This is a genomic window from Prevotellamassilia timonensis (assembly GCF_021531665.1).
Classification (GTDB): Bacteria; Bacteroidota; Bacteroidia; order Bacteroidales; family Bacteroidaceae; genus Alloprevotella.
The window spans coordinates 1-48961 of the sequence record NZ_JADYUH010000011.1 but is presented as its reverse complement, the minus strand read 5'-3'; the positions used below and the strand labels follow the sequence as shown (position 1 = coordinate 48961).

The 48961-nt window shown below is 50.2% G+C and carries 27 protein-coding genes and 1 pseudogene; 15 read left to right on the top strand and 13 right to left on the bottom strand.

What is annotated here, in order from left to right; translation table 11 throughout:
• Positions 1-105 precede the first annotated feature (105 nt).
• Positions 106-558: an IS200/IS605 family transposase gene (tnpA, locus tag I6E40_RS03810; protein ID WP_235385581.1), complete on the bottom strand. Its 453-nt coding sequence runs from the start codon at positions 556-558 to the stop codon at positions 106-108.
• 668 nt (positions 559-1226) lie between these two features.
• Positions 1227-3923 carry a YfhO family protein gene (locus tag I6E40_RS03805; protein ID WP_235385580.1) on the bottom strand — a complete coding sequence of 899 codons (2697 nt, stop codon included), beginning with the start codon at positions 3921-3923 and terminating at the stop codon, positions 1227-1229.
• Positions 3924-5924: 2001 nt separating this feature from the next.
• Between I6E40_RS03805 and I6E40_RS03800 the strand changes: the two genes are divergently transcribed.
• The 4 genes from I6E40_RS03800 (at position 5925) to I6E40_RS03785 (ending at position 12804) form a co-directional block, all read left to right on the top strand.
• Complete coding sequence (locus I6E40_RS03800; protein ID WP_235385579.1) at positions 5925-7097, top strand: FprA family A-type flavoprotein; 1173 nt, start codon at positions 5925-5927, stop codon at positions 7095-7097.
• 220 nt (positions 7098-7317) lie between these two features.
• The gene (locus tag I6E40_RS03795; protein ID WP_235385578.1) at positions 7318-7866 is read left to right on the top strand and encodes a DUF3575 domain-containing protein; all 549 of its coding nucleotides are present in this window, start codon (positions 7318-7320) and stop codon (positions 7864-7866) included.
• A gap of 25 nt (positions 7867-7891) precedes the next feature.
• Positions 7892-9946, top strand: coding sequence for a carboxypeptidase-like regulatory domain-containing protein (locus I6E40_RS03790; protein ID WP_235385577.1), 2055 nt, complete (start codon positions 7892-7894; stop codon positions 9944-9946).
• A 32-nt stretch (positions 9947-9978) separates the two neighbouring features.
• Positions 9979-12804 carry a hypothetical protein gene (locus I6E40_RS03785; RefSeq protein WP_235385576.1) on the top strand — a complete coding sequence of 942 codons (2826 nt, stop codon included), beginning with the start codon at positions 9979-9981 and terminating at the stop codon, positions 12802-12804.
• A gap of 357 nt (positions 12805-13161) precedes the next feature.
• Here the strand turns inward: I6E40_RS03785 and I6E40_RS03780 are convergent, their stop codons facing one another.
• The 4 genes from I6E40_RS03780 to I6E40_RS03765 all read right to left on the bottom strand — a co-directional run bounded on the left by I6E40_RS03780 (position 13162) and on the right by I6E40_RS03765 (position 20932).
• Positions 13162-15102: an AAA family ATPase gene (locus tag I6E40_RS03780; protein WP_235385575.1), complete on the bottom strand. Its 1941-nt coding sequence runs from the start codon at positions 15100-15102 to the stop codon at positions 13162-13164.
• A 166-nt stretch (positions 15103-15268) separates the two neighbouring features.
• Positions 15269-16663 (bottom strand): DUF5723 family protein, encoded by a 1395-nt coding sequence (locus I6E40_RS03775; RefSeq protein ID WP_235385574.1) that lies wholly within the window; start codon positions 16661-16663, stop codon positions 15269-15271.
• A 24-nt stretch (positions 16664-16687) separates the two neighbouring features.
• Positions 16688-18577 carry a hypothetical protein gene (locus I6E40_RS03770; protein ID WP_235385573.1) on the bottom strand — a complete coding sequence of 630 codons (1890 nt, stop codon included), beginning with the start codon at positions 18575-18577 and terminating at the stop codon, positions 16688-16690.
• A 1344-nt stretch (positions 18578-19921) separates the two neighbouring features.
• Positions 19922-20932, bottom strand: a complete 1011-nt coding sequence (locus tag I6E40_RS03765; RefSeq protein WP_235385572.1) for a leucine-rich repeat domain-containing protein — start codon at positions 20930-20932, stop codon at positions 19922-19924.
• A 1295-nt stretch (positions 20933-22227) separates the two neighbouring features.
• Here I6E40_RS03765 and cysS point away from each other — a divergent pair.
• Positions 22228-23715: a cysteine--tRNA ligase gene (gene cysS / locus I6E40_RS03760; protein ID WP_235385571.1), complete on the top strand. Its 1488-nt coding sequence runs from the start codon at positions 22228-22230 to the stop codon at positions 23713-23715.
• A gap of 227 nt (positions 23716-23942) precedes the next feature.
• Here the strand turns inward: cysS and I6E40_RS03755 are convergent, their stop codons facing one another.
• From I6E40_RS03755 to I6E40_RS03730, 6 genes are all read right to left on the bottom strand, one after another.
• Complete coding sequence (locus tag I6E40_RS03755; protein ID WP_235385570.1) at positions 23943-24884, bottom strand: hypothetical protein; 942 nt, start codon at positions 24882-24884, stop codon at positions 23943-23945.
• An 87-nt stretch (positions 24885-24971) separates the two neighbouring features.
• Positions 24972-25928 (bottom strand): DUF6175 family protein, encoded by a 957-nt coding sequence (locus I6E40_RS03750; RefSeq protein WP_235385569.1) that lies wholly within the window; start codon positions 25926-25928, stop codon positions 24972-24974.
• Between the two features lie 33 nt (positions 25929-25961).
• The gene (locus I6E40_RS03745; protein WP_235385568.1) at positions 25962-26450 is read right to left on the bottom strand and encodes a hypothetical protein; all 489 of its coding nucleotides are present in this window, start codon (positions 26448-26450) and stop codon (positions 25962-25964) included.
• 88 nt (positions 26451-26538) lie between these two features.
• Entirely contained in the window at positions 26539-27024 is a 486-nt protein-coding gene (locus I6E40_RS03740) for a hypothetical protein (protein ID WP_235385567.1), read from the bottom strand.
• A 260-nt stretch (positions 27025-27284) separates the two neighbouring features.
• Entirely contained in the window at positions 27285-28505 is a 1221-nt protein-coding gene (locus tag I6E40_RS03735; protein WP_235385566.1) for a hypothetical protein, read from the bottom strand.
• Positions 28506-28531: 26 nt separating this feature from the next.
• Positions 28532-30214: a WG repeat-containing protein gene (locus tag I6E40_RS03730; protein WP_235385565.1), complete on the bottom strand. Its 1683-nt coding sequence runs from the start codon at positions 30212-30214 to the stop codon at positions 28532-28534.
• A gap of 1703 nt (positions 30215-31917) precedes the next feature.
• Between I6E40_RS03730 and I6E40_RS03725 the strand changes: the two genes are divergently transcribed.
• From I6E40_RS03725 to I6E40_RS03690, 8 genes are all read left to right on the top strand, one after another.
• A complete protein-coding gene (locus I6E40_RS03725) occupies positions 31918-33432 on the top strand; it encodes a GH3 auxin-responsive promoter family protein (protein WP_235385564.1) in 1515 nt (504 codons plus the stop codon).
• A 23-nt stretch (positions 33433-33455) separates the two neighbouring features.
• The gene (locus I6E40_RS03720; protein WP_235385563.1) at positions 33456-35360 is read left to right on the top strand and encodes an Ig-like domain-containing domain; all 1905 of its coding nucleotides are present in this window, start codon (positions 33456-33458) and stop codon (positions 35358-35360) included.
• Between the two features lie 12 nt (positions 35361-35372).
• Entirely contained in the window at positions 35373-36236 is an 864-nt protein-coding gene (locus I6E40_RS03715; RefSeq protein ID WP_235385562.1) for a DUF3108 domain-containing protein, read from the top strand.
• Between the two features lie 22 nt (positions 36237-36258).
• Positions 36259-37359, top strand: a complete 1101-nt coding sequence (locus tag I6E40_RS03710) for a 4-phosphoerythronate dehydrogenase (protein WP_235385561.1) — start codon at positions 36259-36261, stop codon at positions 37357-37359.
• A gap of 137 nt (positions 37360-37496) precedes the next feature.
• Positions 37497-39599, top strand: a complete 2103-nt coding sequence (locus I6E40_RS03705; protein WP_235385560.1) for an HD family phosphohydrolase — start codon at positions 37497-37499, stop codon at positions 39597-39599.
• A gap of 197 nt (positions 39600-39796) precedes the next feature.
• The gene (locus tag I6E40_RS03700; RefSeq protein ID WP_235385559.1) at positions 39797-40489 is read left to right on the top strand and encodes a succinate dehydrogenase/fumarate reductase cytochrome b subunit; all 693 of its coding nucleotides are present in this window, start codon (positions 39797-39799) and stop codon (positions 40487-40489) included.
• 87 nt (positions 40490-40576) lie between these two features.
• Positions 40577-42544 carry a fumarate reductase/succinate dehydrogenase flavoprotein subunit gene (locus tag I6E40_RS03695; protein ID WP_235385558.1) on the top strand — a complete coding sequence of 656 codons (1968 nt, stop codon included), beginning with the start codon at positions 40577-40579 and terminating at the stop codon, positions 42542-42544.
• Between the two features lie 46 nt (positions 42545-42590).
• Positions 42591-43349: a succinate dehydrogenase/fumarate reductase iron-sulfur subunit gene (locus tag I6E40_RS03690; RefSeq protein WP_235385557.1), complete on the top strand. Its 759-nt coding sequence runs from the start codon at positions 42591-42593 to the stop codon at positions 43347-43349.
• A gap of 1110 nt (positions 43350-44459) precedes the next feature.
• Here I6E40_RS03690 and I6E40_RS03685 read toward each other — a convergent pair.
• Positions 44460-45944 (bottom strand): VapE domain-containing protein, encoded by a 1485-nt coding sequence (locus I6E40_RS03685; protein ID WP_235385556.1) that lies wholly within the window; start codon positions 45942-45944, stop codon positions 44460-44462.
• Between the two features lie 2062 nt (positions 45945-48006).
• Between I6E40_RS03685 and I6E40_RS03680 the strand changes: the two genes are divergently transcribed.
• Entirely contained in the window at positions 48007-48603 is a 597-nt protein-coding gene (locus I6E40_RS03680; RefSeq protein WP_235385555.1) for a porin family protein, read from the top strand.
• Positions 48604-48656: 53 nt separating this feature from the next.
• Positions 48657-48961 (top strand): annotated as a pseudogene (locus I6E40_RS03675) (hypothetical protein); the annotation flags it as partial.

Here is a 48961-nt window from a genome sequence, read left to right as displayed (position 1 = left end):
TACCCAGCCTGGAAGGCTGTACTGTGAGTAACCGGGGGCAACGCCCCCGGACAGCGTGCCACACCCTCAGTATCAGCCTGGAGGGCTGTACGCCCGCGAAGATGCTTAATCATTAAAGAATAGATCGTTCTCAAGGTCAATCCCCATCTCACGCATCCACTCTTCATACTCTTCACGGAAGGACTTCACTCGGTGATGTTCCTTCTGAGTCTTGATGTACTCTATGACCGAAGGCCGTTCCTTGCCGCTGTACGTAAACGCTGCATAACCGTTCCCCCAACCATCAAACCTCGGGAACCAATCACGATTCTCTTTTATCCACTTTGAAGATTCTTGTTTTACAATTCTTACAAAATCACTTAAAGATATTGAAGGATTAACCTCAACACATAAGTGGATGTGGTCGGGCATGGAGTTGATTCTGTACAGATAACACTGCTTATCTTTACATATCCCGAGTATGTAAAAATACAAATGGCGTTCATACTCCTCAGTTAAGGTTCGCTCAGAGCGCTTGGTACGCCAGACAATATGATAGGTAAGACTTACATGTGACATATATATTATATTATGGCGTATAGACTTCTAAGACTTCGCTGTTTGCATTCTTAAATTCCTTCAGTGTCATGAGTGCTGTGTCGAATGAGTGGTGTCTGGCACTGCAAACGCGACTTTTACATCTTCGCGGGCGTATAGCCCTCCAGGCTATTCCACTCTCGCCACCTGCTATCCCCGGGCGTTGCCCGGGGTTACTCACAGTATAGCCTTCCAGGCTAAGATACCTTTGACGATACATGGTGTCTGCCACAGCAAACGCGGCTTTTACATCTTCGCGGGCGTATAGCCCTCCAGGCTATTTCACTCTCGCCATCTGCTTTCCCCGGGCGTTGCCGGGTGTTACTCACAGTATAGCCTTCCAGGCTAAGATACTTGTGCTGCACAGGTGACAACGCCAGCAAGTGTGACTCCGCTGCACTTCATGTCTTAGGAGGAGGATAAGGCATAGCAAGACTACCCAGCCTGGAAGGCTGTACTGTGAGTAACCGGGGGCAACGCCCCCGGACAGCGTGCCACACCCACAGTATCAGCCTGGAGGGCTGTACGCCCGCGAAGATGGCGGCAGGAGCCGCAGCGCCGAAGGCGCAGTGAAGCAACCTCATAGCAATTGTGGCTTTGCCGCCCATCTTGATGTTCAACCCTCCAGACTATGATTTACGCTCTGGTTGTTATCTGCGTCCCCTCCACTGACAGTAGAGGGCGGCAGCGAGGAGGAGGAGGATGGCGGCGAGAGCGATGAAGGCGATGGCTTCGGTGGTGCGGATGCTGGCGGGACGGAACTCCATGCGCACTTCATGCTTGCCGGCAGGCACCTTCAAGGCACGGAGGACATAGTTCACACGCCCCAGCTCGGCTTCCTTGCCGTCAATCGTCACCGTCCAGCCGGGATAGTATATCTCACTGAAGACAACGACACCGCCTCGTGCGCTTTCTACGCGATAGGCAAGTTCGTTGGTGTCATAGTGCGTCAGTTCCACACGTCCGCTGTCCAGCGCACTGCCCTCCAACTGCGCTTTGAAGCGGCTGTCGGCGACGGCGGCACGCTTGGTGTCGAGGTGGTTGAGCGCAGCCATCTCTTCGTCGGCGTTCTTCACAAAAGAGAGAGAGTCGATGAACCACCCGTTGCCGTTGGCGTAGGTGTTGCAGATGGCGAGTGCTTTACTGCCCGAGCCGAAGATGAAATATTTCGTGTTGAGCATGTTCAGACACGGGGCGATGCTATCTCCCGGGATGAGCGTCATGTCACCTTGATTCTCGTTGATGGCAGTGACGAAGTTCTGGAGTTCCGCGTTGAGTCTTCGGTCGATGAGGTCCTGATAGCGGTGCAGTTTAGCAGCGTGATAGCCACCGATGGAGTGGTGATAGTAGGACGTGGCGTTGGAAGTCTCGTTGAAAGGATTCCCCGCTCCGAGGTTGGCGACGCGGAAGTAGGTCGTGTCCGCCAGAATCTGTTCGTCCGCCGGTGTTTTGGCGAAGGAAGCCTCCATGTCGTAGGCATCGGTGAAGGAGGAGTCGTTGAGATAGCGTTTGTCAATCTGCCAGAGGTTCACGAGGCAGAGCAGGGTGACTGCTACGCCGAGCACCACCGCCCAGCGGGTCTGATGTTCCTTCTGTTGCTTCATCATCGTGGCAACGAAGAAGAGGACGAGGGTCACGAGGGCTATCTGCAAGAAGGAGGAAGCCGCCGAGGCAGAGAGGATGGCATGGTGCATGGTGGTGACGGCGTTCCTATATTCTCCCACGAAGTCGGCGGGGAAGCCTGCCTGCGTCATGGCGGCAAAGGTGCGGGCGTCAGAAGCGGAGAGGCAGTCGCCGGCGGCAGAGGGAGTGAGCCACATCAGCAGACACAGTCCGCCGGTCAGCACAAATGCCACGGGGAGACCGATGCACTTGCGCCAGCCACCGTCCTTCATGCTCCAATCGCCGAACGTGAAGAGGTCGGGGCAACGCACAATGGCAGCGAGGCAGAGAATCGCCAAGGCGGGCATGGTGAACTCGACGATGACAAGGGCAGAGCTGACGGTGCGGAACTTGGAATAGAGCGGCAGGTGGTCGATGAGGAAGTTCGTCACCTCGGGCGTGTTCTTGCCCCATGAGAAGATGAGACCGATGAGGGTGGCGAAGAACAGTGCCCACTTGACGGGACCTTTCACATAGAACAAGCCGAGGAGGAAGAGGAAGCAGACGATGGCGCCGACATAGACGGGACCGACGGTGAAGGGCTGGTCACCCCAATACTGCATGATGCCGGGAGGATAGGCGTCAAACTGTTGTTCCTGGAAAGCTGCCTGCGCCTGACCGGCACAGGAATAGAACGCATCAAAACCCTCCAGTTCTTCCACGCCCTCGTGGTCGAGGATGGAGGCAGAGCCGCCGCCCTTGTAGTCGGGAATGAGGAGCGTCAGGGTTTCATCGACGCCGTAGCTCCAAGCGGTGATGTAGTCGCGGTCAAGTCCGTCGGTGGCTTTTCCAGCCTGCGAGGAGCCGGGCAGAGGAGAGAGTTCTGCCTTGCCGCGCATGGTTTCTTTGGAATAGGTATAGGTGTGGTAGAGGTTGGAGAGGTTACAGCTCAAGCCGAGCAAACCGGCAATGATGACCGCCGCGGTGGACTTCAGCCACTGTTTCAGACGGCGCTCCCGCAGGGCACTGACGAAGAAGCAGATGACGAGGAGTGCCATGACGAAGAGGAAATAGTAGGTCATCTGCAAGTGGTTGCTGACGAGTTGGAAGGCGGTGAAGAGGGCTGTGACCGCCATGCCTTTGAGGAGTTTCCCGCGATAGCAGAGAATCAAACCGGCGATGGTGGGCGGGATGAAAGCGAGCGTCAGCACTTTCCAGAGGTGACCGGCGGCAATGATGATGAGGAAATAGGAGGAGAACGCCCACATCACCGAACCGGCGATGGCAAGCCAGGCACGGATGCGGAGGGTGCGGAGCAGGACATAGAAGCCGAGCAGATAGAGGAAGAGGAAACCGATGGCGGGGAACCACTTCAACGTTCCGAGGGAATAAATCTCGGAGAGGGTGGTGACGGTGTCGGAGGAGGAATAGGAGGGTGCCATCTGGAAGGTGGGCATGCCGCTGAAGATGGCGTTGCTCCAACGGGTGACTTCGCCGTCGTGGCTCTCGCGGAACTGTCGTTGCTCCTGTCCGAGTCCTTGTGCTGCGACGGAGTCGTGACCGCCGAGCACGAGCCCCTGGCTCATGGGCGTCAGGAAGTAGAAGGTACTGAGGAGGAGGAAGATGGCAACGGCAACGAGGTCGGCGAGCCATTGACGTTTGCAGGAGGCTTCGTTCTGCCCTTGGCAGTTGGCTCCTGTCACTTGGTCCGCTTGTGCGGAGGCTTGGGATTTTTGAGGATTCATTCTGAAGATTTTGTGATTTCGGGTGCAAAGTTAGTGAAATTCTCCATCTTCTGATGTTCGCTCTTGTGAGACGAAGAGAGGAAGAGACAAAGAAACGAAGAGACAAAGAGACAAAGAGACAAAGAGACAAAGAGTCAAAGAGACGAAGAGACGGGGAGACGAAGAGACGAAGAGACAGAGAGTCAAAGAGACGGAGAGACGGAGAGACGAAGAGACGGGGAGACGAAGAGGCGGAGAGACAAAGAGACGAAGAGGAGCCTTCCCCAACCCCTCCCTAAAGGGAAGGGCTTTTTTGCGGCGCAGACGCTCCGCACACAGGGGAGCTTTGGGGAGACGAAGAGAGGAAGAGACGAGGGGACGGAGAGGCGGGGACGGTTTGTTTGTTTTATTGCTGTCCGCTAAATGTCTTTTGAAGTTATGTCTAAACGCTGCTATGACACTGCTATGACGCCTCGGTGATGCCGTCACCGACCCGTCACAGCAGCGTTGGAATTTATTAGTTGACCATATACCGGCTGTCCGAAGAATTTACGACTTTCGCTCATGGTTATCTACGTTCATCAGCAAAAGCAACGTAACCATTTAGGGCTGACTCCTGCAACGGGTGCTAGCCCTAATTCTTCACCTTCGTCTTGAAAAGTTCATGAATAGTTTAGCGGGCAGCAATAATATACCATATTACAAGGGTAAGAAAAAACTATGCAAACTATACACAAACCCTACATTTAACCCTACATCCATCTGATTTACCGCACGTTACAATGTGTATAGTTTGAGGCGCAAACCCTACACAAACCATACATTGAACTATACATTGAGACTTTTCAAACCCTACACAAAAACTATACACAAAAGCCTACACCGCAACCCTACATGGCAACGGCACGCAGTTCTACTTAGGAGCGCACCTAGGAAAAACTAGGAGCGCACCTAGGAAAAACTAGGAGCGCACCTAAGAAAAACTAGGAGCGCACCTAGGAAAAACTAGGAGCGCACCTAAGAAAAATTAGGAGCGCACCTAAGAAAAATTAGGAGCGCACCCGGTTAAAATTTGCCTTCTTCAAATTTTTATTTCCCTTCCTCAAATTTTTCTTTCCCTTCCTCAAATTTTTCTTTCCCTTCCCCTAGTTTTTCTTTCCCTTCCTCAAATTTTTCTTTCCCTTCCTCAAATTTTAATTTGCCTTCCCATAGTTTTAACCAGCCTTCCCATAGTTTTAACCAGCCTTCCCATAGTTTTAACCAGCCTTCCCATAGTTTTTCTTTCCCTTCCCCTAATTTTTCTTTGCCTTCCTCTCTCCCACTCTTCCTCTCTTTGTCTCTTAGTCTCTTTGACTCTTTGTCTCTTAGTCTCTTTATCTCTTAGTCTCTTTGACTCTTAGTTCCCATGTAGGGTTTGCACTCCGTTTTGTGTAGGGTTTTGAACGTCTTAGTGTATAGTTAATGTATAGTTTGTGTATAGTTTGAAGCACAAACTATACATTTCGTAATGCGCGGAGAATCAGAGGAATAGAGGGGAGAATGTAGGGTTTGTGTATAGTTTGCAGAGTTTTTTTGTTTCCCCTTTAATTTACGTATAGTGTAGTGCCAAGGCGTGGCAAAAAATCCGGATGCCTTGGGCGGATGACGGTCTAACCCCAACGAGCGCAGAGTCGTGGTATGCACTTTTGCTGCTAACTCGCTGAATTCTTCACACTTTTTTTAGACACAAAGTGCTCTGTTTGAAGAAAAAAGTGTTCCTTTGCAGGTCATTAATATATTAACATGGGCGGTGTGTCATAATAGCCAATCTGCTGCGTTGCTATCGGATTCGGGCTTGGTCATGTACTTCAGTACACTCCCTGCGCCCTCATCCTCAGCGCCTTGCATCTTAGCCATTCTGACGTACCTTCGAGGGGGAAGCCCAAAATGTGCATTTTGACACACCCTCTTTCAATTTTTGTTTTAGCCCGTAGTACGAATGAATGATTCGGTGCGGCAAACTAAAAGACTTATACAAACTATATGAAATTAACAGGTAAGGTTCATTATGTGGGAGTGAACGACAGAACGAAACATCGCTTCGAAGGACTTTGGATTCTTCCTCAAGGCGTGTCTTATAATTCCTACTTAATCCACGACGAAAAAGCCACGGCGCTTGTGGACACCGTCGATATGGCGTTCTTCCCCGAATATTTGGAGAAAATCAAGGCGGTGCTCGGCGAGCGTGCGTTGGACTATGTCATCATCAATCACATGGAACCCGACCATTCGGGCTCGCTGGCACTCATTCGCCAACAGTTCCCCAACGTGAAACTGGTCGGAAACAAAAAGACCCTGGAGATGGTGCAGGGATTCTACGGACTCGACACGGAGAACACGCTCTGCGTGGCGGACGGCGACAGCCTCGACCTCGGACACCACAAACTCCGCTTTCATCTGACTCCGATGCTCCACTGGCCGGAGACAATGATGACCTATTGCGAAACCAGCCACATCCTCTTCTCGGGCGACGCCTTCGGCTGTTTCGGCGCACTCAACGGTCACGTCGTGGACACAGAAATGGACACGACGCCCTACTGGTCAGAGATGGAACGCTACTATGCCGCCATTCTCGGTAAGTTCGGCGCACCCGTGCAGACGGGACTGCGCAAACTGAAGGACTTGGACATCCGCATGATTTGCTCAACCCACGGTCCGGTTTGGGTGAACGAAGTGAATCGCGCCGTTGACACCTACCGCCGCTTCTCTTCCGGAACGACAACGCCGGGGTTGGTGATATGCTACGGCAGTATGTATGGCAACACGCGCCGCATGGCAGAAGCCGTGGCTGAGGGCGCAGCGGAAGCGGGTGTGAGAAACATTGTGGTGCACGACCTGAGTGTGTCGCAACCGTCCTATGTCTTGGCGGACATTTTCCGCTACGGCTCTCTCGCCATCGGTAGTCCGACCTACAACGGGGGACTCTTCCCCGTGGTGGAGGATTTGCTGAAACGTCTCTGCGGACGCAGCGTGAGCAAACACCGCCTCGGCATCTTCGGCGGCTTCACCTGGAGCGGACAAGCGGTGAAAAACATGCTCGCCTACAACGAGAAAATGAAAATGGAACTGGTGGGCGAAGGCTTGGAATGGAAACAAGGCGTCACCGCCGAAACCCTGGAACAAGCACGAGCCTTGGGAAGACTCTTCGGAGAGTAAGCCCGTTTAAGTAATCCTCAAAAAACAACCTGCATCATCTTTGAAAATCTTTTCGGTCCATATTTCCTCCCTCATCAGTCACATAACTACGGCTATGCTCCTTCTTCGGGTGAAAATCTGACCTCGAAAATGTCATTCAAATCTGACGCAACTTATTATTTTCATATTACTAAACCGTGCCGCAAGGTGTGTTGAACATTCTTTTTCCATATACATACACATGAAAAATATTCTTCGCGGGTGTTTGGTTGCAGCGACATTGTGGATGGGAGTTTGTCTCCCCTCTTCAGCCCAGCGCGTATCACTGAAAACGAACGCCCTCTATTGGTTGGCAGGCACCCCCAATCTTGGTGCCGAATTTCGTTTGAGTCGCCACGTCACGCTGGACTTGGAAGGCGCCTTCAACAAATACCACGTTTCGAGTTTCCAAACCCGAATGATTTCCTTTTCTCCCGAAGTGCGCCACTGGTTCAGCCGTCGCCCCGGCACCGGACACTTTGTGGGAGGCACTTCTCTCATTTCAAACTATCGCTTCACGCTCAGCGGCACCACCCACAACGGCGATGCCTTTGGCATGGGACCGGTCTATGGCTACTCCCTCCCTCTGGGACGTCATTGGAACATGGAAGCCTCGGTCGGCGCCGGATTGCTCTATTATCGTGAAAAAAAATACGGAACCTCAGAAATGGTTCCCGAAGACGTGAACCACAAAGGCTTCACCCTCGCCCCGCTGAAAATCGGACTCTCCTTTGTCTATGTGATTAAATAAAGGACTTCAAACTCCCTGCCACACCATGAATCGTTTTCTTCGCATTTTCCTCCTTTTCTTTGCCGTGAGTCTTGCCGCCTCAGCGCAGGAAGTCATCCGCGTCACCGGCGTCGTCAAGTCTAAAGACAGCAAGAAGCCACTCTATCAGGTGGCTATCTACGATTTTTTTACAAAAAAGAAATATGAGACCGACATCGATGGGCGTTTCGCCTTTGACACCAGTCCCAAAGCCACACTCAGCTTCACCTACATCTTCGACCCCGTCACGGTCAAGGTGAAGGGAAGAAACTACATCGAGGTGTATCTCAAAGACGACATCTTCATGACGCAACTCGACACCGCCGGCACAACGGTGCGTGCCCTGAAGACCAACTCTGTCGAAGCCACCACGATGGAAGTTTTCGGCGACACGATGCGCTTCGGTACCAACTTCCACATTCGCAACACGGACTTCGCCAACAACTGCCGCCTTGTGGCACAAGGACGACTCATCAACAAAAACACGGGAGACACCGTCCTCACGCGGCCAATCGTCATCGACGCTCCCACCTATCACCTCACGCAAGAACGTCTCTACGGACTGAACAAGAAGGGCTTGCAAGGAGATCCCCTCGCGCCCTTCACCACCATTCTGAACGACAGCCTCTACCGAGAAAAAACGAAGGACTATGTCATCTCCTACACCGACAAAGTGCCCGTTGAAAACAAGCGAGACCTCTCCTATCTCGAGGTGCGCTTCACCCGAGAAGACTATCTCCACCTCCTCAGCGACACCACCGTCACCATCGCTAAAGGCTTCATCAATCCGATGCGCTGGCTGGACTATGACTTGCACGGATGGGAAATTGCAGACTCAGCCTACTTCCCCAAACAAAACCTCTCACCGCGCCCCACAGGAGGAAGCATCGACCTCCGCTTCCCGGTGAACAAAGCCGTCTTCGACCTTTCCGACCCACACAACGCGGCGGAAATGAAAAAACTCGAAGACCGAATGAAGAACATCCTCGGCACCTCCGGCGCCAGCATCCTCAGCGTCAAACTGACTGCCACCGCCTCGCCTGAAGGAAACTATGCACGCAACGCCGAACTTGCCGATGAACGCTTGGGCTACGCCCTGCAAACCGTGAGCAGCTTCCTTCCCGAACGTCTCCGAGAAGGCGTCGAAATGAAAAAGGCAGCACGCGTGGCAAGCTGGAAAGAAGTAGCCGATTTGCTCCGAAAGGACAGCCTCAACGATGAGGCTGACGCCATTGAAAACATCATCGCCAAAAACGCAGACCCCAACCGACAGGGCGCAGCCATCAGAAAACTGGCGTGCTACACGCTCATCAAAGAAAAATATCTCCCGCAACTGCGCTCCATGGCTTACGAGATGCGCTACATCATTCAGCGCAAACTCCTGCCCGAGGAAATCAAGGAGAACTATGAGAAGGACTATCACCTCCTCGACCGAGCAGAATTCTTCACACTCTACCGCGCCGAGACCGACACGCTCCGCAAAGAGAAACTGCTGCGACAGGCACTGGAAGTCTATCCCTCCTTCTGGGTCGCTGCCAACGACTTGCAGGCTCTCCTCATCGAGAAGGGAAAAGCCGAACCGAAATGGCTGGAACCCTACGCCGGAAAGAAATGGATTCTCACCGAACGCGTGCCGAACGAGGTGAATGAGAACCAAGCCGCAGCGTTGTTGATGGACGAACGCTACGGCGAGGCATGGCAGGTTTCCAACCAAATCGTGCCCACCGAACGCAACCGAATGCTGCGGGCACTCTGCGGCGTCTTCAGCGGCAGACTGGAAGGCAACGCCGATGTCGTTGCCGAATCCTCGCCGCGCAACGCCGTTGTGATGGCTCTGGTGCAGAAGAAAAACGAACAGGCACTCCGCCTCTGCGACAACCTTCCCGCCAACGAAGCCATGACCCACTATCTTCGCACCGTCTGCCACTGCCGCCTCGACCACGCCGTTGAAGCAGAACAGGAGTTCGCACAAGCCATCAAACTGGACCCCGAACTCGCCAAAATTGCTAAGTCGGACGCAGACATCAGCATTGACATCGACAAGATTGCGACTGCAAAATGAAAAAATTGAGAATCATTCGTCCTCACAAGAAAATGAAAACACGTTTCACACATATATTATATATAGGAGCGCTGCTTGCCGCTCCCGCCTTCGCGCAGTCTCCTGCTGACTCGGTGAAAACTGAACAGAAGGTACAAGAGGATGCCTTCCGTCACGTGCTCCAAAAACCGCGCGTCTCCAAACGATTTGAAAACAAAACCTGGATGGACCACGCCTTCCTCGACGGAGGAATCGGACTCCAGTTCATGGGAACACGAGACCACATTCGACCCGGCGTGGGAATGGAAGCATCCTTCGGTGACTGGTGTACGCCGGAACATGGCTGGCGATTTGGCGCACAAACCGGCTACTATCATGTCGTAGGAGGCAAAACAAAATATGCCGGAGTTTCCGTGGACTATCTCATGAACTTCACGGAACTTGCTTCCTATGGTTCTCCCTCCTCCCATCGCTTTGAAGTCATCGGCGTGGCAGGCGTGGAAGCAGACTATTCCCGCCGCTATCTTCACAATGACTTCGGATTTGGCGCTCGACTCGGTCTGCGAGGACAGATGGCTGTGAATGACTATATTTACTTCTGGCTGGAACCGCGTGCCTCTCTCATGCAAGACGACGTGTCACAGATTGAAACCACACACCGCGCCCGCCCCATGGCTTCCGTCTTTGCGGGAATGGGCTATCGCGTTCCGGAACGAGTCAGAAATGCTCCGCGCAATGAAGAGAAGACACGCTCTCGCTGGAACGACAGTCTCTTTATCTCCGTGTCGGGCGGTCCGGCATTCCTGCTCATGCCCGAATCTTCTCAATGGAAAGAACATAAAGGAGGAAGAATCTACGCCGGAGTGGGAAAATGGTTCAACTCCATCAGTGCCGTGCGCCTCTCCGCCGGTGCCACCCTCCTGCGGCAGCCCGAAGGCGAACGCCTGAAGGGCATCACGGCACAGGCTGACTATTTGCTCAACCTTTACAACCTCTTCGGCGGCACGAGACTCGACCGAAAATGGTGGGTGAACGGCGTGGCAGGCGTCGGATTCAACTGGACGGATGCCGAAAGAGGCGTGCTTCGATCCTATGGACTGGGAGCCGGTCTGCAAGGCAACCTCAGAATCTACAAAGGATTCGGACTCACCCTTGAACCGAGAGTGGACATCTACACCAAAGACTTCGCATCCGCTAATTCCACGCTTGAGAAATTGGACGCCATTCCCTCCGTTCTCCTCGGACTCCAATACACCTCCACCGCAAAAGACCGCAAAAAGGCAACCAACGAAGCCAAAACCGCCCGCAGCCAAAAGGTCGAAGAACTCCTCTTCGTCGAAGCGGGCATCGGAGCGAACCTCATGGCTGGACGCAACAACTTCTCCGCACCTTGGGACTATGCCCGACCCTCCGGCTACATCGGCATCGGACACTGGTTCACAGGAGTTCATGGCGTGCGTCTCAACGGTCAGTTCGCACAGACGCTCACCTCCACCGACGTGCGCAAAAAACACGTCGCCATCGGAGTGGACTACTTGCTCGGACTGAGCAACCTGTTCTACGGCGTGAACCCCGAGCGCAAATTGGAACTGCAGGCAGCAGCCGGCATGAACCTTGGCAACATGGAAAACGATCACCGTCTGTCCTATGGACTTGAAGGCTCCTTCCGCGGCTTGTGGCACCTGAACCCCCTGCTCAGTCTCTTCGTCGAAGCGAAAATGCAGGGCTACAACAACAACTTCCTCTCCGAAGAATTGACGAACCGAAAGCTTGACCTCATCTTCACAGGACTGGCAGGCGTGCAACTCAGCATGAACAAAGGCGGAAGAGGAGAACGAACCCTCAGCGATGAAACGCCCGAGGACTATGTCTCCATCGCCGGCGGCGCCGCCGTACCTGCCAACCACTACACCAATGGCAACTACTACTATCCCGTGGGACGCGTCAGCTACGTGCATCCCTTCAATGCCGTCTCCGCGCTTCGTCTGAACCTTCAAGGACAGGTTGGAAAATATGAAGGCGTTCGTCACTGCGAAGGACTCCTCGGAGCAGACTGGCTTGGCGATTTCAGTGCCTACACCTACGGTCCCAACTCCTCTCGCCCCGTTTCCCTCCTGGCTTTGGCTGGTTTCAATGCCGGACAGCAATACTTTGGGGGCAGCACCTATTTTTATGCCGACCTGCACGTCGGCGGACAGTTCTCCGTTCGCGCCGGCGAAAAGGTGCGCCTCTACGTAGAGCCTCAGTGGGGTCTTCGCCTCTTCGGACATTCAAGCGTGGAACGCTGGGGACGCTGGTCTCCGATGGCGCTCCTCGGTGTGGACTATCACTTCCGCCATTCGGCGAAGAAAGCGTCTTCGCGTCCCGAATCAGAGAAGAAGCAATGGGCTTCCGTCGGAGTGGGCACAGGCGTCTATTCCGTGAACTTCGGTCAAGTCTCCGGTATTCGTAAACTCACCTTGGTCGGCGAGGCAGCCTACGGTCGCTGGCTTCATTCCATCCACGGCGCTCAGATTTCAGTTTCCAACACAGTGGCGAAGCGAGAAATGAGCGGAAAAGAGAATCTCACCGCCATCAAGTTGAACTATGTGCTGAACATCTCGGACCTCTTCTCCGACACTTCTTCCGAGGACAAACTTTTCCGCGTTCGCGGTTTGGCTGGTGCTTCGATGAACGTGGCTGCCGGCGACGGTAAGAGCACGAAGTGGGCACCGGGCGCACAGATTGCACTGCAGGGCGGCTTCCGTCTCTCCCCCGCTTTTGAAATCTACGTGCAACCCGAAGCGGCAATGTATGCCAAGAGCATTGAGCGCCCTGCCACCTCTCACCCCTTCGAAGGTGAACTTCGTCTGACCATCGGAACCAGATTCTCCTTCTGACACCACACGACACAGGCTCGCCACCGTTTGAAAGGAACGAAGCAGCCACCCACAAAGCGCCTGCGGTGCGACTCAAACGAGGCTCAACCTCCTTGAATCGCACCGCAGGTGCTTTGTATCTTTCTGATTCTATTTTATTGCTGTCCGGTAAATCGTTTGCCAGTCCACGGGCTGCCATCCCGCCGGGCGGAAACTTAGTAATATGAAAATAATAAGTTGCGTCAGATTTGAATGACATTTTCGAGGTCAGATTTTCACCCGAAGAAGGAGCATAGCCGTAGTTATGTGACTGATGAGGGAGAAAATATGGACCGAAAAGATTTTCAAAGATGATGCAGGTTATTTTTTGAGGATTACTTAGCCCAAATCCTCTGTTTTCAGCGTGAGGAGGTCATCGCGCGTCAAATCCGAGATGACGGCGAGACGCATCGCCTGATTCTCTAACGTTTTTTCAAACAGGTTGCGCACGGTGCGGGCATTGCCAAAATTGCGGTCTTTCTCCGCCACTGCTTTCTCCAAACGCTGACGAAGTGCCACATCTGCTGCGGCGTCCAAAACGTAGTCGTTGCGCTTCACATACATCTTGAAAATGGAGAACAACTCATCGGCACTGTAGTCCTCAAAATGAATGTAACGGTTGAAACGAGACTGAAGACCGGGGTTGGAGTCAATGAACCCCTGCATTTCATCCTCATAACCCGCCAAAATGACAACCAGGCGGTCGCGGTTGTCTTCCATGCGTTTCAACAGCGTGGCTATCGCCTCAGAACCGAAGTCGTTGGCACCTCCGACGAGACTGTAAGCCTCATCAATGAACAAGACGCCATCCAAGGCTGAGTCAATCACCTTGTTCGTTTTGACGGCTGTCTGCCCGACATATTCTGCCACAAGCCCCGAGCGGTCTGTTTCAACAAGATGTCCTTTCTTCAAAATGCCAAGTTCTTTGTAGATTCCCGCCACGATGCGTGCCACGGTGGTCTTGCCCGTACCGGGATTACCGGTGAAGACGCAGTGATAGGAAATACCGGCGGTCTTGAGACCTGCTTCATCACGCTGTTTCTGAATGCGGATGAAATTGGTCAGACGTTTCACCTCTTCCTTGACACCCTGAAGTCCGATGAGCGAATTGAGTTGTTCCGCCGGGGAAGGTCCTTCCTTCATCTGTTCAGCGGTGGTGACGGTGGTACCGTTTCCGGAAGAGAGTTCCTTTGCCTTCATGATGCGGGCAAGCCATTGCTTCTCCGTGTCACTGAGTGTGTGGTCGAGTTTGGCAATGGTGGAAGTGAAACGATAGAGGAGGGAAAGATAGCGGGTGCGAAGGTCTTCTTCGCAGTAGGTCAGAACGCGAGCGAGATAGAACTCATCCTCTTTCGCCGCATCGGCGTCAACCATCTGTTTGAGGGTTTCGTCCAGTTCCGACGAAGAAATAGAATCCATAAACTCCCGGTTGCACTCGGCATAGTTCCAATCCTGAGAGGGGGAGACGTAGAGAAGGAGGAAAACACGCCAGCACTCCATGTTGAGACCGGACTCGCTGAAGTCACCGCCAAGATTCCGGATGCACTTATAGACATCTGCCATGAAAGTGAGGCGGAACCTGACGTCGTTCTCCATGATGCTCGGTGAGCCGTCCAACTCGCGGAAATTCATCACCTTTTCCATCATCTCTTTTACGTCGTCGCGCCCTTCAATGGAACGGATGAACGACACCAAATCTTCAACAGCATCGTGGACACGCTCAAAATCCTCTTCTTTGAGAAAACGAAAAGCGGATTCCTCCTCGGCTGCCTCTGTCAATTCTTCCACGTGCTTGGACAAAGTTTCCAGTTCTTCGTCGGTCATGTCCTCGGGCAGACCGGCTTCGCTCAATATTCTTTTGCGCTCGTTCCGACGAATGATGTCTCCCACTTGGTCCGCCAACTTCTTTCGCTCTTCCTCTTTCTGCTTCTCTGCATTCTGAATAGCGTCGGAACCCATCAAGGCTGCGATTTCATACATGATGACCCAAGACCCCAAACCCATGAAAACAACCACAAAAATCGGGCTCTCTCCTTTGAACAAAAAAGCCAAACCAATGAGTAAAAAACCGACGAAACCCAACGTGAAGGAGCAGCCCGGCTTCTTCCCATCCGATTTTTGAAAATCCACCAAAGACAAGCCGGAAATGAAGAAAAACAGGTACATCAAAAACACGTAGAAGAAACTTGACGAAAGGGTCAAATAGGTCATCCACATGCCGAGCGAAAAAAAGAGAAAAGAAACTATCGCCTCTGCAAGGCTGTTTTTCTGTGAAGACATGGTGCGTAGGGTTAAGGTGGGGAACTTTTAAGGGGTGTTCTATAAATTAGGTTGAGTTGATTTTTGAACGCTCCTTATCCCGTAATTTATAGAACACCCCCGCAAAAATAAGGAAATAAAAAAGGTGCAGCAAACGCTACACCTTAATTATTTATGGGATGTTCTCTCAAAGCGGGAAGCTCATGCCGAGTGACACGCTGCTATTCATGTTGTGGAGAGGAATGAACTGCTTGGAAACCTTGCCGAGGAAACGGTCAGCACCGATGAAGAAATTGAAGTGCTTGGCGTGGAGGTCAATCACCATACCCGCAGTGCAGCCGGAGGAGCTGACCGCACCGTTGAGAGCAAACTCAAACCACTTCACGGGGCGGATGTTGGCGCTCAGCATTCCCTGATGATAGGAGTATTTTCCGGCGAAACGGGAAGTGTAGAGGAAGCCGAAGCGGAGCGGACGATAGACGGGAAGCGTGTATTCTGCACCGATGTTGAGGGTGGCAGCGAGAGCGCGGGTTTCGTTCTTCTTGCCCTGGTCGTAGAGCGGGAGCATTTCTTCGAGGTCATCGCCGATTTGCTCGAACTGGTCGCCAATCTTGTTGGAACCGGTGTTGGTGCCACCGGCATAGACATCCTCTGCAAAGCCGTTGAAGGTCCAGCTGGTGCGGTTGGGAGCTGCCTGCAAAGCGTCTTTCCACTTGATGAAACCGAGGTCGGTGATGGCTGCGCTGACGGTGAGGTCGTCCAACACTTTGTAGGTTGCACCGAGGTCGAAAGCGAGACCGAAGCCGGGGAGACCGAAGGTGACGTCGTCAATGCCGTCAATCTTTCCGCTGGGATTGTTGTTTTCATGGGTGAACTCGGACTTGAGGATGGCAGCGGAGAGTTTCGGCTGACCACTGATTGCCCACTGGTCGCCCTGCATCTGCACGTGCAGATTGTCGGCGCTGAAGTCGGCGTAGGCGATGCCCAAGAGGAATTTCATCTTACCGCCGACGGTGATTTTGTCGTTAATCTTGTGGGAGTGACCGAGTCCGATTTCCAAGAAGTTCTCCGTGCGGATGCCGAGGTCAGAAATCTCGTAGGACTCATTCTTTCCGGCTTCCTTCATGAAGGCGAAGAGTTGCTTCGGGAGATTGACGTTGGTGTTGGAGCGGAGGTTGAGTTCCACGATGTTCGTACCTTTGAAAGCCTTGAACGCCACGGCAACGAGTCCGTATTTCAAATTCAAAGACATTCGGTTGTTGTCCTTGAGGTCGCCAAGGAAGTCACCGGCATCGACGGAGGGGTGCATGAAAGTGGTGAGGTTGCGATTGTCCACACCGTAGCCCTGCCAGCCGGGTTGCATCTTATAGACGAAGTTGGCGAGACCGAAATTACCGGTAGAGCCGATGTTGAGGTTGCCCATGAAGAGCGGCATGGAAACATAGCTGCTGTCAAGCAACGCGGGGTTCATTTCATGCCGATTGTTTGAGGTCTGCATGAAATAGGTGGAGCGCAGTTCTTGTGCTGCCACGGGAAGTGCGAGGGCTGCTGCCAGAATGCAGGCTGATATCTTGTTTTTCATAACTTAATAGGCGTGAAAAGAGAATTAGTTGTCATTGAAATCTGCCACAATCTGTCCGACAAGTTTGAGCTTGACGTTCTTGAGCTGCACATATTGCGTGGAGACGAGTTTGTGGGTGGCGTTGGAAGTGGCTTCACTGGCTGCGTTAATCTTGAATTCGAGTTTGTCGAGTTTTTTGAGCAGGTTGGGGTCAGTGAGGGTGGCTTTAATGGTGAGAGCGGTGGTGACGGCTGTCGCGTCAGTGCCTCCGCCGGCTTTCACATCCACTTCGTCAAACTGAATGCCGGGGATGAGGTTGTCGTACATGTCGTATGCCGAGATGGTGGCTTTGAGGTCAAGCGGAATGGTGTTCTCTGCTTCAGCACTGATTTGAATGCCATCGGCAGCATAGTCCTTGAGGTCTTCGTTCATGCCATCGGTTTCATCGGTATAGACGATGGTGACGCCGTTCTTGAATTCGAAGGGAACATAGATGGTGTAATCCACAACTTGACTGTACTTCTGTCCGAGGGCTACTTCGTTTTCTCCTACCACGCGGATGTGTTTGTCATTGCCGTTGGCTCCGAGATCCACTTCAATGCGGTCGGGAAGAACGCTGATGAGCGAGGAGATGTTATCCACCTTTTGGGTCTGTACCTTTTTGCTGGGAGCGTCAGCCTCTAAACCGTTGGGGTCGTAGGGTGCGACATCCTGATAGAAGTAGATGACGTTGGAAGTGTTCTTGTAGAGACGGGTGTATTTCGGGAATTCCACGGGACTCACCTGGTCTTGACCATCCTTGATGGAGTGTAGCGTGGCATAGAAGTCCACGTCAGCAGGAATCTGCACGTTGTTCTTGGGATATACGTTGAACTTGAGCGTCGGGTTGGAGACGTTCACGCGCACTTCCGGGTCTTTGAGGAAGTCGGGCAGTTCGGAAGCGATGTCAATGGATTCCACATCGGGGTTGATGAGGGGATCGAAAACGCCCTTCGCACTGGTCACAACAATGTTGGTCTTGTTGTTCGCGCCGGGAGTGCCGACCTTGATGTGAAGACGAACGTCCATGTAGTCGTTGCTGGTCATGGTGAAGCTTCCGGTGTTCACGAAGTCTGCACCACCCTTCATTTTGATGTGGAGGACTTCGGGAGAGATGGAGAGTTTTCCATTCTCAATTGTGCTGCAATCCTTGAGCTGAGTTTGGTCAATCATGAAACTGACAATCTCCTTCATGTTGGCACCATTGAAAGCAACGGAATGAGCCACGAGTTTGTGGCCTTCCACAAGTGTCCAACCTTCAGAGACAGAACCATCCACCACATGAAGGATGGACGGCAGGGTGATTTCCACATCCTTCAGTTCTTTCAAATCAAACTTCAGAGCAGCGTTGCTCTTGAACCATTCAAGACTGAGGCTGACCTTAAGCGGAGTGAAGGACACAGAGTGAATGGCTTTGATGTCAGAAGAGATGTCAGTGACGCTGAAATCCATGCTCTCGGTACCTTCTGCTTCACCCGAGAAGACTTGGGGAATGGCGGGCAACGTGATGGAAGAAATGCCTGCCGCACCGAGGATTTCGCACACTTTGTTGAACGGAAGAGCAGGTTTACCTGGGTTGGTGCGCAAGGTGGGATTGTCCACCTTGGTGGTGACTTTGTCAATGGTGAAATCGAAGTTGGTCGTGCCGTCTTCAACGAGGTAGTACTGGTTCGCGGCGTCCAGTTTGACAGATTCATCCACGCTGAGAATGTCGTTGAGATAAATCTTTTCAACGTTTCCCATGGGGACAGACAGTCCGTTGGAACCCAGCCCCATGGTGAGGTCAAGGTCTTCGGAGAGGTCATAGGAATTGTCCACGCACGCTGTCGTCAAGAATGCCGAACCGGCGCAGAGGGCTCCTACGAAGAGAAATTGTTTGATTTGGATAGGTGCCATATCTATCTGTTTTAATGGTAAAAAAATGATTTTCTGAAATGATTGTTCTCTCAAAAAAGGTGTTTCGGATACAATTTAAGTCACAAGCGGTAAAAATCTATGTCACAACCGAGTAAAACTCTAAAAACATAATAACGATTGTACGAATGCAAATGTAAAGAGTTTTTTTTAGAAAAAAACAAATTACGTCTTTTTTCTACCCTTGAAAAAATATTTAGAGGTTTTGTGAAAAAAGTGTGGATGTTTTTTAAAGAATTGTGTTGAACAAGAGTCAAAGAGGCTAAGGGACAAAGAGAGGAAAAGAGGAAAAGAGGAAGAGACGAAGGGACGAAGGGCGAAAACCGTTCCTCTGTGCCACAGCGGGGCGTGACCTGTGCTCCCTTACTGCGCATCCATGCTGCGTCAAGATAGAGTGCGCCTTCGGCGCGGCGGCTCCCGCCGCCATCTTCGCGGGCGTATAGCCCTCCAGGCTAAACTTTTCTTGCGTCCAGCTATCCTCGGGCGTTGCCCGAGGTTACTCACAGTATAGCCTTCCAGGCTAAAATACTGCTGCTGCACAGGTGATAAAGCCAGCAAGTGCGGTTACGCTGCGCTTCATGTCTTAGGGGAAGATAAGGCAAGCAAGACTATCCAGTCTGGAAAACTGTACGCCCGCGAAGATGGCGGCGGTAGCCGCACTACTTTTGCCGCGAACGGGCTGAAAGCCCAAAGAGCGGACAGTCTGTTGGCCAGCAAGACTATCCAGCCTGAAAGGCTGTACTGTGAGTAACCGGGGGCAACGCCCCCGGACAGCAGGGAACTCCTTCAGTATCAGCCTGGAAGGCTGTACGCCCGCGAAGATGGCGGCGAGAGCCGCAGCACCGAAAGCGCAATTTACGTTGATGATGCTGCAGACGGCATGCACTTCTTTCAAGAAAAGGTTTATTGCTGTTTATCTCAAGGGGATTTCTTGGTTTTGTCTTTTCCTCTCTTTGTCTTTTTATCCCTTTGTCTCTTTGTCTCTTTGTCTTTTAGTCTCTTTGTCTTTTAGTCTCTTTGTCTTTCACCCATTCGCGAGATTCGTGTTTCAAAACAGCACACTAAGGAACACCGCTTCGTGAGAGGTCGGTAAAGGTGAACGTAGGAGGCAAAGCGAAAGTTGGTGGCAAAGAGAAAGTAGGTGGCAAATGCCTTTTGGGTTGGCATTTACCTCCTACTGTTCATTTTCCATGTGCATCTCCGAAAGTCTCCTTACTCAAACGGATGAACCATTGAATGTTGGAGAGTATCTCTGAGCACTATAATTGCGTCGGCTGTGTGACGGACTGTTCTTTCGCAGTCACTTCACCGGCACTTTTCGCGCAGTCACTTCAGCAGCACCTTGCGTGTAGTGCCATCGGAGTAGCGCACGATGACCGCGCCGCGTTGTTTGCCGTTGATTAGTTTGCCATTCAGGTCGTAGTAGCCGACAATGGTGGGGGCAGTCTTGTCTGTCTCCACTTCATCTATGCCGGTGGGCATAACCACAATCTCATATGCGTTCCAAGGCGCTTGAGTTTGATAGGCAGTCTTGGCATCCTCGTCCACCACATAGACTGTTTCTAACGGAGTGCCATAAAACATCCTATATCCTGTGCTGGGAGGTGTGGAGGGGAGCATATAGATGGATGTCAAACTGTTGCACCACGAGAAGCAGTCTTTTCCCAAACTCGTGACGGAGTTGGGAATGGTGATGGAGGTCAAACTGGGGCAATCAGAGAAGCACAATTCCCCCAAACTCGTGACGGAGTTGGGAATGGTGATGGAGATCAAACTGCTGCAATTCCAGAAGCAGCATTCTCCCAAACTCGTGACGGAGTTGGGAATGGTGATGGAGGTCAAACTGTTGCAATAAGAGAAGCAGTAATCTCCCAAACTCGTGACGGAGTTGGGAATGGTGATGGAGGTCAAACCGTAGCAATTAGAGAAGCAGCCCCATCCCAAATTTGTGACGGAGTTGGGAATGGTGATGGAGGTCAAACTGCTGCAACTACGGAAACAGCTTCCTCCCAAACTCGTGACGGAATTGGGAATGGTGATGGAGGTCAAAAAGCTGCAACCCTCGAAGCAGTTCCATCCCAAACTCGTGACAGAGTTGGGAATGGTGATGGAGGTCAAACTGATGCAACCATAGAAGCAGTATTCTCCCAAACTCGTGACGGAGTTGGGAATGGTGATGGAGGTCAAAATGCTGCAATCATAGAAGCAGTAATCTCCCAAACTCGTGACGGAAAATGTGATACCATTATAAGTCACTGTTTCAGGAATCACTACGTCACCGTAGTATTCATCATTATACGAGTCATAATTGTCTCCCTTAAAAGTGACTGTAGCCATCTTGTTGGCTGCATCCAAATTGTAGAAAATTCCATCTACCTCTGCGTCATGAGCTCGGGCAGAAAGGGAAAAACATAAAAGGGTAAGGAGTAAAAAGTAATTTCTCATGAGAATAAAAAATAGGCGCGCAACCATTCAATTGCTTGTCTATTTTCAGGCTACCGCCAAGTGGCCCATTCGCATAACAAGCGCAGAATGGCTCACGCCTTAGGGCATGAACCTTCTTACTGCTTGTTCTCATGCGAATCTATTTTGGCGGTATTCGAAAATAGAGAACAAGAGCAAAAGCTCTATAAGATGTATTTCCTAAATCAAGTCAATAGGAACGGGCGCGCACCGTGTTAAACAATAGGGAGGCTTGAAGCCTCTGTCTAAAAATCGTTTGCCTTGCCGTCGCGCGATGGGCAGACGATGCGAAGGCTTGTGCGTGCGTTGTAAAGTGTCTGTTTCGTAGAGGCGATGCTGCTTGCTTTAGGGGTGCAACAGCATGGCGAAGAAATATTTTTTTATGGTAAGACATTGCATTCTCTTAGGTGGCAACCGGAAACGAACGAATGCGTGTCCGTCACCGATTCCGTCAAAATGCGATTACGCATTCTAACCAATTGCAAAAATAGAGAAAAACATCATACAAACAAACTTTGTCTCTTTGTCTTTCATCCATTCGCGCTATTCGTGTTCCAAAATAAACGCCGATTTGATGAGCCCATTCATGAGCATTCATGGAGAGAAAGGTGGAGAAGTTTCGCCGAAAAAACCAACAATTTTGAGCGTTTTTTTCGCGATTCTACATTAACATCTTTAACTTTCGAGAACACTTTCCGCCTCCCAATTTTGCCTACTCGGCGCGCAGTTTTTCCTGGATGCGCACCTAGTTTTTCCTGGATGCGCATCTAGTTTTTCTTAGATGCGCATCTAGTTTTTCTTAGATGCGCATCTAGAACCCCCGTTTTTAAAGGGAAAGTGACGAAAAAAGGGGGGAGCCGAGGCTCCTCCCATATCTCTGTACAAATATAATACATTTCGTCGCCAAAAGCAAGAAGTGTTAAAACCGAAAAACCGCCTTGGGTGTGGAAAAATTTGGATGAAAATAAAGCACATTTAATCAGTTGTCAACCTAAAAGTGAACATATTCTTTTGAACACCTCATAAATCTGAAACACACAAAGAGCGTAGAAGACGGGATTTTGTGCTAATTTTGCTGCGTAAAACTATACCACTTGTTTATCTTGTGAATCCATCCACCTTATTTGCAAAATAAAAACACCGTATAATCAAAACATTCCAAATATATCATGACACGCAGTTTATTCCTTTACAATACGCGCTCACGCCGTAAAGAACTTTTCAAGCCACTCACCGAGGGACACGTCGGCATGTATGTCTGCGGACCGACCGTCTATGGCGACGCGCATCTGGGACACGCCCGCCCCGCCATCACTTTTGACCTCGTCTTCCGCTATCTCAAACACCTCGGCTACAAGGTGCGCTACGTCAGAAACATCACCGACGTCGGACACCTCGAGCACGATGCCGACGAAGGCGAGGACAAGATTGCAAAAAAAGCACGACTCGAACAACTCGAACCGATGGAAGTGGCGCAATACTATACCAACCGCTTCAACCGTGCCATGGACAAACTCAACGTCCTTCCGCCCAGCATCGAACCGCACGCCACGGGACACATCATCGAACAGGAAGAACTCGTGAAGGAAATCATGAAGAACGGCTATGCCTACGAATCCAACGGTTCTATCTATTTTGACGTGGTGAAATACAACAAAGACCACAAATATGGTGTGCTCTCCGGACGAAATCTTGAGGATGTGCACGATGCCTCCCGAGAATTGGACGGCGTGGGCGAGAAAAAACACCAAGTGGATTTCGCACTGTGGAAAAAAGCACAGCCGGAACACATCATGCGCTGGCCCTCGCCTTGGAGTGAAGGCTTCCCGGGTTGGCACTGCGAGTGTACCGCCATGGGAAGAAAATATCTCGGAACACACTTTGACATCCACGGCGGAGGCATGGACCTCGTCTTCCCGCACCACGAATGCGAAATCGCACAGGCGGTGGCTTCACAGGGAGACGAGATGGTGAAGTATTGGATGCACAACAACATGATTACCATCGCTGGAAAGAAGATGGGCAAGAGCTACAACAACTTCATCACACTCGACCAGTTCTTCCAAGGAACACACGAATTGCTGGAGCAGCCCTACTCGCCGATGACCATCCGCTTCTTCATTCTTCAGGCACACTATCGCTCCACCGTAGATTTCTCCAACGAAGCACTTCAAGCCTCCCAAAAGGGTTTTGAAAGACTCATGGATGCCGTGGCACAGTTGGAACGCATCACACCGCAGGCACAAGGCTCACTGACAGAGGCTTACGCCGAAGAGGTGAACGAGAAGTGCGCCACCGCCATGGACGACGACTTCAACTCCCCCATCGTCATCAGCCACCTGTTTGACGTGACGCGCGTCATCAACCAACTGGCAGACGGTCAGGCAACCATCACTGCCGCCGGTCTGGAAGCACTGAAAAAGGTGGTTCACACCTGGGTTTTCGACATTTTGGGTTTGAAGAGCGAAGCGGAAGGTGGAAACGCAGCCCGCGAAGAGGCATACGGACAAGCCGTGGATCTCCTGCTCTCCCTCCGTGCCAAAGCAAAAGCACAGAAGGATTGGGCAACCAGCGACCAAATCCGCGACGAACTCGCCCGACTCGGTTTCGAAGTGAAGGACACCAAGGACGGTGCCACCTGGAAACTGAACAAGTGAGCGAAGATTCAGGGTTTTTCTATAAATTAGGTTGTTATCCCGTATTTATAGTACACCCCTCCATTGAACCGCCCAAAAAGAGAAAGAACTGCTGATTTTTCAGAAAAATACTTCTCCTAAAAACTTCAGAAAAAATACTTTTGCAAAAACTATGATTAAAGGCGTCAGTCCGGAAAACGGTCTGACGCCTTTGATATTTAATCTGAAAGAATTGAATCAAGAAAATCTCATCTCAGCCACATCAAATTGGTGGTTTGAGCTTGCTGTCCGTTGCCGTAGGCTACGCCGATGGCACGGATGGCAGCGATGCGCTGTTCTTCGAGTTTGACTGCGTCTTTGTATTTCTCGCGCATCTCAAAGTCAATGTCCTTGCGCACCTGCGTCTTGATTTCCTTGGCGAGGGCGAGTGCTTCGGAGTAGCAGTCGGCTTCAGGGTCAATCTGAAGAAGGATTTCAGCTACTTCACCGGCTACTTCTTGTGTCTGGTTGCCAGCCCACAGCGTCTGAGCCTGGGTGAGGAGTTGACGGCAGTAGCGGTTGCGCGCCTTGTTGTAGTACTTCAAGCCTGCAGCGACAGCCTGATCTCCACCTCTGGTACAAGCGGGGATGGTGACGGTGAGTGCGATTGCCTGCTCGTAGTTTTGGAGCGAAGCGGCGCGTTCTGCTTCCTTGAGAATGTTCGGATACTGCGTGTTGTAGTAGTCGAGAATCTTTGCTTTTCCGTCCTTGAGCATCTGTCCGAGTTTGGCTTTCTGGTTGCCCATCTGGCGGAAAGCGTTGATGAGTGCTTTCGTCTCGTTCTGTCCGACACCTTTCACTTCGATGTAGGCAGAGGAGAATTTCTTTTTGTTATAGACGTCAGCGATGTAGAAGGTGACGCCGAGGTTATACATCACCTGAGTGGGAGGTCCGGGGAGCACGGCTTTGTCAAGGACATCCATGCGGGCAGAGAAGATGAACTGCGAGAAGTTGAGTTCTGCGTTCATGCCTCCGTTGACGGCAATGCGGGTGAGGCTGTTGCTGAATACTTCAGCGGCAGCTTGAGGAATGGGTTCGCTTTGTTCCATAATCATCACGGAGACGGGAATTTCGCATTCCTGGGCTGCAAGACGCTGTCCACCGAGGGTGGCAGCAAGGGCGGCGAGAGCCGCTATCTTCCATATTTTCATAGTCTGAATCTTTTTGAAAGGAATGTTCCGGGAGAACAACTGCGCAGAGAGTGCAGAGGTTCTGAGAGAGAACAGACCGATTTAATTTTATTTTTCACCGATGATGAGGAGGCATCGTCCGAGTCCTTTGTTCAACAGTTTGCAGGGAATGTTGAAAGGAAGCGACTGCACATATTTTCGGAGTTCGCGTCCGAAGCCCATGGCATCTTCGGGCATTCCGTTCTTTTTGTAGATGGGAATGCGAACCTGCTCGAAGGTCATGTAGTTCTCGGTGGCGTCGGAGAGGTTGTAACGGTGGTTCACTGTGTTCTCTGCAATCCAGTTTTCAATGAGTTCAGAGAGTTCGGTGCCTTCGTTGTCTTCGCTTTCAAGATCCACGCCGGAGCCGTCGTCAAAGACTTTCACGTCGATGCTCACTTCACGTCCGTTCTCAAGAAGGTCGTCGAAGTGTGCCTGAAGTTGTGCGCAAAAATCGTCCATGTTGTTTTGAACGGCTTCTTCAAGGAGCACGGGCACTTCCGCGCTGAAGGAGGGAGCACCTGTTCCCTGTGCGCCGGCAATCTGTTTGTCGGTATAGGCATCCATGGCGGCGAGGTTATAGGTGACGGTGTTTTTGGGACCTACGGTGCTGACCTGCCAGTTCACATAGATGAGGATGTCAGCCTTTGCGACGCGGCGGAGGCGGTCCAGCGGACTTTCCTTGAGGCTTGCGCCGGTGGTTTTGCTTTGAATGAGCTGGTCTTCCGCGGAATTCTTATCGATGGACTTTTTTGTTTGCGAGAGACTTTTGAGGGGGAAGCCTCTGTCCGTCATGAGAATGTTGATTTTGGAGATGACATTGTCCAAATTTTCATCATTGAGGAGAGCCTTAGTGTAGTCAGGAATTTCCTGTGTGGTTCCCTGATTGTCGAAGGTTTGCATGTAACCCTTTTTTTGGCACCAGTTGTCGCTGGGAAAAACCATGAGGGTGGGTTTCTTTGCCTGCGAGAATGCGGCGAGGGCAACTGTGAAGAATGCGCCCAGCGCCAAAGTCTTCAGTTTCATGAAATTTTCTTTTTTGTGGCTTGTGGAGAGGCGTCATTTGATGATGCCGTCGCCCTTCAGTCTGTTTTTAAGTTGAGTGCGGAGAACACGCACGGTAATTACTCTCACAACATAAGTCTTTGTTTTGACTTTGTCCTTTGAACGCTTCTTTTCGTCTTCTTTGGTGACGTATTTGGAGTAGTCTCCACCGTCTTTGAAAAAGCGGTCAAAATATTCTTCATATTTTTCTCTCGCATTGACTTCGGTGACCAAAGGTCTCATGTCGCAGCCTTTGTCAGCACCGTTGCGAATGCCTTGGAAGATGACAGCATAGACAGCATTCTTTTTTGCCTGTTCGATGGCGTCGGATTTGCTGGAGCCTTTGCCCTGCACGCGGAGGGTTTCTGTGCCGTCAAGTTCTGTGCCGAGACACTCGATTTCCATGTCGGGGAAAGGAGAGATGGAGGTGGCTTGTGCGCGGCAGTCGGCAGCAGTCAGCACAGAGCCAGCCAGAGCGGCTAAAATGATGAATGTTTTTTTCATATCTCAATACGTTTTGTTTGTGATGGAAAGGCGGAGCTCAGAAAGGGAGGCGAGGGTCAATTTTGCAAACCCCTTCCTCACTCAATTCTCAGAATCCGTTGGTGAGTCCGCGGATGACGCCTGCCTTTTCGAGGTCTTTGCGAAGCTGATCTTTTTGCACCTGCACGACGGCGCCAATCTTGTAACACTTCTTGCTTGCCATCTTCATGCGTTCGTAGGAACCAACCACTACGTCAGCATAGCGCAAATAGGCTTTCTCTTTATTGAAGAAGGCATTGAAATAGTCAGCGTGCTGACTCTCCACGGTGGCACTGCCAGCCAAAGGACGCTGACCGGGCTTTCCGTTGCTGCCACTGAAACCGCGGAAGAGAACACCGTGTACGGCAGCATATTTCAAATCGGCATCCACGAGATCCTTTTTTTTGGAGTTCACATAGACCTTCACAAGATAGGTACCCTGCACGCCGGAGCCAGCGGAGGTGATGTCATATTCAATGGGTTTGTCATCGTCCGCCCAAATCGGCTGGAAACAACAAACGGTCAGAAGAAAGGTGAGGAGAAGTTTAAGTTTCATGTCGGAAAAGATTTGATGATTAGATTTTTCTTAAATACGATTTGAAAGAAAAGGCTGAAAATTTCTCTTTCTGTTTCAAAAAGTGGTAGATTCTGCGGCAAAAATAGAAAACGAAGCCTTTACTTTTCGTTTTTCACAACTAAATTTGTTTAAAAGCAGAATAAAACGCGAAAAGTGACAACACAAACAAGGTTGTGTTGCCCTTTTCACGGTTTCTTTCAAAGAGCGCTTATATATAATAAGGTGTATTTTCTAAATGCTTACTTCTCACGAATGAGCATACCGGGGAAGATGTCCTTTCCGCTTACCTTCTTGAAGGTGGTGGCGCCGAGGTTTGCGTTGGGCGCACCTTCTTCCACAGCCATGTAGCGGTTGTCCCAAATTTTTCCCGGTTCGGGCTTCAGGGTGGCAACGCTCTTGTAGGTGTGCTTTCCGTTTTCGTCCACAATTTCTTCCAGCACCTCAAACACGGATTGCTCCGTCACACCTTCCTTCATGCCGACGTAGGCTGTGATGGGTTCGGTGGTCACGATGGGAGACTTGGTGCGGAACTCGGGCACCTTGGTCTGAAGGTCCACGATGTTCTCATCGAGGGCGCGCTGGCAGGCTTTGCGAACCATGATATCCTTCGCCTCTTCATTGATTCCCATGAAAGAAGTCTGGTTACCGCTACTTTCCACCTTCTGGCAGTATTTCAATTTGTAAGTGCCACGGGCATTGTTGAAGTTCTGCCACTTCGTCACGTCGGGAGCAGCAGCATACTGTTCCTTGTAGAAGAGATTGGCAGTCTCCTCGTTCCATTCCAAACGATAGAGGAAGGTGTTAATCTTCACGCGGAAACCTTTGATGGATTCTACCATGGATCCTACACTGTTACCCAAGTCGTCATAACCTGTAAGTGCCCCTAAAACACGAAATAATCCACCTACAACTTTTGCTGTTTTTTCTTTGTCAATGTAGCGAATGTCATTGACGAGCACGAAGGTGTTTCCGATGAGGTCTTCGCCGGCGTCCATCATGAGAGCCTGGCTTCTTACGGAACGCTCGGCAAGAATCTCGTCAAACTTGGTGGCGTTGTAAAGACCACGCTCTTTGATGAGTTCCATGTCGCACTGTCCGGTGAAGATGTCGCGGTTGAACCATTTGGCAACGAGGCGGGAGGCAATTTGGTTTTTCTCAAGGAACTGAGTGACTTGTTCGTTCTCGTCGCTCGAACCTGCGCCCTTCAGTTTGCTGGAGAGTTCAACAACCTTCACGCTGAGTTCGTGGTCATTGTATTTGTCGGGCACGGGCATCTCCATGAAGGCATTGCGGATTTCCTCTCCGAATGTCTGGTCGGAGTGATTGATGAGCAGGGAATAGATGGAGCTGCGGCGATATTTCATGTCCGTCTGCTCTGCTTTCTTCTGTGCCGCAGCGGGAAGCAGGCTTCCGCCGCACATCATGGTGCAAGCGAGAAGGGTTATGGTCAATTTCTTCATAATGCTTCAAATTTTTTTATATGGAATCAGAAGTCCCAGTTTTCTTCTTTAATCACATTTACGCTTTTGCCATTCAAGAAGTTATAGCTGCGATATTTGCGAGTGAGGTTGAGCAACAATGCCCTGTTCTGCGCTTTGGTGAACGGTTTGCCCACCTTCTTGGCAGCTTCGACAGCCACTTTGCGGTGTCCCAGATAAAGCGGACCTTCACACTGCACATCCAAGTTGGAGTCAATGAGCATGCCGAAATACTTTTTGTTGTCGTTCATTACTTTCACCTTGTTGTCAGCCTTGACGTAGGTTGTTCCGAGTTGGAAGGTGACGAGTTCAGATTTGTCGTCCACAGTGAAATTTTTGGGAATGACGAAAGCATAACCATCCTTGAAGTTATAGACGGTGGCATATTCGTTACCCTTGGCGGTCTTGTCGGTAGTGTCGTAAGCCTGCCAGAGTCCGGAAGCGGTGTTTTGCACCCAATAATAGCGGGGAGAAGCCTCTATGTTGGTGTAGATGTCTTTGAAGTTGTTTTCAACCACAACGTTGCCTTCCAAGTCAATCACACCCCATCCGCTCTCCGTTTTTGTTATCACGCGATCGTAGTTAGGACCGTTCATTTTGAGATAGTTGAAAGGAATCTTTTCCTCGCCGGCACGATTAATCATACCCCATTTACCGTCAATCTGCACGGCGAAGAGGTCGTCAGCCATCGTGGTTTCGGGGAAAGAAGCGTCTTGAATCTTCAAATCTTTCTTGAAGAAGGGATTACCTTCTTCGTCAAACACATCGCAAACTTTGTCGCTGTTGCGGCGGGCATACCACACCTTGCTTTTCTTGCTGTGTCCAACGAAGTTGTAGCCCTCGCGAATCTTGTTGCCGTCCTTGTCCACGAAGAACCAGCCGCTGGCATGGTTTACCACTGCAAATTTTCCGGCGAAGTCGGTGTGTGTCCAATATTCAATCTTGTCAAAAGACTTGTTGTCGCTGCTCACCTGTATATATTTCTGGGTAGTCAGGTTGTAGTAGCCAAATTTGCATGAATTGGAGAAGAGATTGTAGCAACGCACCATGCCGCTGGCGGGACGAATCACCCAAGTGGCGATGCCTGTGGGCATGATGATGTTGCCGTTGGCGTCAAGAATACCGGCTTCGCGAGCGGTGGAAGGTTTCTTGTTGAAGCCCAAAAACTCACCATCGGTCTTCATCGTGTCAGTGGTTATCATTTTATTGATAGCAAGCGCGAGACCTTCATGATACTGCACCGTTTTCAGTGTGTCACTGAACTCCATCAGTCCGGCGTAGGTGGGAACTACTTTTACCACACCTTTTGAAGTCACTACACCCCATTTGCTATTATATATCATATTGGATTTTAATACTGCTCCGCCTTTGGTAATCCAAGCCACGCCGTAGCAGTTCAAGGGACCGATGTGACTGTACTCCGGTTTCAGTACTTCTGCACCGGTTTGGTCATAGAGACCTACTTTTTTACCCGCATTCACCAAGAAAAGTTTTTCGCCCCAGGCTTTGATGGAGGAATATTTCATGGGAATTACAAAAGCTCCGGAGGTGTTGATGACACCAAACTTACCTTTCTTACCTACAATCGCCAGTCCGTTCTCAAAGGGCTCTGCGTCGGTGTAGTCTTGGGCAATCACTACGGCGCCCTGTTCGTTGGCATAGCCTTTCTTTCCCTTTTCATTAGTTACCACACTCAAATTCTGAGCGAAAAGACTGCAAGAAAGGCAGCACGAAAGTAGAAATAACAATGTCCTGCACATAAGCATTAATTTTTTTGATAATTGATTATATTGATATATTTCGTTTCATTTGTTCTCTTGAATACCTTTCTAAAAAGTAAAGTTTTACAAGTAAAGAGCCTTTTATTCGCTGCAAATATAAATTATAATGACTAAAAATCTAAAAATTAATTAGAAAGTTTTCCTTTATTCGTCATGAGTGGTATTTTTGGAGTGTTATGTGGCAGAATATAGCACATGAGTGGTAGAAGTTTTTTTCATAATCGGCGGTGTGTAAGAATGGCTAAGATGCAAGGCGCAGAGGATGAGGGTGCAGGGAGTGTACTGAAGTACATGACCAAGGCCTAATCCGATAGCAACGAAGCAGATTGGTTATTATGACACACCGCCTCCATAATTTTCCACACCCAACGACCTTTTTCGGTTTTAACACTTCTTGCTTTTGGCGACGAAATGTATTATATTTGTACAGAGATATGGGAGGAGCCTCGGCTCCCCCCTTTTTTCGTCACTTTCCCTTTAAAAACGGGGGTTTTAGAAGCGCATCCGGGAAAAATTTGCCTTCCTCTAATTTTTCTTTGCCTTCCCCTAATTTAAACTAGAGGAAGGCAAAGAAAAATTATGCGCCGAGTAGGCAAAATTGGAAGGCAGAAAGTGTTCCCGAAGGTTAAAAATGTTAATGTAGAATCGCCGAAAAAACTCTCAAAATTGTTGGATTTTTTACACACCCTCGCTAATCCTATTATTATAGCTTTTTACGGAAGGAAATATTTTCAGCTACACAAAAATCCCCGGTGCACCTTTTTCATTCCCCTTCCCTCTTCCCTTCCCTCTTCGTTTCCCTCTTCCCTTCCCTCTTCCCTTCCCTCTTCGTTTCCCCTCTTCGTTTCCCCTCTTCGTTTCCCCTCTTCGTTTCCCCTCTTTTTCCACCTTCTCCACTTTTCCTTTCATCATCTTATATTTTTATCTTCGTTGGATATACTCTTATATTTAGAAGTTAGTCATGCTGATATATATAGGCTGTGGAAAGCGTTCAGAAAAAAGGGCGAGAAAATTTGGTGTTTTGATAATTCACTTTCTTCACTGTTTTATTCACCTCTTTTTCCACAGCCCAAAAGCGCGCAGTTTTCCTTTAAAAAGAGAAAGAGTGGTGGAAAGATGTTTGATTTATGCACAGGTAGTGAAAAACAGATGATGCTTTAAGTTTTCTGTGAATAAAAATGGGGAAAAGCGTGGGAAAAGAGGGTTATTTTAGGTGAAAAAGCTGGTGAAACGGTGGAAAACGTAAGGCGGCGCGAAGGCTTTCAGCTTGCCTATTTATTTCACCTACTTATCCACTGGTTTTCCACCGGCTTTTCCACCGTTTCTTTGGAATAGAGAAAGTAAGTTTTCGTTCCTCTTCTTAAATAGAAGAAACAAGGGGCAGTGTGTTCAAGTTCCTTATGAGATAAAAATGGAAGAAAGGAAGAAAAACGTGAAAAAAAGCAGCTTGTTTTGTTAGTTTTTCTGTTTTTTGCCCCTTTATGGCGGTCTGAGTCACTCCTTTATATATATAGGTGTAACGATACGTTTGGTTTTTCGCTATCTTTGCTGCGCAAATTTGAAGAGACAGAACGAATGTAGTAAAAACCACATAAGGCTGTCCACCATTAACTATGAGTATAACATCTATCCTCAGACCTTTCTTTTCAAAAAGACTGAAAGAAATTGGACGATATGAATTGTGTGCAGAAGAAATACAGCGGAACGTGCTCGCTGCATTGATTCAACGAGCACGAAACACGGAATGGGGCGTTCGGCACGGCTTTGAACGCATGCAGTCCTATGAAGACTTTGCTGCCAACAGCAAGGTAACCACCTATGAAGACCTCAAAGGTGATGTGGACCGAATGAGAAGAGGCGAGAAAGACGTGCTATGGCCCGGAAAAGTGAAATGGTATGCCAAATCGTCCGGAACAACCGCTGACAAAAGTAAATTCATTCCCGTCAGTGCGCAAGGTTTGAGAGATACACACTATGCCGGAGGTACGGATGCCGTGGCGCTCTATCTGCGCAACAATCCCAAAAGCCGTCTCTTTGATGGAAAAGCTTTGATTCTCGGCGGCAGCCATGCATCGAACTATAATCTTCCTCATTCTCTGGTCGGCGACCTCAGTGCCATTCTCATTGAAAACATCAATCCGCTGGTAAATCTCGTCAGAGTGCCCGAAAAGAAAATAGCCTTGCTCTCAGACTTTGAGGAAAAGCGTGACCGCATCGCCGAAATTGGACTGAAGAGTCACGTGACAAACATCTCGGGCGTGCCGTCCTGGATGATGGCAGTGCTGACGCGCATGTTAGAAATCTCGGGTAAGTCAAGCATTGATGAGATATGGCCGGACTTGGAAGTGTTCTTCCACGGCGGTGTGGCGTTTACTCCCTACAGAGAGCAATATCATCGCATGATTCGCAGCGAGAAAATGCACTACATGGAGACCTACAATGCCTCGGAAGGCTTCTTCGGTCTGCAAGACGACCCGACGGATGTGGCGATGCTGCTGATGATTGACTATGGTGTTTTCTACGAATTTATTCCGCTTGAAGAAGTGGGAAGCGAGAATCCAAAAGCAATTCCTCTTTGGGAAGTGGAAAAGGAAAAGAACTATGCCATTGTCATCTCCACCTCGGGCGGTCTTTGGCGCTATCAAATCGGAGATACGGTGAAGTTCACTTCCACTAAACCCTATAAGTTCATCATTAGCGGGCGCACCAAATCTTTTATCAATGCCTTTGGCGAAGAACTCATCGTGGACAACGCCGAAAAAGGATTGGAAGCAGCTTGTAAAATAACAGGTGCACGTGTCAGCGAATACACCGCCGCACCGATATTCATGAACAGCGAGGGAAAGTGCAGACATCAATGGGTCATTGAGTTTTCGCAAATGCCCGACTCCGCAGAAAAATTCATGGAGGTTTTGGACTCTCAACTCCAACAGCTGAACTCGGACTACGAAGCAAAACGCTACAAAGACATTACGCTTCAAAAACCGGAATTGGTCATCGCTCCGCAGGGCACATTTAATCTCTGGCTGAAAAGCCGAGGAAAACTGGGCGGACAGCACAAAGTCCCTCGCCTCGCCAACGACCGAAAAGTGATTGAAGAAGTACTGAAATTCGTCAAACGTAGTTGAAAATTGAAAAGGCGTCTTCCACAATGAAAAATATTTTCTTTCCTTTTCTTCTGTCAATTCTCTTGTTCCTTTCCTGTGCCAATCCCGGTTCAGGGCCGGACGGTGGACCCTACGACGAAACGCCGCCCCGCATCCTAAGAATGACTCCGTCGTTTGGTGCAAAGGGAGAAAAAGCAAAGAAAATCACCATTGAATTTGATGAAATAGTCAAGGTGGAAAATGCACAAGAGAAAATCATCGTCTCTCCTCCGCAAATTGAAATGCCGGAAATCAAAACCTCCGGCAGAAAAATCTCCGTCAATCTCCTTGACACGCTCAAAGAAAACACCACCTACACCATTGACTTTAGCGACGCCATCGTCGATAACAACGAAGGAAACCCGCTCGGCAACTTCACCTACGTTTTCTCCACCGGAGCAGAAATTGACACGTTGGAAGTGGCAGGACATGTGCTCCAAGCCGAGGATCTCGAGCCGGTGAAAGGAATGATTGTGGGACTGCACTCGGACCTTGCAGATTCCGCCTTCGTTTCAAAACCCTTTGACCGCGTGGCACGAACAGACGGTGCAGGGCATTTTTCCATCAAAGGTGTGAAGCCGGGAAAGTATTTTCTCTACGCACTCAGCGACATGGATGGAGACTATCGCTATCAGCGTGGCGAGAAATTGGCGTTCAGCCGCGACACCATCCGCCCCTACTGTTTCGCCGATACCCGTAACGATACCCTCTGGGCGGACACCGTGCACATTGACACGGTGAAGCAGGTGAATTTCACGCACTACATGCCCGACAACCTTCTCTTGCTCGCCTTCTCCGAACAAAATCCCACACGCGTTTTACTCAAAACAGAGCGTGAGCCGGAATACATGAAAGTATATTTCACAGCGCCATCCACCCACATCCCCGAAGTGCGCGGTTTGAACTTCAACCACGAAAATGCCTTTGAGGAAATGAGAAGTGTCGGAAACGACACCATCACCTATTGGCTTCGCGACACGGCACTCGTGAACCAAGACACGCTTCGCATCCTCCTCACCTACGAAGCCACGGACGACAGCACCCAACTCAACGTCATGAAATCCGACACGCTGGAGTTCGTTCCACGCTTCAGCTATGAGCGAAGACAGCGAATGAAGGCGGAAGACCTTGCCAAGTGGGAGAAGCAGCGGGAAAAAAGACACAAGAAAGGAGACTTCTCGCAGGAGACACCGCCCGTCGATCCGATGAAGATAAAATATGACTTCCCCGGAGAAATCACACCGGTGCAGAATCTTCACTTCACATTGCCCGAGCCAGCCAAAGTCGATACGTCAGGTTTCCACCTCTTCCTCTTGAAGGACAGCACCTATCACGCCGCTCCGTTCCGTCTGGAACAAGACTCGCTGAACCGATTGGCATATACGCTTCGAGCGGAGTGGAGACCGGGACAGCAATATGTCTTGAACGTTGATTCCGCCTGCATGGTCGGTTTGTCGGGAAAGGTGAATCAGCAGCGTGACCAAAAGGTGCAGGTGGCGACGGAAGAACAATTCGGTTCTCTCTTCCTGATGATTTCCGGCGTGGAAGGACCTGCCTTTGTCCAACTCTTGGCATCCAATGGCACGCCGCTCCAACAAGTGGAGGTGAAAGACGGAAGAGCCGACTTCTTCTATCTCCAAAAAGGCACCTACTACGTCAGACTCATAGCCGACAAAAACGGAAACGGTAAGTGGGACACGGGGTGCTATGCCGAACAGAAGCAGGCAGAAGAGGTTTACTATTATCCTCAACCCTTCCACATCAAAGTCAACTGGGACATCGAACAAAGTTGGAATGTAAAGACCATTCCGTTCCTTCTGCAGAAACCTTCGGAACTCGTGAAACAAAAAGCTGACCCGAAGAAAACACCCAAAAACAGAAATGCAGAACGCGAACGTGCCAAACGCTAAAAAAGTAATCTCATGAAAAATACATTCATCATGACTCTCAAACGCTCTCTCCTTCAACGCAGTTTGCTCGTTTGCACACTGCTCGCCTCCACCCTCTTCCTGATCCATGCTCCGGAGGTACAAGCACAATGCTCCGCTCCCAACAGTGCCTTCAAAAGCGGAGAAACGCTGATTTATGACCTCTACTTCAACTGGAAATTCGTGTGGGTGAAAGTGGGAACTGCTTCCATGAACACCACACAAACCATCTATCACGGCAAACCCGCCTGGCGTTCCTACCTCATCACCCGAGGTTCCAAAAAAGCAGACAAACTCTTTGTCATGAGAGACACCCTCATGGCATACACCAGCCTTGACCTTGTTCCGCAATACTACGTCAAGAAAGCACTCGAGGGAGGAACCTATCGCAGAAATGAAGTGTGGTACAGTTATCCCAACGGACAGTGCAGCGTGAAGATGCGCTATCAGAAGAACACGCAACCTGCCATAAAGAGTAGCCACACCAGCAAATATTGCAGTTATGACATGATTAGCATGCTGCAGAAAGCACGCTCCTTCGACGCCACCGGATGGAAGAAGGGTCACAGAATCAACTTCCTCATGGCAGACGGCAGACACTGCGAGTGGAAGAGCATTGTCTATAAAGGGAAGAAAAACTTCACCATCGAAAACACCACCACCACGTATCGATGCCTCGTTTTCTCCTTCCTTGAAAAAGAAAACGGCAAAGAAAAGGAAATCGTCACGTTCTACATCACCGACGACAAAAACCACATTCCCGTGCGTCTGGACATGAACCTCAACTTCGGTACTGCCAAAGCTTTCCTCACCGGAGCACGCGGACTGAGAAATCCGCAGACGGCAAAGATTAAGTAAAGTTCTTAATAAGGAATGATTCATGCGACTCGTCATTGACTCCCAAATCCCGTTCATGAAAGGACACGCCGAACAACTCGGTGAGGTCATCTACAAACCGGGGGCAGAAATCGATGCTGCCACCGTCAGGGAGGCTGACGCACTGATTGTGCGCACAAGAACCCGCTGCGACCGAAAACTGCTGGAAAACTCCAAAGTGAAGTTCATCGCTTCAGCCACCATTGGTTTTGACCACATTGACACCGCATATTTGGCAGAAAAAGGAATCGTTTGGACGAATTGCCCGGGCTGCAACGCCAACAGTGTGGCACAATATGTGGAAACCGCCCTCTTGCAACTCGCTTTCCACGGCTGGCAGGGAGAAGGCAGTGTGCCCACGCCCGTCAGTGCCCCATTCTCTGTCAAAAAACTGTCCGAACGTTTCTTTGCAGACAAATGCTTGGCTGTCGTGGGTGTGGGACATGTGGGAAGCAGGGTCGTGAGGATGGCGCAAAGACTGGGTTTCGGAGAAATTCTGCTGTGCGACCCGCCACGAGAAGAAGCAGAAGGAAGTGGCGACTTCGTTTCATTGGAAGAAGTGACGCGTCTTGCTGACGTCATCACCTTCCACACGCCGCTCACGCGAAAACCAACGGCACATCCGACTTTTCATCTTGCAGACACCGCCTTCTTTGAGAAACTCCGGCGGCGTCCCGTGCTCATCAACTCTTCCCGCGGCGAGGTCGTGGAGACCGAAGCACTGAAAGATGCACTTCGCCATGAACTTCTTTCTGCCGCCGTCATTGACACTTGGGAAAACGAACCCTACGTGGACCGCGAACTCCTCCAAAAAGTGTTCATCGCCACGCCGCACATCGCGGGCTACAGTGCAGACGGAAAAGCCAACGGCACCCGCATGGCACTTTCTGCCACCGCTCGCTTCTTCGGACTTGACGAAAAAGCGTTTGGGCTCATCGTTCCGCCACCCCTTCCGAAAAACTATGCCTACTTCCCCGAGGGAGAAGGTCACCAAGTTTCCGAAGCACTGCGCCGCTATGACCCCGCCGCTGATCACCTGCGTCTGCTTCATCAGCCCGAACTCTTTGAAAAGTGGAGAGGAAACTATCCGCTGCGAAGAGAGTAGAGAGCGTTTCACAGGCTCCCAAGGTAGAGACATACCGTCATTGTATTTCGTTCAAACCTCGTTGCCACGTGGATGCTTGAGGGGCACTTGCCTCCTGCCCACACCATATTATATATAGCATTCAAAATCCCAAGTCTATGCCTGCCAACCCTTCAGAATCACGGATTGAGAGTCGTGCCACGCTGATGATTAGCGTGTGCGCCGCTGTTGCTTTGCTTATGTGGTTCATGCCTCGTGAAACAAAGTTTGGTTACGAGTATGAGCAAGGTCGTCCCTGGCGCTACAACTCCCTCATCGCCACCTTTGACTTCCCCATCTACAAGTCGGCAGAGGAAGTGCGTGCCGAAAAAGACAGCGCGCTAAAAGATTTCATGCCGTTCTATCAAAAAGATGAAAACGTGGGAAGGAACCGTCTTAAGCAATTCCGTTCCGACTATGTGCGGAACAAATTGGGCAATGTGAATGCCGCTTGCTTCCACCACGTCGAGCAAATGCTTTCAAGGGTTTATGAGGCAGGAATCCTGGACTCCGAAGAACTCGCTGCCATGGCGCAGCAGCGCACACCCGGCATCAAACTTCTCAAAGGAACAGAAGCCAACGGCTGCGAACTGGCAGAACTCTATTCCAATCGCTCTGCCTACGAATACATCATGAGTTCAGACACCATCCATTTTCCTCGCGAGATGGTGGCGCAATGCAATTTGAATCAATATCTTGAACCGAATCTTGTGGTTGACACGACGAAGACGAACGCAGCGAGAGAAGACGTGCTCTCTTCCGTCTCGCCCGCCTCGGGCATCGTGCAAAGCGGTCAGCGCATCATAGATCGAGGTGAAATTGTGTCAGCAGAGCAGTTCCGCATCCTTCAATCTTATGAAAGCGAAACCGTGCGCCGCAATGACCCCAACGAAGGCTTTTGGATAACCTTGATTGGACAACTCATTTTCGTCAGCTGCATCTTTGCTGCCGTGGTGGCATATCTTCGCCTCTTCCGTCGCGACTATCTTCACTCGCCACATTCCGTCTGGTTGCTTGTGTCGCTCATCACCATCTTTCCGCTCATCACTTTCATCATGGTGGACCAAAAGTACTTGAACATCTATCTGGTCCCCTACGCCATGATTCCTATTTTTGTGCGCATCTTTTTGGATTCCCGCACGGCATTCGTGTCGTTGGTGGCAAGTTCCCTGCTCAGCGGCTTTGCTCTTCATTCCAGTTATGAGTTTGTGCTCATCCAGTTTGTTGCCGGTTCCACCGCCATCGGTGCGTTACGAGAATTGACGGAACGCTCGCAACTTCTGCGCGTCGCCTTGTTTGTCACGCTCACTTCCGAATTGGTTTTGTTGGGATATGAGTTTTCCCAAGGCATTGACCTTGAGCATTTAGATGCCAGTCTCTACATCTACATAGCCATCAACGGCGTTTGTTTGCTTTTTGCTTATCCGTTGCTCTATCTCATCGAAAAGATGTTTGGCTTCACTTCCGGCGTGACGCTCATTGAACTCTCCAACACGAATAACACCGTGCTCCGCCGAATGTCAAAAGTGGCGCAGGGCACCTTCATCCACTCGCTGCAAGTCGCTAACCTCTCCGCAGAGGTGGCGGACAAGATTGGGGCGAAACCACAACTCGCAAGAACCGGAGCCATGTACCATGACATCGGAAAACTTTTCAATCCCGCTTTTTTCACGGAAAATCAGTCCGGCGTCAATCCCCACGACGAACTGACCGAGGAGCAGTCCGCCCACATCATCATCAGTCACGTCAACGAAGGACTCCGCCTCGCAGACAAATATCATCTTCCCAAAGTCATCAAAGACTTCATCCGCACCCATCACGGTCGCTCCCTGACTCGCTACTTCTATGTGCAGTGGAAGAACAAACATCCCGAGGAGGAACCGGAGCAGGGCATCTTCCAATATCCCGGTCCCAACCCCTTCACTCGCGAACAGGCCATCGTCATGATGTGTGACGCCGTGGAAGCCACCTCCCGTTCTCTCAAGGACTTCTCTGAAGAAAGCATCACCGCGCTGGTGAACAAAATTGTGGACGGACAAGTCAGTGAAGGCTATTTCAAGGAATGTCCCATCACCTTCCGTGACATCGCCGATGCCAAGCGAGTGCTGGTGGAAAACCTCAAAACCATCTACCATACCCGCATCGCCTATCCTGAAATCAATTCAACGGCTCAAAAAACTGCCTCCGCGACAAGACGACCTTCCTTCTTCGGCAGACGCTAAACCCCTCTCAGACCCCTTTGTCCTCAAAGAAAAAGGGCAGTTTGTTTTGTCCGCGACGCAAAAACCTATATTTTTGCAGCAATAACATTTCTTTTTTCTTTTTTGGGAAGCGGAAAAGACAAATTCCGAAGCAAAAGAGACGAGAAGAAGAGAAATATTTATACAATCTCAATATCAACTTAATTCAAAATCTTTCTATGTGGTTAACTAATTCATCCATCGGACGGAAAGTGATTATGTCGGTGACCGGCATAGCGCTTATCCTGTTCCTCACGTTCCACGCTTGCATGAACCTGGTGGTGCTTTTCGACGGTGAAAGCTACAACACAGTCTGTGAAATGCTTGGTGCAAACTGGTACGCTGTGGTTGCCACCATCGGCCTCGCCGTTTTGGTAGCCATTCACTTCATCTACGCCATCGTGCTGACGCTTCAAAACCGCAAAGCCCGCGGCGTTAGCAAGTACGCAGTGACCAGCAAGCCCGAAAAAGTGGAATGGGCTTCTCAAAACATGTTGGTGCTCGGAATCATTGTCGTGCTCGGCATGGTGCTCCACCTCTACAACTTCTGGTATAACATGATGTTCGCTGAACTCGTCAATGGGGGCATGCCCTTCATCAACGAAGTGCAAAGCGCATCCGACGGTGCAGCCATGATTGCCTACACCTTCAAAAATCCGGTCTTCACCGTGCTCTATCTCGTTTGGTTCGCTGCTCTCTGGTTCCACCTCACTCACGGTTTCTGGAGCGCACTTCAGACTCTCGGTTGGAGCGGCAAAATCTGGTTCAACCGTTGGCGCGTCATCGGTAACATCTATGTCAGCATTCTGATGCTCATCTTTGTGGCAGTGGCTTTGGCTTTCGCATTCTGCGGAGGATGCTGCGCTGCCTAATTTTTTTGGTTCAAGGCTGACACCCTCGTCTTTTCAATCCGAGGAAAGCAGCCGACCCGAGACAACCTTATTAACACATTTCTCACAATGATTGACTCCAAAATACCCGAAGGCCCTATTTCTCAAAAATGGACCAACTATAAAGCCCACCAGAAGTTAGTGAACCCCGCCAACAAGCGTAAACTTGACATCATCGTGGTTGGTACGGGACTTGCCGGCGCCTCTGCCGCTGCTTCTCTCGGCGAAATGGGCTTCCACGTGCTCAACTTCTGCATCCAGGATTCTCCCCGCCGCGCTCACTCCATCGCCGCACAGGGTGGTATCAACGCTGCAAAGAACTATCAGAACGACGGCGACTCCATCTATCGTCTCTTCTACGACACCGTCAAAGGTGGTGACTATCGTGCTCGCGAAGCCAACGTCTATCGTCTCGCCGAAGTCAGCGCCAACATCATCGACCAGTGTGTCGCTCAGGGCGTTCCCTTCGCTCGCGAATATGGCGGTCTCCTCGCCAACCGCTCCTTCGGTGGTGTGCAGGTGAGCCGTACGTTCTACGCAAAAGGACAGACCGGACAGCAGCTCCTCCTCGGCGCCTACTCCGCACTCATGTGCCAGGTGAACGCAGGCACCGTGAAACTCTACTGCCGCTATGAAATGCAGGACGTAGTCATCATCGACGGTCGCGCTCGAGGCATCATCGCACGTAACCTCGTCAACGGAAAACTCGAACGCTTCGCCGCTCACGCCGTTGTCCTCGCCACCGGTGGTTATGGCAACACCTACTTCCTCTCCACCAACGCCATGGGTTGCAACTGCTCCGCTGCCATCGCCGCCTATCGCAAAGGTGCCTACTTCGCCAACCCTGCCTATGTGCAGATTCACCCGACTTGTATTCCCGTTCACGGCGACAAGCAATCCAAACTCACCCTCATGTCTGAGTCTCTCCGCAACGACGGACGCATTTGGGTGCCCAAGAAACTTGAAGACGCCAAGAAACTCCAGAACGGCGAAATCAAAGGAAGTGACATCCCCGAAGAAGACCGTGACTACTATCTCGAACGCCGCTATCCCGCCTTCGGTAACCTCGTTCCCCGTGACGTGGCAAGCCGCGCTGCCAAAGAGCGCTGCGACGCAGGCTTCGGCGTGAACAACACCGGTCTCGCCGTCTTCCTCGACTTCTCCGAAGCCATCAACCGCCTCGGAATTGACCAAGTCCTCCAGCGCTACGGCAACCTCTTCGACATGTATGAAGAAATCACTGACGTGAACCCCGGAGAACTCGCAAAAGAAGTGGATGGAGTGAAGTACTACAACCCGATGATGATTTACCCCGCCATCCACTACACCATGGGCGGTCTTTGGGTAGATTACGAACTCTCCACCAACATCCCCGGCCTCTTCGCCATCGGTGAATGTAACTTCTCTGACCACGGTGCCAACCGCCTCGGTGCTTCCGCCCTCATGCAGGGTCTCGCCGACGGCTACTTCGTGCTTCCCTACACCATCCAGAACTATCTCAGCGACCAAATCACCGTTCCCCGCTTCTCCACCGACCTGCCCGAATTTGAGCAGACCGAGAAAGCAGTCAACGACCGCATTGCTCACCTCATGGGCATCAAGGGAAAGAAATCCGTTGACTCCATCCACAAGGAACTCGGTCACGTCATGTGGGAATATGTCGGCATGGCTCGCACCAAGGAAAGTCTTGAAACCGCACTCAAGCGCCTCAAGGAAATTCGCAAGGAATTTGAGACCAACCTCTTCATTCCTGAACTCAATGGTGTGAACATTGAACTCGACAAGGCTCTCCGCCTCAACGACTTCATCACCATGGGTCAGCTCATCGCCATCGATGCACTCCATCGTGAAGAATCCTGTGGAGGTCACTTCCGCGAAGAACATCAGACGGAAGAAGGTGAAGCCGCACGCGACGACAAAAACTGCTTCTATGTCAGCTGCTGGGAATTCCAGGGCGACGACAAAGACCCCGTCAAATACACTGAGCCGCTCAAATACGAGGCCATTGAAGTCAAGACCCGTAACTACAAGAGCTAATTAGAGTTCCCTTATTTCCAACGTAATTTTTAACAAGACTATCACAATGGCTAAAAACATAAGCTTTACCATCAAATACTGGAAGCAGAACGGTCCTAAGGATGCGGGTCATTTTGAATCACGCGAAATGCACAACATTCCCGACGACACTTCCTTCCTCGAGATGCTCGACATCCTCAACGAGGAACTGATTGAAGAGGGCAAAGAACCCTTCGTCTTTGACCACGACTGCCGTGAAGGAATCTGCGGTATGTGCTCCCTCTACATCAACGGCACGCCCCACGGCAAGACAGAAACCGGTGCCACCACCTGTCAGCTCTACATGCGCCGTTTCAACGATGGCGACGTCATCACCGTGGAACCCTGGCGCTCCGCTGCATTCCCTGTCATCAAAGACTGCATGGTCGATCGTTCCGCATTTGACAAAATCCAGGCTGCTGGCGGTTATGTCACCGTTCGCACCGGTGCTCCTCAGGATGCCAACGCCATCCTCATTCCCAAGCAGGATGCCGACGAAGCCATGGACTGCGCCACCTGCATCGGCTGCGGCGCTTGCGTGGCTGCCTGCAAAAACGGTTCTGCCATGCTGTTCGTCAGCTCCAAGGTGAGTCAGTTCGCACTCCTTCCTCAGGGTCGTCCCGAAGCTGCCAAGCGTGCCAAGGCAATGGTTGCCAAGATGGACGAACTCGGTTTCGGTAACTGCACCAACACTCGTGCTTGCGAAGCTGTCTGCCCGAAGAACGAAAGCATCGCCAACATCGCTCGCCTCAACCGCGAGTTCATCAAAGCCAAATTGGCTGACTAAAGTTTGAACCTCTCATCAAAACCGCCTCAGGTTTTGATGACATGAAAAGACTCCAAGAGGATTGTGACGCACACACCGCGTTGCAGTCCTCTTTTTTGCGTCTTGTGCAAAGACATAAACTCACCATTTTTTCTCCAAAAACTTTTGCTGTCACGGCAAAACACATTTCGCGAACAATTCGTGTTCCAAAAACAAGAATTTTTCTCCATTAATGCCCATTAATTGTCTCGTTAATCGAAGAGACTAAGAGACTAAGAGTCAAAAAGACAAAGAGACTAAGAGTCAAAGAGACTAAGAGAGGAAGAGACAAAGTGATAAAAAGAAAAAGGGGCAAAGACAAAAACCAAGAAAACCCCTTGAAAAGTATGGCGGCTGCGCCGCTGCTGTGATGCTTCCGTTTTGGTCTTATAAGAGCAAGCTCTTAACGCCCAACCGACAGCATCCCCCGTGCCTTCTTTCAGAAGGCTGCCATTCTCTTCAAGGCGATAAACAGAAATAAACCGTTCAATGGTAGCACGATGAATTCGCCACCTACTCCGCCTTACTGCAGCTCAGTCGCTACGGTTTTGCACTTGATGAATTCACAGATAAGATGCAAATAAACCGTTCAATGGTAGTGCGATGAATTCGCCACCTACTCCGCCTTACTGCGGCTCAGTCGCTGCAGCTTTGCACCTGATGAGTTCACAGATAAGATGCGGTTCCTGCCGGGAAAAGGTTTTGTTTATCGCCTTGCGATGGATGCAACCCGACAGGGGGATGATGTGGCAGGCTGAAAATCCGGAGCTTGCTCGGGAATTTCCAGCCGGCACAGCATCAAAGGCTCGTCAGAGCCGTTTGCATCAAGCGCAAGGGGTTTTTCCAGTTTTTGTCTTTCATTCATTCGTTCAATTTCTGAACAATTCGTGTTCCAAAAACAAGAATTTTTCTCCATTAATGCCCATTAATTGCCTCATTAATTGTCCCATTAATTCTGTTCAATTCGTGAACAATTTGTGTTCAATTCGTGTTCAAAAACAAATTGATGGCTTTTTAATGAATCAATTTATGAACATTCATGTTCCAAAAAGGCGCTGCAAAAAGGCGGTTCAGAAAGGCGGGTCTTCTCGTTCAAACCGTCGCCACCTGCTTCCGGCTGACACAGTAGAACACGCCCTTCGCGGTGCGCTTCTTCAGTACGCCCAGGTGGCGGAGCTGGCGACCCATGCCCGCTATCTTCACGCCCTGCAGCGCACGCGGGGATTCGCGCTTCAAGGTCTCGAAGATTTCGGTGGCGGACAGCCATTGCGTAGCCTCTGAGCCTTCCCCCATCATGAACGACTTGTGGAACGCTTCCGCTAACGGGGACTGGCGGTAGAAGGTGCGGTTATGTTCTTCTATCTCAGCCTCCTCCTCTTTGGAGAAGAAGGTCGGCTGACCCGCCGCCAACTCCGCCATGACCTGTGCATAGAGTTGGTCGTGGTCTATCGCCTCGCGACTAATCGGTGCCTCCACCATCTGGCAGAAGAAGCGGCGCGAACCCGTCGGGTCGGTCAACAGTTCGGTCATGTTTGACGTACCGATGAAGGCTGCCATGCGGCGCATCAGTCTGTACACACGGCTGCGCGGCGGCTTCACCCGTACCTCCGTCAGTTGCATGAGGTTCTTCAGCGTAGCCATCTGACGCTCGGAATAGCGGTCAAACTCGTCCATACTGATCAGCGCATATTCCACCAACAGTTTCTCGGAATGGGCGTCGGAGGTGAGGTCAAATTTATCGGTATAGTAGGCGCGTAGTTTCTTCGGCAGGAGCATGCGGCAGAACGTACTCTTGCCGAGTCCCTGGCGCTCACTGACCAGCAGCGGAGCAATCTGACAATCATAGACATCCGCGCTTTCTTCTTCGCCGAGCCAGCCCTTGACTGCGCCGCGCAGCCAGCGGCGGAACACCGTGTTCCAAAGTTCATCCGAGGAGATACGCGCCGCGAGTTCTCCGACGCGGTCGCGACCGTCCCAGGCGGGGAGGGCACGGAGGTAGTCTCGCAGGGGGAAGTAGAGGGGTACTTCCTCCGAGCGGATATAGCCGTCCACGAGGCTGCGGTAGCAGTTGGGATATATTTCTTGTACGCTCCAGATGATGGAGTTTTGGAGTCGCTCGTCCATGACTCTGAAGGGTGCGTCTTCTCCTTTGCGGCGCGCTTCGGGTGCGAAGTTCGTGGCGTTGCAGCGCACGTCCCACTGTGCCTCAATCACTTCCTTCACCTGACTCGGGCGTACGTAGAAATCTGCCGTGCGTCCGGCTTTTTTCTTTGATACGTCTTGTGCCTGAGGGGCTTTTTGAGGCTGAGCGAGTTTCTGAGTATGAGCGGCTTTTTGAGGCTGAGTGACAGCCTGTGCTGCCTGCGCTACCTGCTGTTCTTGTGCGTCTTGCATTTCTTGTACATTCTGCACATGCGATGCCGGAGGGGTGGCGAAGAAGTCGGGGTTCTGCCACTCGTATTTCTTTCTCATCGGGAGGGGACCCTTCGCCATCAACGCGCAGAGTTCCCCGAGATTTACGAAGATGTCCTTGATCAGTCTCTTCGCCAAAAGGACTTTTAAATTCTTTGTTTTCATATAGGTATATATTTTTATTTGTTACGGAACTGAGTGGTTCGGAGTAGTATGTGGAAACCGTCTGAGAAAGGCGTTCGGAAACCGTTCGGAAAAGGTAATACCTCACCCTGTCTTGACCGAAGCGTCAAGATGAATCCTTTGGAGTAACAAGCCTATTGGAACGGAGATTCATACTACCCGAACCCGTTTGCAAATATACGTTCCGAAAAAGGCGAATGCAAGTTTTTTGCCCACTATTTTCTTTTGCCCATTTGTCAAGAAGTCTTAAATTACTGTCATCATAACGACAAAAACCGCACAACTTGAAAAAGTAAGTAGGATTCGCGCGCAAACGCGCGTTTTCGGCTTTCCGACCTATACGGTTTTCAAGGGGTTTATACACTCTCAGCAAATCCTACACAAAGCGGGCTTAAAATTTGATTATCAGCGGCGTGTGTTGTGTAGGGTTGGGTCGGCAAATCCTACATGAAAGCCTACATAGTGCAGGGTTTCGCGGCGGAGTATGTAGGGTCAGTTTCGGGCGGCGTGTGGAGTGTAGGGTCGGCGGGAAAGTGAGCAAAATATTGGGCTGATTTTGCGCCTAACGTTTTGAGTCTTAGTGGTTTCCCTTGACTCAAAAATCTGGAGTCAAAAGTGTCTTTTCTTTAAGTCTTTGGTTTTTAGCGAGTTGGCTACGTGTGCGGGGCGAGTATTAAATAAACTTAATCCGCCGTTTTGGGCGACAGAACCGCCGAAAACGAAAGGATGAAAGACGAAGGGACCGTCTTTTTGAAACATGAATGTTCATGAATTGTTCACGAATTGACCATGAATTGATTTTTGAACATGACTGTTCAGAATCAGAATTAATGAGACATTTAATGAGACAATTAACGGGCATTAATGGAGAAACATTTCTTGCTAGGAGCGCACCCAGGAAAAACTAGGAGCGCACCCAGGAAAAACTAGGAGCGCACCCAGGAAAAATTAGGAGCGCACCTAAGTAAAACTAGGAGCGCACCCAGGAAAAACTAGGAGCGCACCCGGTTAAAATTTCCCTTCCTCAAATTTTAATTTCCCTTCCTCAAATTTTAATTTGCCTTCCTCAAATTTCATTTTGCCTTCTTCAAATTTTTCTTTCCCTTCCTCAAATTTTTATTTGCCTTCCTCAAATTTTTATTTGCCTTCCCATAGTTTTTCTTAGCCTTCCCATAGTTTTTCTTAGCCTTCCCATAGTTTTTCCTAGCCTTCCCCTAATTTTTCTTTCCCTTCCTCCCTCCCACTCTTCCTCTCTTAGTCTCTTTGTCTCTTTGACTTTTTGACTCTTTGTCTCTTAGTCTCCCCAAAAGCCCCCATGTGCGGTGCATCAGTGCCGCAACAAAGCCCTTCCCTTTAGGGAGGGGTTGGGGTAGGCCCCGCCTCTTTGACTCTTAGTCTCTTAGACTCTTAGACTCTTAGTTCCCATGTAGGGTTCCATGTAGGTTTTGTGTAGGATTTTTGGTTCAAACCCTACACAGTACAACGTGCGGAGAATCAGCAAGATACAGATAAGATATAGGGCTTTGTGTAGGGTTTACAAGGATTTTATGCTACTTATATATATGTATGGCTCGCTATTCGCCTTCAACAAAAAACACTAAATGAAAATACCCACATGAAATCTTCAACACCATTCTTGATACGTTCCCTTACACTACTATACCGCAGCGAAGCCGACACCGGCTTAGATGTGCGCTGCGTATGCCCGATTTCCGGAAGACACTACTTCAAAAAAACAAAGAAATGTACACTATGCTTAAATCCTGCACATTATACCCCGATTTTTGCAACTTATGCACAAAAATGGTGTTTCTCTCTGAAAATGAACATGCTGTGGCGTCTTACTAAAGTTTTTGTCTGAAGAAAACACGGTTTTTGGAGGGCTTAGAAGACGAGTTTTATTAATAATCATTAAAAATATAGCATTTTTCTACACAAATGTGGGAGTTTGTTTTGTTTGTTAAGGATTATTCCTCACATTTGTCGCATCGATTCAAACGAGTTCAATTTGAGCTCACAGTATTCACACTAAAATTTTAAAGACATGAAAAAGTTTTTTCTGACTTTGGCAGTTGCTTGCTTCGCTCTCACTGCAAGCGCACAGGAAAAGGGTGACTTCCGCTTTGGTGTTACCGCCGGTATGAACGTTTCCAACATCACTGACATGGAAATGGATTCCCGCATTGGCTTCCACGTGGGTGCTAAGGCTGAGTACAACATCACCGATAACCTCTACGGTAGTGCAGCTCTCCTCTTCTCTCAGAAGGGTAATAAGAAAGAAGAAGGCAGCATCGAAGCAACCTCGAACCCGGGCTACCTTGAATTGCCCATTCACATCGGTTATCGTTTCAAGATGGGTGACAAAGTGAGCATCTTCGGTGAAACCGGTCCTTACTTCGCTTATGGCATCTGCGGTAAAGATAAACTTGAAGGTACCGGTGTGGCCGACTATGACGTGAAGTTCTTTGACTATGACAACGTCAACAAGTTTGAATTTGGTTGGGGCGTAAAAGCCGGTGTGGAATATGCTAAATTCCAAATCGGTCTCGGCTATGAATATGGTATCACTAAGGTGTTTGATATTAGTGGCGTCAAACCTCACAACAGCAACTTCATGGTTTCTGTGGCTTACATGTTCTAATCCAACGAGCACATTTATTATAATAGAGCGGCTGCGCGGCAGTCGCTCTTTTTTTGCGCGACAGCGAAGAAGCAGGACTCAAAAAAAAGACGAAGAGACAAAAAGACGAAGAGACAAAAAGACGAAGAGACAAAAAGACAAAAAGACGAAGAGACAAAGAGTCAAAGAGACTAAGAGTCAAAGAGACTAAGAGAAGAAGAGAGGAAGAGTCAAAGAGAGGAAGAGACAAAGAGAGGAAGAGACAAAGTGATAAAAAGAAAAAGGGGCAAAGACAAAAACCAAGACAACCCCTTGAAGAGTATGGCGGCTGCGCCGCTGCTGTGATGCTTCCGTTTTGGTCTTATAAGAGCAAGCTCTT

What these genes read in the sequence shown, in the direction of transcription:
- tnpA (WP_235385581.1), bottom strand. Translation starts at nt 558, where the DNA reads ATGTCACATGTAAGTCTTACCTATCATATTGTCTGGCGTACCAAGCGC.
- I6E40_RS03805 (WP_235385580.1), bottom strand. Translation starts at nt 3,923, where the DNA reads ATGAATCCTCAAAAATCCCAAGCCTCCGCACAAGCGGACCAAGTGACA.
- I6E40_RS03800 (WP_235385579.1), top strand. Translation starts at nt 5,925, where the DNA reads ATGAAATTAACAGGTAAGGTTCATTATGTGGGAGTGAACGACAGAACG.
- I6E40_RS03795 (WP_235385578.1), top strand. Translation starts at nt 7,318, where the DNA reads ATGAAAAATATTCTTCGCGGGTGTTTGGTTGCAGCGACATTGTGGATG.
- I6E40_RS03790 (WP_235385577.1), top strand. Translation starts at nt 7,892, where the DNA reads ATGAATCGTTTTCTTCGCATTTTCCTCCTTTTCTTTGCCGTGAGTCTT.
- I6E40_RS03785 (WP_235385576.1), top strand. Translation starts at nt 9,979, where the DNA reads ATGAAAACACGTTTCACACATATATTATATATAGGAGCGCTGCTTGCC.
- I6E40_RS03780 (WP_235385575.1), bottom strand. Translation starts at nt 15,102, where the DNA reads ATGTCTTCACAGAAAAACAGCCTTGCAGAGGCGATAGTTTCTTTTCTC.
- I6E40_RS03775 (WP_235385574.1), bottom strand. Translation starts at nt 16,663, where the DNA reads ATGAAAAACAAGATATCAGCCTGCATTCTGGCAGCAGCCCTCGCACTT.
- I6E40_RS03770 (WP_235385573.1), bottom strand. Translation starts at nt 18,577, where the DNA reads ATGGCACCTATCCAAATCAAACAATTTCTCTTCGTAGGAGCCCTCTGC.
- I6E40_RS03765 (WP_235385572.1), bottom strand. Translation starts at nt 20,932, where the DNA reads ATGGCTACAGTCACTTTTAAGGGAGACAATTATGACTCGTATAATGAT.
- cysS (WP_235385571.1), top strand. Translation starts at nt 22,228, where the DNA reads ATGACACGCAGTTTATTCCTTTACAATACGCGCTCACGCCGTAAAGAA.
- I6E40_RS03755 (WP_235385570.1), bottom strand. Translation starts at nt 24,884, where the DNA reads ATGAAAATATGGAAGATAGCGGCTCTCGCCGCCCTTGCTGCCACCCTC.
- I6E40_RS03750 (WP_235385569.1), bottom strand. Translation starts at nt 25,928, where the DNA reads ATGAAACTGAAGACTTTGGCGCTGGGCGCATTCTTCACAGTTGCCCTC.
- I6E40_RS03745 (WP_235385568.1), bottom strand. Translation starts at nt 26,450, where the DNA reads ATGAAAAAAACATTCATCATTTTAGCCGCTCTGGCTGGCTCTGTGCTG.
- I6E40_RS03740 (WP_235385567.1), bottom strand. Translation starts at nt 27,024, where the DNA reads ATGAAACTTAAACTTCTCCTCACCTTTCTTCTGACCGTTTGTTGTTTC.
- I6E40_RS03735 (WP_235385566.1), bottom strand. Translation starts at nt 28,505, where the DNA reads ATGAAGAAATTGACCATAACCCTTCTCGCTTGCACCATGATGTGCGGC.
- I6E40_RS03725 (WP_235385564.1), top strand. Translation starts at nt 31,918, where the DNA reads ATGAGTATAACATCTATCCTCAGACCTTTCTTTTCAAAAAGACTGAAA.
- I6E40_RS03720 (WP_235385563.1), top strand. Translation starts at nt 33,456, where the DNA reads ATGAAAAATATTTTCTTTCCTTTTCTTCTGTCAATTCTCTTGTTCCTT.
- I6E40_RS03715 (WP_235385562.1), top strand. Translation starts at nt 35,373, where the DNA reads ATGAAAAATACATTCATCATGACTCTCAAACGCTCTCTCCTTCAACGC.
- I6E40_RS03710 (WP_235385561.1), top strand. Translation starts at nt 36,259, where the DNA reads ATGCGACTCGTCATTGACTCCCAAATCCCGTTCATGAAAGGACACGCC.
- I6E40_RS03705 (WP_235385560.1), top strand. Translation starts at nt 37,497, where the DNA reads ATGCCTGCCAACCCTTCAGAATCACGGATTGAGAGTCGTGCCACGCTG.
- I6E40_RS03700 (WP_235385559.1), top strand. Translation starts at nt 39,797, where the DNA reads ATGTGGTTAACTAATTCATCCATCGGACGGAAAGTGATTATGTCGGTG.
- I6E40_RS03695 (WP_235385558.1), top strand. Translation starts at nt 40,577, where the DNA reads ATGATTGACTCCAAAATACCCGAAGGCCCTATTTCTCAAAAATGGACC.
- I6E40_RS03690 (WP_235385557.1), top strand. Translation starts at nt 42,591, where the DNA reads ATGGCTAAAAACATAAGCTTTACCATCAAATACTGGAAGCAGAACGGT.
- I6E40_RS03685 (WP_235385556.1), bottom strand. Translation starts at nt 45,944, where the DNA reads ATGAAAACAAAGAATTTAAAAGTCCTTTTGGCGAAGAGACTGATCAAG.
- I6E40_RS03680 (WP_235385555.1), top strand. Translation starts at nt 48,007, where the DNA reads ATGAAAAAGTTTTTTCTGACTTTGGCAGTTGCTTGCTTCGCTCTCACT.